Raw genomic sequence first — 57671 nt, 5'->3', positions numbered from 1 at the left:
TCTCCGGTGATATTTTGGTGGTGGATCGCTCATTACAGCCGGCACACGGGGATATCGTTGTCGCAGCAGTCAACGGTGAATTTACCGTAAAGCAATTACAGCTGCGCCCTGTGGTGCAATTGCTGCCACGTAATGCCTTATTCTCCCCGATTGCCATCAATGATGAGTCTGAGTTAAACATCTTTGGAGTGGTGACCAACGTGGTGAAAAAGCTCAAATGACGTCCTCACTATTCGCCCTCGTCGATTGCAATAATTTTTATGCCTCCTGTGAGCGGATGTTTAGGCCAGATTTGATTGGTAGGCCGATTGTGGTGTTATCCAACAACGATGGCTGCGTCGTCGCCCGCTCGGCAGAGGCAAAACACCTTGGCATCAAGATGGCGGTGCCTGTGTATCAAATCGCAAACCAACTCCGCCAGCATCAGGTTGCGGTATTCTCCTCTAACTATGCCCTCTACGCCGACATATCAAATAGAGTGATGACCACCTTAGAGCAAATGGTACCGAAAGTAGAAGTGTATAGTATTGATGAAGCGTTTTTAGACCTTTCTCGTCTCGATAAATGCATTGATATTCATCAGCTTGCACTTGATATTTATCACCGAATACCGCAGTGGATTGGGATCAGCGTTTGCGTCGGCATTGGACCAACAAAAACTCTCGCTAAACTGGCAAACCATGCCGCGAAACGTTATCCCGCGACGCGGGGCGTGGTTGACTTGCGCGACCGTGAACGCCAACGGCGACTGATGGCGCTTATCCCTGTCGACGAAGTCTGGGGAATAGGCCGTAGGCTTACAAAACGCTTGAACATCATGGGTATAAATACCGCGTTGCAATTGGCGGATGCGCATCCCAAGCTTATCCGCGACACCTTTTCGGTCACCGTTGAGCGCACGGTACGCGAACTTAACGGCATTGCCTGTGATGACATACAAGAGGTCGCCGCCACTAAGCAACAAATTATCAGCTCCCGGTCCTTTGGCAGTCGTATTGATAATTTAGAAGCGATGCAACAGGCGATCAATGAGTACACTTTTAGGGCCTGTGAAAAACTGCGTTCCGAGCGCCAATACGCTAAAGCGATGTCAGTATTTGTGCGTACTAGCCCTTTTAGCGATGCAACTCCCCAATACAGCAAATCGCTGTCGGGCAGTTTAGTTCGCCCCAGCAATGATACTCGGGATTTTGTCACCCTTGGCCAAAGCCTACTGCAACGCATTTGGCGTGAAGGTCATGCCTATGCAAAAGCAGGGGTTATGTTAGGGGATTTTTTTGGCGCAGGCGTGTTTCAGCTCGGATTATTCGATGACGTCACACCTAGGCCTAAAAGCAAGGAACTCATGCAATTACTCGATAAAGTGAACCACAGCGGTCATGGAAAAATTTGGTTTGCAGGACAAGGTATTGACCCAACTTGGGGAATGAAGCGTGAGCAGCTTTCCCCTCGTTACACCACCCAATGGGCACAATTGCCCATAGTGAAATAATCAACAGAGCCAGTGGCTAATGATCGTCTGCGAATCACAGACCTCATCTAACTCTACACTAACTCTAAACTAACTCTAAACTCCATATAGCACTAAAACCCATCTAGATCTAAAAAACATATAGCGCTAAGCCCGTAGGGCGTTAACGCTAAAACGGTATTAACATATACCAAGCTTTGTCTCATTCCGCCTTAACACTCTTCATCGCTGAGATCTTCAAAGTACCAGTAGCCTAGATTCACCCACTCGGTAAGCTGCGTGAGTAAGTCAGCATGGGCTAACCAAGGCGCTAAGGAGGATTTATCTAACTGATTGCTATCACATAGTAGTGGGATCACTGCAGCCAATTCGGCTGAAAGCTGATACTTATCACCATTAATATAGACAACGCCCTGTGCCACATTGATATCAAAATACAAACAGCGCAGTCCGCCGAGGCGAATAAGCGGCTGCTCATCAAGCCAAGCCAGTACTTCGTCTTGTGTGATATCCAATGGCTCATCGGGTAAATCTAAGGCGCATTTTGACTGAGTTAAATAGCGGCCCGAAAACTCGCTCACCAGTTCCTCGGTCAACATATTGGTCAGTTGGGTACGTAACCGCCCTAAATCGCTATTATCGACACAACCACTGCGGGTGGTCAGCTCGCGGTCTGGATCTTTAATCTGCTGTGCGCCTAAATCCTGTTCAGACAAATGATCGGCCAAAGCACTTATCATATCTTTGGCGGAAGCTGTGCGATAACCGACTGAAAAACTTAACGACTGCTCTAAGGTTATGCCGTCATGGGGAAATCCGGGGGGAATATAAAGGATGTCGCCGGGCAACAACTCAGTATCGATAATCGGCTCAAAGGCTTCGGTGTGCAGCAAAGCGGGATGGGCGGCAAACTCTTTGTGCGGCCCCAGATCGCCCACGCGCCAACGGCGACGTCCCGAACCTTGGCAAATAAACACATCATACAGATCGATATGCGGCCCCACGCCACCACCTGGCGTCGCAAAACTCACCATCACATCATCTAAACGCCAGCGCGGAATAAAATCAAAACATTGGATCAAGGCTTCCGCATCGGGCACCCAGTTATTCAAGGCTTGCACGATCAGAGTCCAATCCCGTTCACCGAGATGATCGTAGGAATCAAAAGGGCCAAATTCTGCCTGCCATTGCCCTGCCTGTTGGTACACTCGCCGAGATTCCACCTGCTCATCCATGACTAACCCAGCTAACTCTTCGGGCGAGATTAAATCTTGAAAGTGTTTGAATCCTTGGCGGATAACCAAAGGTTTTTTCTGCCAATATTCTGCTAAAAATTGCGCGGGCGTTAAGCCGTTTATATCGAGTTGCATGGGTTACTCACAAAGCAAACTGTTATTCATAGCAGCAAATGCTAACAGGAAGCGAAACCAAGAAAGCTCGACCGGATCAACAAAGCATTAAGTCTTTCGTCAGCGCCAATGGGATAGTGAATTTACTAACGTATTGAATTACAATCGGCTTATCTAAAAGCGTTGCGCTGTCAAAGAAGGCAATGCTGACACATCATTTATAGAGTCCATGTAAGATCTATGCCTACATCAGCTGCTAACACTTTAGTCGTGCTCGACTTTGAAACCACGGGGCTATCGCCCAATCAAGGGGACCGCGCGATTGAAATCGGGGCTGTGCTGATTGAAGACGGCGTGATCACTCAAAGATTTTCTGAGTTAATGAACCCTGGATTTAGAATAAGTCGCTTTATTGAGGACTACACAGGGATCAGCAATCAAATGCTCAGGGACGCGGCGCCCTGCAATGAAGTGATGGCACGTTTTGCCGACTTTATTACCGATCACAACTTAGTCGCCCACAATGCGGCATTTGATCAGCGCTTTTTAGACGCGGAGTTTGCCCAAATTCGCCATCGTTATCTTGGGCAATTTGGCTGTTCCTTGCTGGTGGCGAGACGTTTGTATCAAGCGGCACCCAACCATCAGTTAGGGACTTTAGTGCGCTATAAACAGTTGCCAACCGATGGCACTTTTCACCGCGCCTTAGCCGATGCCGAAATGACTGGCCATTTGTGGCTGGCAATGCTGGCAGACCTTCAGCAAGAGTTCGGCGTCAATGCCCCCACCTTCGAGTTACTGCAAAAAATCGCTAAGAAAACCAAAGCAGACGTACCAAAATTTTTGCGTCAATACGCAGGCAAGTGATCTATAAACAACGCCGCTAAATGACAGTAAAAAGCCGATATATCCTAGGATTATCGGCTTTGTTCCATCAGCTTAGTTTCAACAGGTAAAATTAACGATTCAATCGGTTGCCGACAAAAACATTATGCTAGCGATAACGGCTTAAGCGGCGCGCTATCAATGCCACAGGAGCTGCGAACCACTAAGGTTGTCGGAATAAGCTGCGCACTCACCTCTTGTCCGCGGATAAGTTTGAGTACACTGTCGACTAAGATTTCTCCGGCTAATTGGGTATTCTGTTTAATGGTCGTTAATGGCGGATTGGCAAAACTCGCCACCGGAATATCGTCATATCCCACAACGGCCACTTGCTCTGGAACTGAAATACCCTTTTCCTTCAGCGCCCGAATCGCGCCAATGGCGATCAAATCGCTGGCGGCAAATATCGCATCAAACTTAGCACCTTGTGAAATCAACACCATAGCGGCATCATAGCCAGAACTTTCTGTGCTGATGGCCGACACTTGCTTAGTGCGATCAACGGGAATATTCGCCGTTTGCAGCGCCTTCACATGCCCTAAATATCTGTCCCTAAACTCAGGACTGTGGCTCGAAGCATCACCTAAAAAGGCAAAAGCGTTGCGGCCCAGAGAAATTAAATGCTCTGTTGCAATCAAGCCGCCTTGATGATTATCACAGCCAATCGATAGCACAGACTTATTGTTATGCTCGGCGCCCCAAATCACAAAATGGGTATTCTGCGCTAATAGTCGTTCTAGCTTTTGCTCGTAATCCATATAGTCGCCGTAACCGAGCAGAATAATGCCATCGGCTTTATTACTGTCTTCATAATCGGCGTGCCAATCGTTGGATAATTGCTGAAAAGAAACGAGTAAATCATAACCCTGCTGCGCTGTTGCTCGAGTGATGGAGCCCAGCATAGACAGGAAAAAAGGATTGATTAACGAGTCATCATTAGTAGGGTCTTCACACAATAGCAGCGCTAAGGTATGGCTATTTTGGGTGCGAAGATTACTGGCGTTTTTATCGACCTTGTAATTCAGCTCTTTAGCAATAGCTTGAATGCGTTGTCGGGTCTCTAAATTGACTAACGGACTGTTTCTAAGGGCACGGGAAACCGTAGACTGGGATACACCAGCACGATAAGCAATATCAATCGAGGTCGCTTTCGATGCCATAGAGAGGAGGTAACCTTAGTGATTATTTTGCGTCGATACTAAAACAGTTACACTAACTTGTATAGACGAATGCGTTAACATCCGTCTTACACTGGGGTTTCTGCTTAAATGCCAAGCTGATCGAGCAAATCATCGGCTTCATTATCAATGGCGCGAGTCGCAATAGCCGGTTTATCGGCCATCTTCACCCAAGGCGAAACATTCGAATTTGAGTCGTTGTTTCCCCCAATCGTACTGTGCTGCTCTAACAGGCTATCGGGGTCGAACTCTTCATCGTAGACAAATTCATCTAAACGGATAAATTCGGTTTTATCCATGGCAAATTCGAGGTAAAAAATATGATTGTTTTCAGTTCTAAACGACACTCTACGGGCCACAGCATCATCTAAGTTAGCATCGATTGAAATAGTTAACTCTTTATTAATCGTCAACATTTTTGGTTGGCTTTGGCTGATTGACGTTTGTAATTCTTTTGAAATTTTATTAATAAAATCCCCTAAGATTTGGTTCATCAACTCACCCATAACGTTACCCACTTCATCTGACGTGTGCGAAAACGCTAATTCAGATTCAGGCATCCCCATGTTCAGCATGTAGCGACGGTAGATTTCAATCGCCGCTGATGCGGAAAAGTTGATCACCACTAGGCCTGAAAAACCGCCATCAAAAATCGAGAAACAACCAAGATCGGGTTTTAGACGCGTGCGCGCGATACTTTGAACCATACCCGCGTGGGTAACATTACTGGCACTGGTGCTAGAGAGCACGTGGGCGACTGAGTGACATAACTTCAGTAAAATATCATCCGACGTTACGATAGTATTTGTGGTCATAATCGATTCTCAAACTGAATAATGCATTAATCTTGCGCGTAAAAGCGTAAAAAATCAAAATTAAAACAATTGATTAGCCTAATATAGCAAGATGACAAAATTAACATAATGCTAACTTATTGATATTTAATAGATCAGATAAAACCTTCAACATGAAACGACTTATAAAACGGTCTAACTTAATAAGAACATGCCCCATAATGCAACAGATTAAAATTCCCTATCATGATTCCCTGCTTTAGATCAAAGAAACTCATATTTTATAACGGCTTTTGCTGAATTTATGTCACAGACGATTCAATTGAGATTGATTCGCAGGTATATTAAGCAACAATTATTAGCCTTTGAGAAACCTAAATGATCACGTTTTTGCGCCGATTTACCATATTGCAACGCTTAATGATGATGCTTCTTATGGCCGCGATAGGGACTGTGTGTTTTGCCAGTTTTTCGATTAAAGAACAGTACAGCAATTTAATTGAGCAGAAATGGCTACAAATAGACGGTCAACTCGCCAGCATGTTAAGCGTGATAGATGTACATCGTCAGGATGCGCTCAAAGGTAAATACAGCGAAGAAGACGCCAAGAAAGCTGCTGCGGAGTTAATCAATCAGACTCGCTATTCTGGCTCAGGCTATTTCATTGTTATTGATGATAATAATCAAATCCTCGCCCACGGTGACAATGCAAGTCTTGTTGGCACCTCAGCATTAACGTTTAAATTACCTAATGGCACAAATCCCTTAGCCACTATGCTGCCTTTAGCGCGGGCTAAATCGAAAACCACCCTCGAATACCCCATAGCCGATCCTATGACTCGCGCTATCGAAGATAAGCTCGCCGAAGCCCGTTACTACCCACAATGGGGCTGGACAGTGATGACAGGTGCTTATCTCAGTGATGTTAAAGCGAGTTTAAAATCAGTTATTATCGATTACCTGATTATCATGTTTTTGATTTCAGTGCCGATTTTTGCCTTCTTCCTTGTGCTTAATCATTCCATCACCTCGCCATTGAATGATGCTATTGATGCCCTTGAAGATATTGCCCAAGGAGAAGGCGACTTAAGTCAGCGGATTAATGCCCAAGGTAAAGATGAAATTGCCCATCTTGCCCGCGCCTTTAATATGTTTGCACAAAAAATTGGCGACATGGTCGGCCATTTACAGCCCTTAGGCCAAGCGTTAGACACAGACGCAAAACAGCTCATGATTGCGGTTGAAGAGTCCAATCAAAGTGCTGAGCATATCCACAGAGAAACGGGCAGCGTTGCCACCGCCGTCAATCAAATGCTGTCGACCACCCATGAAATGGCGAGCAACACCCAGCAAGCGGCCGATGCGGCAAATAGCGTAAAAGAACAAGCGCAGCAAAGCCAAGTGGTGATTGATAACACGGTCAGCAATACTGAAAAGCTGGTAGCTGAATTAAAAGCCTCTGAAGTGATTACCCAAAAACTAGGCGTCGCCTCACAGCAGATCGGTAGCATTCTCGATGTGATCCGCAGCATTGCCGAGCAGACCAACTTGCTCGCCCTTAATGCCGCCATTGAAGCTGCGCGAGCTGGGACCCACGGCCGCGGTTTTGCCGTGGTTGCCGATGAAGTTCGCGCCCTTGCTACTCGCACCCAAGACTCGACCAATGAGATCCAAAAAATCATTAGCGAGATCCAATCCGGCGTTGGCTCAGTAATGAAGAGCAACAATCAAACTCAACTGCAATCCGATGAGTTGCAAGCACAAGCCCACGAAGCGGGTAAAGCCATGGCGGCGATTCTGCAATTGATTGCCCATATCAGTGATATGAATACCCAACTAGCGAGCGCCACCGAAGAGCAATCACTGGTGACCGAAGAAATTAATCGAAATATTTGTAATATTTCAGAATTAACCGAAGTCTCAGTCAAAGCTAACGAAAGTAATAGCCATGCAGCTCAGTCACTGCAAGACATTAGCCAAGACATGTCCCGCACCTTAGGCCAGTTTAAAATCTAACTAGAGTCTGGCTGTATAACTTACCAACAGGGGGCGCAAAGGGCGCCCTTTTCTTTGCTCACATTTCCAGTAACCCAAGTTACAACTTATCTCAGCAACGATGAATACTAATGAAAAAATCCCATTAACCACAAATTCTCTGTCACGCTAACGTTTGATATGCGGTATGCTTTAGCCTTAAAAATCCAACCGAGACACTGCCATGCGAATGACCTTAGCCGTTCACCCTGAACAGTACACAATTCATAGCTTTAGCCCGAATGCCGTATTGCCCAGTGAGATTTTTGCACAGGACATGTATTTCATTGGTAAGACCCAAGAAGGTTTATCTTTAGTCGTTTCCAGTGAAATGGAACTCGACAGCCTAGAGCAAGAACCGGGCTGGTGTTGCTTTGAAGTACTCGGGCCACTGGGATTTTCGATGACAGGCATTTTATCTAAAGTGTCTGGCACCTTAGCGGACGAACAAATCAGTATTTTTGCGATTTCGACCTTTGATACCGATTACATTTTAGTAAAAAATAATCGCCTCAAAAGTGCCGTCGCCGCCTTGAAAAAACAGGGCTACCACATCATAGAATCGAAAGACGAAGTGTAATACCCCTTTAAATATGAGCTCATCTACTATGTACGAAAAAACAGTCACCATTACCGCCAAACATGGCATTCACACCCGTCCAGCAGCCTTACTGGTTAAAGAAGCCAAAACCTTTGACTGTGATGTCATGGTCGAATGTAATGGTAAGCAAGCCAGTGCTAAGAGTCTGTTTAAACTACAAACCTTAGGGCTATATTCTGGCGTTACGGTAAGAGTGTTTGCCGAAGGTGAACAGGAACAAGACGCAGTTGAGAAAGTCTCCGAACTGCTGATCACGCTAAGCTAGCTAGGCCTTTGTCCTATTTACGAGTGTATTGATTAGCGCACCAATATCTAAGACTTAACAGGTTCTGTACGTGCCAATAGTTTACATGCCAACGCTTTACAAACTCAACGCCACTCAACTAGACTCGCTAGCGCTAACAAGCATTCAGTTCAGTGGTTAATTTAGGAAGGGATATGTCAATAACGGGGATTATAGTGTCATCGGGAATTGCCTTTGGTCAGGCTCTTCACCTTATTCACACCGAACACCACCTCGATTATCGCCCTATTCCCCTGTCGAAAATTCCCCAACAACAGGGCAAGTTTGCCAAAGCCTTACAAGAGCTGCAGGCACAACTGACCCACAGCCAAGCTGCGCTCGATAGCGACTCCGAAAATTATCAGCTGATCGAAGCCGATTTATTATTATTGGAAGACGATGAGTTAATCGAGCAAGTAAATGATGCGATTCGTACCTTACAACTGTCGGCAAGTGTGGCGGTTGAACGCATATTTGCCCATCAAGCCAACGAGTTGCAATCCCTAGATGATCCCTATTTAGCCAATCGAGCCCAAGATGTTCGCTGTTTAGGCCAAAGAGTCGTCGCGGCGATCAACGGCCATTTAGGCCAAGGACTCGACAAACTCGACAAACCCACTATCTTGTTGGCGCAGGATTTAACCCCCGCTGAATTTGCCTTGCTGCCAAGGGAAAACCTCTGCGGTATTGTGCTCAAAACTGGCGGTTTAACCAGTCATACGGCGATTTTAGCCCGAGCAGCCGGTATTCCTGCCATCCTAAGTTGCCAGTTTGATGCCGATTCTATCCCCAATGGCACGCCCTTAGTACTCGATGCGCTCAATGGTGAGCTTTGCGTTAATCCCAATCCTGATCAACAGGCAAGACTCACTGTCACTTTCCACCACGAACAGGCAAGACGGGCGGCACTGCAAACATACAAAGATGGCCCTGCGCAAACCCAAGATGGCCATATCGTGGGGCTGATGGCCAACGTGGGTAATCTCAACGACATCACCCATGTCAGTGATGTTGGCGCCGATGGTATAGGTTTGTTTCGCACCGAATTTATGTTGATGGACGTCAGCACCCTACCCGATGAAAAAGCCCAATACAGCTTATATTGCGATGCCTTACATGCACTAGGCGGTAAAACCTTTACCATCCGCACCTTAGATATCGGTGCCGACAAAGAACTGCCCTGCCTGTGCCAAGAAATAGAAGACAATCCCGCCTTAGGGCTGCGCGGCATTCGCTATACCTTGGCACACCCAGACTTATTTAAAACCCAATTGAGGGCTATTTTGCGCGCTGCAAACCATGGTCCAATCCGCTTGATGTTCCCTATGGTCAATCAAGTCGAAGAATTGGATGAAGTGTTTGCACTGATTGCCCAGTGCCAAGATGCCCTGGAAGAAGAAGAGAAAGGCTACGGTGAACTCAGCTACGGTATCGTTGTCGAAACCCCTGCTGCGGTATTCAACCTCAATGCTATGCTGCCACGACTCGACTTTGTTAGCATTGGCACCAATGATTTAACCCAATATGCAATGGCAGCCGATAGGACAAACCCACAGCTTACCCGCGACTATCCGTCCCTTTCGCCGGCCATTTTAGCGTTAATTAACATGACAATAGTCCAAGCAAAAGCGGCCAATGTAAAAGTGTCGCTGTGCGGCGAATTGGCCAGTTCACCACAAATTGCACCGCTGTTAATCGGCATGGGGCTGGACGAACTCAGTGTTAACCTAAGTTCACTGTTAGAAGTCAAGGCCGCGATTTGCCAAGGTAACATCCAACAATTTTCGGCGCTGGCGCACACTGCATTACAACAAGATAGAATTGCAGGTCTACAGCAGTGTATAACAAGCTATAAATAGAGACATTTATTCGTTATGCTGCATTACAGAACAAAAACAATGACAAAAACAAGCAAAAGAGGCTCTAGATTATGGGATTTTTAAGCCGAATTAGGCGCTTGGTATCGGGTCAGACTCAGTTAGCTGGCGGTATCATGGTATATGCCCCCGTTTCCGGCGATATTGTCGCCATTGAAAAAGTCCCCGATGTGGTTTTTGCTGAAAAGATTGTCGGTGATGGCATCGCTATCGCCCCCAAAGGCGAATTAATTCTGGCGCCTATCGACGGCACCATAGGTAAAATTTTTGAGACAAATCATGCGTTCAGCATTGAGTCTCCCCAAGGATTAGAATTATTTGTTCACTTTGGTGTCGGCACAGTCGAACTGAGAGGCAAAGGTTTTAAACGTTTAGCCCAAGAAGGCCAAGAAGTGAAAGTCGGCGATCCAATTTTGTCCTTCGACATTGATTATCTTAAAGATCAAGTCGACAGCCTACTCACCCCTGTCGTTTTGGCAAACATGGAAGACGTCAAATACCTAGACAAGGCCCAAGGCAGTGTTACCGCAGGTAAAGATGTGATTTTTACAGTGCAGATCTAATTTAAAATATTGCATCGTCTATCGGTTGTTTGTTGAATAATAAAAGGCTGACTCACCATCATGAGCCAGCCTTTTATGCTTTTGAAAACCGAGCCTAAAACGGTATTTGCATTCGCCAAGCTGTAGCAGTCTCGATACACAGACTTAGGAGAATCTATTTCGGCCGTTCTCACGCTAAGCATCACGTTAGCTGCAACGAGCTGAGATAGAGTTCTCGTACATTAATCCGCTTTAAACATGGCAAAATCAGGTCGCGGCAATTTATCTAAAATACTGTACAGATAAATCACTAATGCCGAGAGTGCCGCGCCCGTCAAAAACAGCCACTGACCGCCAAAATGATCCAATATTATGCCGCCACCAAGGGGCGCGAGCGCAAAGCCTAAATCATAGAATGAGGCAGCCCCAAAGTAGGCGCCGCGAAGATGATCAGGGGCTAAGCGGTCAATATGCACATTCATAGTAGGAAACAAAATCGTCTCGGCGACACTCATCACCACAATTGCGCCTATCCAGCCCCAAAAAAGATCCAGTGGATTAAATGCCAGCCAGACTTGTGAGCAGATCAATAACAGCAATCCGATTTGAATCCGTTTGACGAGCGAAAAACGGGCCATGAGTTTCAATAGCAAAAATTGAGTGGAGATAATCACCATAGCATTAGTGAAAATCATGCCAGAAATTAACGTCAGTAAATCAGGTGCCCCAGCGCGAGTGAGATATTGGATCAACGAGCTGTCCATTTGGGCATAAATGAACATACACAGAATATTGGCGAAAATTAAACATTGCAGCAGTTTATCTTGCAATAGAATGGCGACAATTTGCTTACGGCTCACGGCAGCCGTTTTTTTCGTGCTCGTCTCAGTATCACTCAATAAGCCATTCACGCCACGATTAACACCATCACTTGTTATGCCATTTACACAGCCATTTACACAGTCACATGCACACTCACTTGCACCATCACTTTCAGTGCCACTCGTACCGCCACTTAAATTGTCATTCGATGAGGCGCCAGCCGCCAAAGCCGCATCCTGACGGGTTTGATGGTTAAATCCCCAGTACAACATAATTAACAGCACGGCAAAGGCCACTGCGGTAAGGTAAAAACTGGACTGCTTGCCCGTAAGACCAAGCCATACCCCCAGCATAGGGCCAACGGCGCAGCCAACGTTGACGATAAAATACAGCGACTGCATCGCCAATTCACGTGTTTTAGGATCGGCAATAATGTCGCCAATAGCCGCCGATGTCAGCGGTCGCCATAATGAAGTGGCCATAGAGCACAATGTCATCACAACCACATACCCTTCGACAGAATTGGCTTCAGCCAATAACGAAAACGAGATGATATAGAGAGTGCCCGTCACGTACATCAGCTTATGACGACCTATTCTGTCGGATAATGAGCTACCAACAAAGCTGGTAAATACCGAAATAATCGCGGCGCTGGACAAGACCATGCCGACCTCTGTGGCACTTAGCGCAAATTTCTCATATAAAATAACAGCTAAAAATGGCCATACCATGTAATAACTGCCACGGGTGATAAACGACCCAAACAAAAATATCCACATCAAGCGCGGAAATTGCTTAAATCGCTGCAAAGAAACATCGCTGTGCATTTTAATCCTTTAAAAGTCGCGCTAGAGTCAACGCCAGATATCAAACTGATTTTAATGAAAAAACAATATATACAAGGCACTTAAGTTAAACAAGTGTTAAAAAGTCAAGACAAAGCAAGGCAATAGCGATTATTATCCCTAGAAAATTAGCGTTTTGTTACTCACCAGATATCGGCAACACATCCCACTTGTGACATGCGGCGCACAATGCCACAATGCCAGCAAAATCAATGCTTGCCAGCCAAGCGTCCATCCACACTGGAGCATCATTTTGACCCTCTACGGTATTAAGAATTGCGATACAGTGCGTAAAGCACGTAAATGGATTGAAAATCATCAACTTCCAGTTCATTTCCATGATTTTAGAGATGACGGCCTACGTCAAGAAGACCTCGAATTCTGGTGTAAAACCTCAGGCTGGGAAACCGTATTCAATAAGCGCAGCACAAGTTTTCGTGCCCTCAGTGACGCAGATAAAACCGATATCGATCAAGCCAAAGCCATTCAACTTATGCTGGCGCAACCGACACTGATCAAACGCCCCGTCTTGGTCGTCGGTGAACACGTGCTGATTGGCTTTGATGAAGTCGCCTATAAAAGAGTATTTTCACTATGATGCCAGCCGACGATTATCCTGTAACTGAACTGACAAAAGCGCTGATCGCGCGCCCGTCGGTGACGCCGCTTGATGAAGGCTGCCAAACCTTAATGGCTGAAAGACTCAGCGCCATCGGCTTTAATATCGAACCTATGGTATTTGAAGACACCACCAATATGTGGGCTCGCCGTGGCAATGAAGGTCCGGTCTTTTGTTTTGCCGGCCACACAGATGTTGTGCCAACGGGCGATGTAAGCCGCTGGCACACGCCGCCTTTTGTGCCCACCATCATTGATGGCTACTTATATGGCCGCGGCGCTGCGGACATGAAAGGTTCATTGGCGGCTATGGTCATTGCCACCGAACGCTTTGTCGCTAAACATCCAGATCATCATGGTTCAATCGCCTTTTTGATCACCAGCGATGAAGAAGGCCCATTTATTAACGGTACGACGCGAGTCATTGATACCTTAGAAGCGCGCAATGAGAAGATCACCTGGGCGTTAGTCGGCGAACCTTCATCGACCCTAAAGCTGGGCGATGTGGTAAAAAATGGTCGCCGCGGCAGCTTAACCGGCAACTTAACCGTGAAAGGCATTCAAGGCCACGTGGCCTATCCACACCTTGCCGATAACCCAATCCACAAAGCCGCGCCTTTCTTAGCCGAGCTGAGTCAGATGCACTGGGATAATGGCAATGAGTTCTTTCCCCCCACCAGCTTCCAAATCGCCAATATTAATGGCGGTACCGGCGCATCGAATGTGATCCCCGGCGCACTGGACGTGATGTTTAACTTCCGTTACTCCACCGAGGTGACCGCCGAAATCTTGATTGAGCGGGTTGAAGCCTTATTGAAAGCCCATGACCTAGATTACGATATCAGCTGGATTTTCAATGGTCTGCCATTTTTAACTGGCGATGGCCCACTGCTTGACGCGACCCGTATTGCAATTCGCCAAGTCACAGGTTATGAAACCGATCCACAAACCACGGGCGGCACATCGGACGGACGCTTTATCGCGCCAACGGGTGCTAAAGTGTTAGAGCTTGGCCCAGTGAACGCCACCATTCATAAAGTGAATGAATGCGTTAAAGTGGACGACCTTGAGCAGCTAGCCCTGTGTTATGAAGTGATTTTGGAACAACTATTGTGCTAACACACCTCGAGATCCGTCCCGAAACCGCTAGGCTTTACGGCTTAAACGCCACTGAATTGGTGGAATATTTAAGTCCGTATCACCATGGGTATCATAGCTTTTGGCTCGAAGCGAACACCGCCATCGCCTTTAATGCGATGGCTCAAAAAGCCAAAGATGCGGGCATAGCACTCGCCATCTGCTCTGCCCATCGCCCTTTTGAGCGACAACTGGCAATTTGGAATGCCAAGGCCAGCGGTAAACGCGCGGTATTGGATGCCAATGAGCAGGCGGTGAGCATTAAGGGACTGAGTGACGATGCCATCGTCGACTTGATTTTGCTCTGGTCGGCGCTACCCGGTGCTTCACGTCACCACTGGGGTACCGATCTCGATGTGTTCGATGCGGATCAAATTGATGTCAAAGCCCTTCGCCTTATCGAAGCTGAATATGGCCAAACTGGCCCCTGCGCAAAATTGCATGCTTGGCTGGTGGAAAATGCCCATGATTTTGGCTTTTATTTCCCGTTTCAACAGGGGCAAAGCGCGGTCAGTCCTGAGCCTTGGCACATCAGCTTTTTCCCCGTTGCGCAATTACTGTTGCCACAGTTCGATCGTGCCGAACTTGCAATCCTTTTAGAAAACAGTGATATGTTGCTCAAAGATGCGGTACTCGCCCGATTAGACTATCTAGTGGATGAATACGTGCTGCGTATCGCTCAGCCTTAGCTGTGGGATATTCGCCGCAGATTTTGTAAAGGTTAAGCCCAGCGATCTATCGCCCAAATTGGCGCCAGAATACGGCTTAACATAACGATATATTTGATTAAGTAGGCTTTATGGATTTTTCTTCACACCGTCAGCAGCTCATGATTGCCGATCGTAAATTAAGTTACCTTGATGTCGGTACAGGCCCTGTACTCTTGTTTGGTCACAGTTATTTGTGGGATAGCGCCATGTGGGCGCCTCAAATTGCCGCGCTAAGTGCCCATTACCGCTGTATCGTGCCAGAACTGTGGGGTCATGGTCAGTCAGATTTACTGCCCGATAATGGTAAAACGCTACTCGATATTGCCGATCACATGTTGGCCTTAATGGATGCCCTCAATATCACTGACTTTAGTGTTATCGGACAATCTGTTGGTGCTATGTGGGGCGCAGAATTGGTACTGAAAGCACCAACAAGAGTTAAAACCCTCGTGATGCTCAACAGTTTTATCGGTTTCGAACCCGAAGTGACCCGCGCGAAATATGATGGCATGCTGGATATGATTACCGCCGCTAAGGCGATTCCTGCGGCGCTTATCAGTGCGATTTCACCTTTGTTCTTCGCAAACAATGCCGCGCATAACACACCTGAACTGGTCGCTGGCTTTGAACACTCACTTGCCACAATCTCAGCGGAAAAAATCCCCACGATAGTGAAACTTGGACGAATGATTTTTGGTCGTCGCGATACTATGGAAGATGCCGAGCAGCTAACGCTACCTTGCCTTATCATGGCGGGTGTTGAGGATAAAGCACGCAGTGTGCTAGAAAGCTACCTGATGAGCGATGCCATCGATGGCAGTCAGTTGGTGCATATTCCTGCGGCGGGACATATCTCAACCCTTGAACAAGCCGAATTTATCAATCAACACTTAGCCGATTTTCTCGCACAACATCACTGATCCGTTGCGAAATACCGTCACTCAATAAAATCTTCAAGATGTGGACATTCGCATCTTGAAGACAGCTATTTCAGCTTAATCCACATCATCAATACCGAACCCAGGTTCAATCCCTATTTATCCCATGCATACATTGGGCTTTAGCTGATTTTGCTTCGCAGATTAGCCCACTGAACTTTCAAAGACTTCCCCATAAAATCTGCATTAACAAATAGAAATCACCATTTTGTCGTCAGCGCCTCAAAAAATGTTGCATAAAGGTGAAATCTACCATTTATCAACTACCTTTATTACTGTATTCCCTCAACAAGGTATTCTGCCATGAGAAAAAGTACAGTTGCCCTCTGCGTGCTCAGCACACTTTATATGCCGTCTCTTTATGCCGATGTTCAAATCAATGGATTTGCCTCTATTGTCGCGGGCTCGAGTCTCAGTGACGATAAAAGCTATTATGGTTATGACAAAGAAATCAACTTTAATAACGATTCTAAAGTTGCCTTACAATTTACCGCCGATCTGGGTAGTGGCCTAAGAGCCACGGCGCAAGTGCTATCCAGAGGCAATAACGATTACAGTGCCGAATTCGAATGGGCTTATATCTCCTACGACATCAGCGACAAACTTATGCTGATGGCGGGCCGCCAACGCTTTAACCTCTATAAATACTCTGATTATATTGACGTAGGCTATGCCTATCACTGGATCACCCCGCCCCGCGGCGTTTATTCGTTGCCATTTAATTCAGGTGAAGGTGTCGGCTTAGTATATTCCGATTTATGGGGCGATACCGAAGTCGGTTTGACCTATAAGTATATTACGACTTCTGTTTCTGACTATGCGCCTATAGGTTCATCAACACCTCCCGCGCCCTTCTCCGCCGAGGGCCACATAATGAACTTTAACTTTGTAACCTCAGGGTTTGAGTACGGTTTAAATATTGGCATAGTGACTGATTTCTCCTACGAGTTACCTGCTCTGCTGGGCCTAGGCGATGCGATTGCCCAAACAGGGTTATTTAGTCAGCAAGTGGTAGATGATCTTTTACCCATTAACGACAGCGCGTTACTCATAGGCGCTAACGTTAAATATGATGCGGGTAAATGGTTTATCTTGGCTGAATACACCCGAATTGACGTCGATCCTAGCAGTTTTAACATCCAAGATTCAGCCTTTATTTCCGGCGGGATCCGCTATAAAGATTTCACTTTTCATTTAACCTACGGTATTGACAAAGGTGATCCACAATACGATGCCTATGACGGCATGTTGCCGCTATACAATAGTCTGCCACCAGCAAACCAAGCTGCGCTAGCGCCTCTGGTTTTCGGTACAAAAGCAGCGCTTGAAGCACAACAAGAAGACAGCTCTTACTACATCATAGGTACACGCTGGGATTTCCATCCCTCAGCCGCACTAAAACTGGAGTACACCAACTACAGCAATGACAAACCGTCCTCCGATGAACAGTTGTTGAGTATGGCAATAGACTTAGTTTTTTAAGGAGTTAAACATGAAACTATTAATAAGATCTCGGTTGATGATGAAAACCTTAGTTGCTAGTGCACTTTTACTTGGCAGTGCCTATGTGCAAGCCGAAATTGCCGTCGTGGTACATCCTTCAAATACATCCGAAATTAGTGCTGCGGATATTTCACGTATCTATTTAGGTAAACTCAAGTCTTTCCCGAGTGGAGGGACTGTGGTTGCGCTCGATCAGCCCGAAGGCTCACCCGCTCGTGATGCCTTCGTGAAGCAAATCCTCAATAAAACTGAGAGTCAGCTCAAAGCCTATTGGTCAAAACTGGTCTTTTCAGGCCAAGGTCAACCACCCAAAGTCGTCGACTCGAGCGCTGAAATGCTCTCATTGATTGCCGCCAATCCGAATATGATCGGGTTTGTTGACGTCAGCGAGGTGAACGATAGCGTAAAAGTGATCAGTAAGTTCTAACCCATAACACATCATCCTTGTCCGCCTTAATTTTTAGCGGACAAGGTGTTCACTCAGCTTTAGCGCAATATCACCCACAAACACGCGAACAAATGGCGCTTAGATCCCCAGAGGGAAGCTATCCATTTACAGAACTATTAATAAAAAATAATCTTGATTGCTCAATATCCCGATTCAAACCTTAATTGGATAGACCAGCAGAGCCAATTTTGCTGGTATACTCTTGCTAAAAATGTGCTGCTTGCATGAATTAGAGCATGAGAAGACATTTTATATGTCAATAAAACAATAGGTTAAAATGAAACTACTCAAACCTTTATTCGACAACAACCGCCGCTGGGCCGGACGTATACGCCAAGAAAATCCTGATTTTTTCGAGCAATTAGCGAAACAACAACATCCTGAATACCTGTGGATTGGCTGCTCGGATAGTCGCGTACCTTCTAACCAAATCATTGATCTTATGCCGGGTGAAGTCTTTGTTCACCGTAATATCGCCAACATGGTTATCCATACCGATCTTAACTGCTTATCTGTGTTGCAATACGCCGTTGATGTGCTCAAGGTGAAGCATATTATGGTAGTGGGTCACTACGGCTGTGGTGGTGTGCGCGCGGCAATGGGTCAGCAACGTTTGGGATTAATCGATAACTGGCTCGGGCATTTACGTGATATCTACCGTATTTATCAGGAAGAATTACAACAGATGGATGAAGCTAAACGTTTTGATCGCCTGTGCGAGCTCAACGTGATTGAACAGGTTGCTAATGTGACCAGTTCAACCATAGTGCAAGAAGCCTGGGATCGCGGCCAAGAAGTGGCAGTACACGGCTGGATTTACGGCATTGATAACGGTTTACTGACAGATTTAGATGTCACGGTCGACCGTGAACACGGCTTAGCTAATCCACGCTAACAGCCTGAATATGTGCTTTTAAGCTCCCGCTGAGTGCCATCTATGCTCAGATAAAACCTGCCCCTGTGCAGGTTTTTCTTTTTCCATGACAATTTTCAGCAATAAAACATCGCAAGGGTCTATTACCCCAGTTATAATCCGCCAGTTAATTGCAGCGCGACCTATGCGCCACATATTCTAAGGAGATACCTTCCATGCCCGGTTTTGAATTATTTGGTCCTGAAGAAAAGCAGGAAGTCGCTGACGTTATGGAAAACGGTTTTACCTTCCGTTACAACTTCGACCATATGCGTAATGATCGCTGGAAGACTCGCGATATGGAGCAACTGCTCTGCGAGAAAATGAACGTGAAGCATGCTCACCTGTTATCAAGCGGTACTGCTGCGCTGCAAACGGCCATGATGGCTGCAGGCATTGGTGCTGGCGACGAAGTTATCGTGCCACCTTTTACCTTTGTTGCTTCAGTTGAAGCGATTTTTATGGCAGGTGCGATTCCGATTTTTGCCGAAATCGACGAGACACTGTGTTTATCCCCAGAAGGTATCGAAGCCGCAATTACTCCACGCACTAAAGCGATCAACTTAGTGCATATGTGTGGTTCTATGGCGAAGATGGACGAAATTAAAGCCATCTGTGCAAAACATAACATCAAGATTTTAGAAGATGCTTGCCAAGCCATTGGTGGCAGCTACAAGGGCCAAGCCCTAGGTACTATCGGTGATGTGGGTTGTTACTCATTTGATTCAGTCAAAACCATCACCTGTGGTGAAGGTGGCGCTGTGATTACCAATAACACTGAAATCTACAACAACGCGCACATGTTCTCCGATCACGGCCATGACCACATTGGTAAAGACCGCGGCGCTGAGTCACACCCTATCATTGGCTTGAACTTCCGTATTTCGGAAATGAACGCCGCCTTAGGGTTAGCGCAATTACGTAAACTCGATACCATTATCGATATCCAACGTAAACACAAAAAAACCATTAAAGATGCAATGGCCGCAGCTATCCCTGAAGTAACTTTCCGCCTGATCCCCGATCCAGAAGGCGACTCTGCGGGCTTCTTAACCTTTATGTTGCCAACCGAAGCGCGCACGCAAGAAGTGAGCAAAAAACTGGCTGAAAACGGCGTCGATGGCTGCTTCTACTGGTATGTAAACAACTGGCATTATTTGAAAAACTGGAAACACATTCAGGAGCTTAAGGCATCTGCTGCGTTACCAATCACATTAATCGCCGATAGACCTGACTATACTCAAGTTTCTGTGCCTAAATCCGATGCCATTATGAGCCGCACCATTTCTATGCTCATCAAGTTGTCTTGGACCGATGCTCAGATCGTCGAGCGTATCGAGAACATCAAGAAAGCATTTGCCCAATAATTCTACGGGAGTTTGTTGCAATGAGTTTTAAGAATTTTAAAGTAGTTGAAAAAATGATCTTCGGCCGTGGCTCATTCGTCCAATTGGATGAAGTGTTAGCTGCTGAACGTAAAACCGCCGACGACTTTGTGGTGTTTTTAGTCGATGACGTGCATCAAGGCAAAGCCCTTGAGGGCCGCATTCCAGCTAAAGCACAAGATATGGTGATTTGGGTTAACGTTGATGAAGAGCCAAGCACAATTCAAATCGATGCCCTGACTGAACAAGTTCAAGCTTTCAATAGCAAACTGCCAGTGAGCGTCGTCGGTTTAGGTGGCGGTTCAACCATGGACGTGGCTAAAGCGGTATCGCTGATGCTGACAAACCCAGGTGGCTCTGCCATGTACCAAGGTTGGGACTTGATCAAGAACCCAGCGGTACACCACATTGGTATCCCAACGATTTCTGGTACCGGTGCAGAAGCGTCACGCACTGCCGTATTATGTGGTCCAGTGCGTAAGCTAGGCCTGAACTCAGATTACACAGTATTCGATCAAATCATCATGGATTCTGAGTTAATCGAAGGCGTGGAAACGGACCAATGGTTCTACACAGGTATGGATTGCTATATCCACTGTGTTGAATCGTTACAAGGTACCTTCTTAAACGAGTTCTCTAAATCCTACGCTGAAAAAGCCATGGATTTATGTCGCCAAGTGTACTTAGACGACCACGTAGAAAAAGACGACAAGCTGATGATGGCGTCTTTCATGGGCGGTATGAGTATCGCTTACAGCCAAGTGGGTGCCTGTCACGCGGTTTCTTACGGTCTGTCTTATATCTTGGGTTACCACCACGGTATCGGCAACTGTATCGCCTTTGACGTGTTAGAAGAATTCTATCCAGAAGGTGTTGAAGAGTTCCGTTTGATGATGAAGAAACACAACATCACACTGCCGAAGAACATCTGTAAAGATCTGCCAGACGAAACCATAGCAAAAATGGTTGCCGTGACTAAGAGTATGGGTCCACTATGGGCTAACGTTTACGGCGCGGGTTGGGAAGAGAAAGTCACAGATGAAATGTTGACTGCGCTGTTCCGTCGCATCTAAGCTCTAACACATGTTAAAAGGGCTCAATTGTGAGCCCTTTTGTCTATATGCATTGTATATCTACACTGTATATCTTTGATAAAAGTAGGATAATTTGATGAATGTGACTCTGTTAATCCCGGCTCGTTACGGTTCAAGCCGCTTCCCGGGCAAACCCTTAGCCCCGATTAACGGCAAGCCAATGATCCAACACGTGTATGAACGCGCGTCGTTAGCCAAAGGCCTCACCAATATTTATGTCGCTACCGATGATGAGCGCATTAAAGCGGCCGTTGAAGGTTTTGGCGGCAAAGTGGTCATGACCAGCCCAGAAGCGGCATCGGGTACAGATCGTATCAATGATGCGATAAACCAACTGGGACTGAAAGATGACGACTTAGTGATCAATCTACAGGGCGATCAACCCCTTATTGACCCAACATCCATCGAGCAAGTCATCAGCCTCTTCGAGCGTCACCCAGGTGAGTTTGAAATGGCCACCTTAGGCTTTCAAATCGTCAATAAAGCCGAGCTTGACGATCCTATGCATGTGAAGATGGTGTTCGATAACAACAACTATGCCTTGTATTTCTCTCGTTCGCGTATTCCTTTTGGCCGCGACACCCAAGATTACCCCGTTTACAAGCACTTAGGTGTGTATGCTTATACCCGCAAATTCGTTCAGGCCTTCGCCGCCCTGCCATTAGGTCGTCTAGAAGATCTGGAAAAACTCGAGCAATTGCGTGCATTAGAGTACGGCCATAAAATCAAAATCGCCATTAGCGCCTTTGATTCTATTGAAGTTGATACGCCAGAAGACATTCGTAAATGTGAGCAACGTTTAGCGGTTGATTAATCGCCCGTTAGGTGTGCGCGAGTCAATTCGAAACAGGAGCTGAGTATGTCGACCTTAGAAGTCTGGATCATTATTATTTTGATCGTCGGTGTTATCGCCAGCAATCTTGCTGCGCTGAAGTACAGTGCTAAGTTCAAACTGCCGCAGTTCGGCCAACATAGTAAAGATAAGCAGATAAAGCCTTCGACAGCTGAGAATGACGCAGAAACGGCTTCAAATAAGCCCTGTACTACGGACTCAGAAGCCAATAAAGCTGATGAGCCACCTAAGCGTTAAACTCAATAGCGGCCTTTAAAGAGTGTGTTGAAATATGACTCGTAAACACGCCCCTTAAAGACTGCGCTAAAAAGCTGAGCAATGCTCGCAAGCATAGAAAAGGCGCCACAGGCGCCTTTTTTGTCTCTCAAATAACAAGCTAGTCAATGCCATTAATCAACCTTAAGCTTTTTTCGCTGATGTGCGACTCAATGGCTGCTCCTCAAGGTGCGCCACTAAAAAGACTAAGAAACGAAACAGGGATTTAATCTTAAGATCATGATCTTTATTCGGCTCAGCCGCGACTAACTTCTGCAGTGATTTAATTCTAGCGTAAGCATTCTCGACTAAAGCGTCGTTCTCTTTACCGACATACTTAGCAAACTCGGCAAATTCGCCAATAAACTTCAGGGTCACTTTACGGCGATTTAACGCAGTAAGGGCAGCGCCCTCTTTCAGTTTTACCTCAAAAATACTGCATTCTAAACCGCTAGCGATCGTTCTTTGCGATAAACCGCTGCTTAAGGCATCGGCCAGAAAACCCAAGTTGGCTTTTAACTCAAAGGCAATCGCCTGCTTACTGGCGCTCGATTGCTGCCAGCGACTGCGTTCCTTATCGAAAATATCGTATAGCTCTTTCCAAATGCTCATGCGCTTTGCCTACCTTGCACTGAATTGCTTCCTTTCGTTTGATGGCACTCGACCTTATTTTTTAATACGAGTAATACTCGCATGTCTTAATACTAGCGACTGAAAGTTATCATAAATTTAAGATTTCCGGCATAAAAAAATGGCCCGAACGAGTCGGGCCATAGTGCAAACCATATTTACAGTGAAAGCAATGTAGGAGCTAGCTGAGTGACAAACAAGCTCAGTGCAAACTCATGACTAACTTGCTGCTAATCCAATAAAATATAAAGTTAAAGCACTTGCGATTTTTTCGCATTATTTTTCTCGGCGGCGAGTCGACGCTGCGCTTCTTTTTTCTCACGGCGCGCTTCAATCACTTGATTCACATCGCTACCGATATGCGCTTCGTTACGGGCTTTTGCCAGATTGACTTGACGCTCACGCTCAACAAAACGTTTACGCTGCTCGTCAGAAATTTTATCGATACAATGTGGGCAACTGACACCTTGCACATAGGCAGGGCTCTGTTTTTCAGCTTCAGTGATTGGCATACGGCAAGCATTACATTGATCGTATTGGCCTTTCTTCAAGTCATGATTTACCGCAACGCGGTTATCAAATACAAAGCACTCGCCTTCCCACAGGCTTTCTTCCGCTTTGACTTCTTCGAGATATTTAAGAATACCGCCTTCAAGATGATACACCTCGTCGAAGCCTTGCTCTTTTAAATACGCGGTTGATTTTTCACAGCGAATACCGCCAGTACAGAACATGGCGACCTTCTTATGTTTAGCAGGATCAAGATTTTGCTTCACATATTCCGGGAATTCTCTGAAGGTTTCAGTCACAGGATTAATGGCATTTTTGAAAGTGCCGATTTGCACTTCATAATCGTTACGGGTGTCGACTAAAATCACATCCGGATCAGAAATCAGCGCATTCCAATCTTGAGGCTTCACATAGGTGCCAACCACTTTAAGTGGATCAATACCTTCAACGCCCATAGTCACGATTTCGTTTTTCAGTTTGACTTTAGTGCGGTAGAACGGCATTTCATCGTCGAATGACAATTTGTGCACGATATTGTCTAGGCCATTTTGGCCGTTAAGCCAAACCAATAATGCTTCAATTGCTTCTTGGGTGCCGGCAACTGTGCCATTAATTCCTTCGCTTGCGAGGAGCAGAGTGCCTTTGATCTCGGCCTGTTCCATCATAGCGAGCAATGGCGCTCGGATAGATTCAAAATGCGGTAAAGACACAAATTTATATAACGCACACACGACAACTTTAGCCATAACACCCTCTTTGCTGGCTGGAACTTAATTTCCAGTGCATAAACACATTAATCATCTGTAGACTGGCTACAGATCCCAAAATAGCGCGGAATTCTACCTGAGTCACAGCAAGATAAACACAGATAAAATACAGGGTCTTTAATTTTTTACGCACAGAAGTCAGATAAATCTTTTTTAGCTGGCGAATTAAGCAGAAATATCAAGATGAAAGCGTTACCATCAGCGCCCTTTGTACGCATGTACGCTGCATTAGGTCTACGCAGTATTCTCCTATTGGTACATAACATTCATACTGGCATACTCGCGTCGTCAATAAGCATGCATAAACACGCTGACATCGGCTTGTCGCATCAACTTCCACGCATGGCGCCGCACAGTAGAGGAAATCCGAATGACTCTAGCCATCTTATACACTTTTCGTCGTTGCCCCTATGCCATGCGAGCGCGTTTGGGACTCTTACTCGCCCAATGCAATGTTGAAGTCCGCGAAATCATCCTTAAAGCTAAACCAGCGCAGATGCTTGCCGCTTCACCCAAAGGAACAGTGCCGGTATTAGTGCTAGCCAATGGCGAAGTGATTGCCGAAAGTCTTGAGATCATGCGTTGGGCACTCACGCGAACGGATCCCTTAGATCTGCTATGTCAGCAAAAGCCTGTAATTAAAGATAAAATGGCACAGCTTATCGCGCAAAATGATCAGCAATTTAAGCCATGGCTCGACCGCTATAAATATGCCGACCGCTACCCTGAGCAAACGCAAGCTTATTATTATCAGCAAGCGAGTCATTTCCTCCTGCAACTTGAAACATGCTTAGGACAACACAGCTTTTTAGTCGCCGATACACCTCGCCTTGCCGACTACGCCATCGTGCCTTTTATACGCCAATTTGCCGCAGTGGATCTTAAACATCCGCTGAGTGTTGATTTTCCGCGAGTCGCCGCTTGGCTAGAACAGCTCATTTCGAGTGAAATATTTATTCATGCGATGGAAAAATATGTGATCTGGGACGCTAGCCATTCCCCAACTTGCTTGTTAGGAGACAGGTAAGCCAATAAGATTTAAAGATTATTTTTATTTTATGTTATAGCCATCGGTAAAATATTCGAGTAAGGTATTTGCCAGTGAGTGAGGTCGCTAATTTAGCTACCGTCACAAGGCAAGCTTCTAAAGATAAATGTAACCGCGCTTAACGTCTTTCAAAGGCGTGAATGATAGAACACAAGGATAAGGCAGTTGGAACATATGGATATCAATATCATTTTTATGCTTGGGGGCCTGATGCTACTGCATTGTCTTTTCGCCCTTAGGGCCTTCAAGAGTAAAGTGGATCTCAGCACCAACAAAAAATGGGTATGGTGTCTACTTAGTCTGATCCTCGGCCCTATGGGATATTACGGTTATCACGGTTTTATTCCCCTCGATAGAATTCTCAAAGACTAAACCGTCAAACGCAATCAGATTGGGCGACAACACTTGCCACGACATCATTGACCTGCACAATTAAAGGCTTTTCCATACCAATAAAAGCACATAAATAAGCCTTTAAACATAGACTTACATGACTAAAATCCATAAAAAATAGCGCAACCTTAGGCTGCGCTATTTGAATGAATCCACTTTGACTTAATCTTTAAATTCAAACCATTCGCTATAAATGGCTATGCAACAATACCGAGTCATCAGGGACTTTTTGGATCACGGGCGCCTGCCCTTCAGCCAAGGCTTGTTTATAGCTTTGATTCATTTTAAGGGCGAGATACAAATCTGGCCGGATCAAAATCCCACCTTCCCCTGTCTGCATACCCGCTTGCTCGAACCAACTCAGCATCTGTCGTTTACGCCCCGCAAGCACTAAACGTACTCCACGCTTTTTAAGCAATTGATGTAAATCAGCCAACATAGCCATCACGCTTAAATCTAAATGGGTAAAACAAGGCACGGCATCAATAATGATGCAATCGACTGGCTCAGATTCCCGAATAAACTTTTCCAGTAAACGGCGTTTAAAATACGTCGCATTAAAGTAAGTTAACGGCGAATTAAAGCGATACATAAATACGCCAGGCACAGATTTAGCTTTACCCGAATCATCGACGCTACGGATAACACCCTTATGATCTAAGCCAAGCACTTGATCCGTTGGGCGCATTACCGTAGCGAGGAACTGGAATAATCCCAATAACACGGCCAAAGTGATCCCAGGAATCACCCCAATAAATAGCACGGAAAATAAAGTGATACACGCAAGCAAGAACGCTGACTTATCGAGCACACGCAGATTCCACAGCGACTTAAGGTCGATAAGCGAAATAGAGGCAATCACCAATACCACGCCTAAAGCTGCACTAGGGATGTACTTCAATGGTGCAGTAAAAAACAGCGCGACAACGCCAATCAACACTGCCGCTATGATGGACACTAACTGGCTCTTGCCGCCATTGGCATCGTTCACCGCAGTGCGGGAATCGGCGCCGCTCACCGCAAACCCTTGGGAGATGGCGGATGCAATATTGGCTAAACCTAATGCCCTGAATTCTTTATCTGCATCTATATCGTAACCATTTTTTGCCGCAAAACTTCGGGCCGTCAGCATCATGCTCACAAAGCTCACCATGGCTAAGTTGAGCGCGGGCACCACCAACTCACGGGCAATCCCCAAATCAAAAGCCGGTGCTTGAAATGAAGGTAAGCCTGAGGTCACTTCTCCGACAACACTAATGTCAAAGCTCGTCAGGTTAAATACCCAAACGAGGAACGCCGCCATTGCCATTGCGCACATAGATGCGGGCCATTGGGGACGAAACCGCTTCACTAAGGCATAGGTCGCGAGCGTCACAATCCCCATCGCCAAGGTCGGCCAATGGGTTCTTGATAAATAAGAAGGGGCGCCACTGAGACGTTCGATTAAATAGCGCTCGTCGAAGGTAAAACCAAAAATCTTCGAAAATTGTCCGACGATAATGGTGATCGCGACCCCGTTCAGCAATCCCATTAAAATCGGCTTTGACAGAAAGTCAGCGAGCACACCCAGCTTAAAGCGGCTCGCAATCAGGCACCAAAAGCCTGTCATGGCTGTCATCGTCATGACTAACTGCCAGTGCTTCATGCTATCACCCGCAGCGAGTGGCGTGACAACGGCGGCGATTACGGCGCAGGTCGCCGCATCAGGGCCAACAATTAATTGCTTTGAAGTACCAAATAGCGCGTATATCAGCATTGGCAATACGCAGGAGTACAAACCTACAGCAGCATTGACGCCTGTCAGCTGGGCATAGGCAATGGCGACGGGTAATGCCACGGCGGCAACGGACAAGCCAGCACGTACATCATCCCTAAGCCATTGCTTTTCATATTGTAATAATTGCGCCAATCCCGGCATAAACGAAATCAAACTAGGGAACTTCACTCGGCAACCTCCATATACACACTATCAAGATAAGCACTAACCAGTATAACCGAGACTGAAAATATTCAGCGAAAAGGTCATGACCTAACAGCCAGCAATAGTATGTTGGTTATGGCATAAAGCCAATCATTACGCGATTATTTTCCTCAGAATATTTATGGAGTTAGGCGCTGATTGCACACTAAGTTAGCGCAATATCATCGGCAGTGACACTAAAAGTAAACTGCCCATAAACCAATTAAAATGACGCTTACGTCTATCCGTATTGAGTTTCTTACTGATCGCCGCACCAACAAACACCCAAGTAAATGAAGCCGGAAATCCTACTAAGTTAAAGGTTAATACCCCAAGAAAGGCACTGAGCCAAAAGCCATCACCGCCGAGAGTGAAAGCGCTGCACAGAGTGATGGTCGACATCCACGACTTAGGATTAATCCATTGAAATAAGGCGGCCTCAATCAGGGTCATAGGTTTTCGGCCGTCATCTAAATGCGTGCTCTGTACTGGCGATGTCACTAATTTGTACGCCAGATACAGCAAATACGCTAAAGCGAAATATTTTAAGACTTGGTGCAATACTGGCAGTGCTTCGAACAAGGTGCCAAGCCCGAATAATACCGCAAGGTGTAAAGAGGTCGAACCCAAGCGGATCCCTGCAATATGCGGCACGGTACGCAGCACACCAAAATGTGCACCAGAGCTCGCTAAGAGGATATTGTTCGGTCCGGGCGTCATGGTCATGGTTGCACAAAACAACGCGGCAGAAGCCATCAAGGTCCATAATTGTGGATCATAGAGTAGTGCAGTATTCATATTCACCTTAAATTGTATGCATACATTTATTGACATAAATAGATGCGATAAATAATATACGGAGAATATTTGAGATCAATGGATTTATTGTCATGGGTACAATCTGGACGCCAGACCTAAACGCTTTTTCAGGCCCTAAATATCAGCGCTTAGTCAGTGCGATAGAACAAGGCATTTTGCAGAAGGTGTTGACCCAAGGCAGTAAACTGCCACCGCAGCGCCGCCTAGCCGATGCCTTAGGTATCACTATTGGCACAGTAACCCGTGCCTATGCATTGGCAGAGCAAAGGGGTTATGTTGAAGCACGCGTGGGTGATGGCACCTATGTCAACGCCTCACCAGTAGCTGATATAGCTAACGTACAATTGAATATGGCGACCTGCCAGCAGCCACTCACAGATCAAATCAGCACTCTCAGTGATTGCCTCAGCCAATTAGCAAAAGACCCGACAAAGCTCAGTCAGTTACTGGGTTATCGCGCCAGTCCATTAGATCAACACCAACAAGTGTTTCACCAATGGCTTAACCAACGCGGCATACAACAAACGCCTGAGCAACTGATCTTTACCCACGGCGGTCAGCAAGCGATTTTTGCCTGTTTGAGTACATTTTTATCGACAGGTGATGTGCTGCTGCACGAGCAATACAGTTATCCAGGCGTGAGAATTTGCGCTAAGCAGCTTGGCGTGACCAGCATTGGAGTCCCCCTCACCCATGATGGCGTGGATCTCGCCCGTTTTGAGGCGTTAGTGCAAATCCATCATCCCAAGTTAGTCTATCTAACCCTGAATAATCAAAACCCTACCTGTATTCAGTACAGTGAATCACAGCGGCAAAAACTTCTTGAATTGGCCGAGCAGTATCAGTTTTATCTTATTGAAGATGATGTGAATTATTGTTTACCTGAAGAGTGGCATTCGCCCCTGTGGCAACTAGCCAAGCAGCTGGCTATCCCACGGGTGATTTATATTTCCAGCCTGTCCAAATTGTTTTCTGGCGGCCTAAGGCAAGGTTTTATTCTGGTGCCTGAACCACTTATCGCCCAAGTACGACTCGCGATTCATAGCCAATGCTGGATGGTATCGCCGCTGAATATTGAAATCGCCTGTCAGTTGATTAAGAAAGGCCAAATCACTGCCGATCGCGACGCCATAGTGCGCCAACGCCAACGTCTCGGTATCGCTATGGGCGAACGATTGGGATTAAACCAAACTTGGCGAGGACTGAACGGTTGGCTGCAACTGCCAGAAGATATCAAGGCCCATCACCTTGTCACTGCACTGGCCGCTAAAGGCATTTTGATCCGTAACGGAGATGACTTTAATTGCCATGACAATTTTATTCGCTTAAGCCTTGGCGGCGCCGAAAACGACAGTCAATTTCAACATGCGATTGAGTGTATCGAGGCGACTATTCTCTTCCTCGTACAAAATGCTTATTCGGTAGTGTAATCACGCTTAAAATCCCTAAAATTTAGCGCTTTTTTACCTACTATTTAAGATGAAGTTAATTCACACTAAATGGCTAATTTATAAAATTAGATAGCATAAAAAAGCGCCAGTAGCCATATGCTACTGGCGATGAGGTAACTGACGAGCTTGATGAACACGTAATTAGTTATAAACTACTAGCGCACCATTATTTAATCTTTAGTTGGTAAACACTCGTCGTGCCGCTGACTTCATTGCCTATGATTAACAAAGGATTACCGTTAGGGCTTTTATCGGCACTGACAAACTTCATCCCTTCTGGCCCTAAATCACCCGCCAATGTTGCATCCCCTTTGACTTCACCCGTATCGGTATCGATAACAAAGTCGGCCTCAAAATCACGATTCACAACATAGTCGATAAAATGCACATCGAAAGGATTAGTCACGTCATAGATCATAAAGCCTGAAGTGCGTTCCAAACCAACAAAGGCATATAGTCGTTGCCCAATTTGCCCTAGGGCTAAGGCTTCTGGCTCTGGTCCTTTGTCATCGCTGCGGCTATCACCTTTATTTTCTTCATTATTATTGTTGAAGTTACTGCCTAAGAGTGCTGCGGTAATACGTTCGAAATCACTTCCACTGTCAAAGACTTGCTGACCGTCTGCGCTCCAAATCGAGAATGAGCGAGCACCGAAGCTGACTATCTTGTCGTAATCGCCGTCCTTATCGTCATCCCCCATGCTAGTAGTTACTTTAAGGCGTGCTAACTGCGTTTTATCTTTTGCGGCGGCAAATTGTGGGTGATTTGGGTCGAGCACTAAATCCCCTGCGCGGGCTTCTTCAGAAAAACCTGCATAATCACGGGAGTCACCTTCATTGGCCGTAACGATAAAGTCGGTATTGTTCCAACGGTAGGTCGCGACAGTATCGGGTTGATACATACCATAGACGCCTGTGTAGCTTTGCAGGTTGACAAGATTGTCTTTGTCACTGGCATCAATTTTATTCACTTCAAGTCCGTAATCCTTAAGGCCTAGTGGTAAAATCTTGGTAACTTTGGCATTGGCGATATCAATTACGGCAATGGCATTGTTCTCTTGCAAACTGACAAACGCACGGCTGTTATTTTGGCTAATGGCGATATATTCAGGTTCTAAATCCTGCGCCACACTCGCCATTGGGCCATTGATTTTAATGTCTGGCGTGATCTCACTGGCTCGTGCATCGCCCTGATTAAATTCACTAAAACCGATAATAGTCGCAGTGGCTGCAGGCTTACCGTCAGTAATTGCAATCAGCGCCACACTGCCTTCAGGATCTAAGGTATAGGCTGGATTTGGCTCGCCTTCATTGGCTACTAATAAGTTTTTACCATCGTGGGTAAATGCCAGGTTATCGGGTAAAGCGCCGACTTCTACCGCGCTGATAAACTGCGGTGCATCTGTGCCGTTAAGCTGATAAAAAGCGACAAAACCATTGGCTTGGGTTTTATTGCCGGCAACATCGCCACGTTCAATCGCAGCGGCTAACAAGTTACCTGAAATGCTCACACTGTTAACGCTACCCATAAAGGTTTGGCCAACATCTTTAGCCACATCAAGTTCGCCAAATTTTTCCAGATTATTCAATGCTAACGGATCAGCGGCATTGGATGCCGTTGCTAATAAACTGCCATCAATAATGTCCACTTTGCCACTAATGGCATTGACCACAAAAATACGGTTAGATGCACTGTGATATTCAACGATTTCAGCGGCACTTAAGCCATAAACGCCAGTCTGATGACGACCAATTAACTCAGCTTTTAAGCCTGCAGTTTGTGGCTGGCAAACATATTGGGTTTGCGCTGCGGCAATTTCGCTGTCATCTAATTGTCCATTATTGTTAGCATCTAATCCGGTATCGATTCGCTGACCACCGGCGGGACAATTGGCATCACCGATATTCAATGCCGTCACGTTAACCAGTGAATTTAAGCCCTTGTCGCCTTTATCACCTGCTGCGCCATCATCACCGCTGCAGGCTCCGAGTAATAAGCTCGCCATAATGGCAGCGGCTAGCGGGAGTCGTTGTGTTTTCATCGTGTCATTCCTGAATATTTTATTTTTAGTAGGGTGAAGCTAAAGCCCACTAAACTAGTCAGCATAAAAGACGCTGGGATGACAAAGCCGTGACACTCAGATGACAGCTCGCACTTTAGAATGAGTCAGTTTGAACCATAAGGATGTGAAGGACTAAGGTGTAAAGAACAGAGTTACAAAGGGCTACGATTTGATAAGAAAGATTTAAATGAAGAATCTTGTGAAGATAACGGCTCAATCCACTAAAGTGATGCCTCGATAATCAAACTTACCACTTAGTTACAATTTAATCGGTAAAATACAGTAAAGAAATCAGCGCAAAGATTGGTTTATTTGTCCTAGCACTTTACTATGCTATTGCTTGCTGTCTGAACTGTGCAAATAGACAATAACGCAATTCACTTTTGCCTAAACCCCGCCAATGATCTTGATCATATGCTCTCGCTCTTAGTGTAGAAACTGGTAGCGCAGGAACTGGCTTAAAAATGGCGGATTAATCGTGAATTGTCCTAGTACAATTTAAACCACACCGCATAAACCTGTGAAATACGCTTTCAATTCTTTCGCCACCCGAGGTAACAGTGGACCCACAATCACAACCTTCTGCCCATAACGGCAGACGTATACCCAATTTAGCGCTGCTTATTCCCATGCTTGCGGCGATTGTCGCGATCACGCCATTGGCCATCGACATGTACTTACCTGCGATGTCGACATTGGCCCTCAGTTTTCATACCGATGTAACGACAGTGCAACAGTCCCTGAGTATCTACTTAGCGGGTTACGCACTGGGCATGTTGTGCTTTGGCCCCCTAGCCGACCGGATTGGCCGTCGCCCTATGGTGGTAATGGGATTGAGTGGCTTCATGCTGACCAGCTTACTGATTGGGTTTGCCAGTCAAGTCGAAGTCTTTCTAGGACTACGTTTTTTGCAGGCCTTTATCGGCGCAGCAGCGACTGTGGTGGTGCCGGGATACATCAAAGAAGTCTATGGCGACAATACCGCTAAGGGTATGTCATACGTGAGTTTAATCATGATGTTAGCGCCATTACTGGCACCTAGCATTGGTAGCGTCATCCTCGAACTCGGCGATTGGCATTTGATCTTCTTCATTCAATCCGCCTATGCCGCGACCCTGTTATTACTGGTGCTGTTTGCGCTAAAAATGCCCAGTGATAAAGATATGGATACCCGCAGCCAAAAATCGTTTCTTGGTGCCTATGCGACTGTATTTTCTCGCCCTGGTGTTAAGTTAAATATTGCCAGTGGCGTGTTAACGTCTTTTTCATTTTTCTGTTATCTCACCGCATCGCCCTTCGTTTATATGGAAGTCTTTGCCTTAGATAAATCCTATTTTGCTATTTTGTTTAGCACGAACGTCGGCGCCTTGATGCTGGCCAATATCATTAATACGCGCATCGTGGGCCGTTATGGTTCGCTGCGTATGTTGCATGTGTCGACCTTTTTCGGGGCAATTGCTGGGGCCGGTTTATTAACCGTCAACCTGCTGGAGATGAGCTATCACTTTACCGTTCTTATGCTTATTCCTTTGATGGGCAGCCTAGGGGTGATGTCAGTCAATGCCGATGCGATAGTACTGATGAAGTTCAAGCAAGAAACAGGAACCGCGACTGCGGTTATTGGCACCTTAAGGTTTGGCTGCGGCGCATTGGCGGGGCCATTATTGGCGGTGTTTTACGATGGCACAGCCGTGCCCTTCTCTGCGCTCATGTTAGGCTCTGTTGTGTTAGTCGGTATTTGCCAATTCAACCGTCCTAAGCATCAAATCCAACCGACGGTTTAAGGCGCTCTTTTTAGAGATCTATTTTTAAGGGTCTATTTCTAAGAGCCATGGCTACCAATACCACATCGGCAACACATGTTTGATCGCGTGAAAACAGCGCATTGGCATACTCGAATGTAGCAAATAGGTAATATTTAATCGCAACAGTTAAGTCTCTGCTTATCTAACGTCCCACACCAAAACGGCACTCTTAGTTAGTGCCGTTTTTTGCTTATTAAGCATCTAACAATCTGAAAAATATAAGATAAGCCCATAAATCAGCCTAGATTACTTGGCAATTCCAGCAAGTTATCCAGCCATTCAAACGTGAAATTGTTTCAAGTTGGTTATTTTTTACATAAAAGGCTTGAAATGTTGTTTTTTTTGAATATGATGAAATTCTGTTCATTGCAACAGTTGCTGCATCCTAAGGGATGAGTCACTTGTCTTCGACGAAGTCAGTTCAGCATTTCGGAGTCTGAATTACCCTTCAGGCTTAATTTTTAGAGCGATTACCGTCGCTGTAACAAGATACTGTTTACCGTAACGGTACTATGCAATAGGAGTTTCACATGGAGATGTTATCCGGCGCCAGCATGATAGTGCGTTCTTTAATTGATGAAGGCGTAAATCACGTTTTTGGTTATCCTGGCGGTTCAGTTTTAGATATCTACGACGCACTGCACCTTATCCCTGGTATTGAACACATACTCGTTCGTCACGAACAAGCCGCCGTACACATGGCTGATGGCTATGCCCGTGCCACGGGTAAAGTGGGCGTGGTATTAGTCACCTCAGGGCCCGGTGCCACCAACGCCATTACCGGTATTGCCACCGCTTACATGGACTCTATTCCGCTAGTGGTGTTATCGGGCCAAGTGCCGAGTAATCTTATCGGTAACGATGCCTTCCAAGAATGCGACATGATCGGTATCTCACGCCCTGTGGTGAAGCACAGCTTTTTAGTCAAAGATCCGACTGAAATTCCTGAAATTATTAAAAAGGCTTTTTACATTGCCTCTACTGGCCGCCCTGGCCCTGTGGTTGTCGATCTACCCAAAGATTGTTTAAACCCCGCCTTGCTGCACGAATATTGTTACCCAGAAAGCGTCAAAATGCGCTCATACAATCCGACGACTTCAGGCCATAAGGGTCAGATCCGCCGTGGTATTCAAGCTCTGTTAGCCGCAAAAAAACCGGTACTTTATGTGGGTGGCGGCGCGATAATCTCAGGTTGTGATAAGCAAATTCTGCAATTGGCTGAAAGATTAAACATTCCCGTCGTCAGCACCTTGATGGGTCTTGGTGCCTTTCCAAGCACTCACAAAAACAGTTTAGGTATGCTAGGGATGCACGGTCGCTACGAAGCTAACATGACGATGCATAACTGCGATTTAATCTTCGGTATTGGTGTGCGCTTCGACGATAGAACCACCAATAATGTGGAAAAATACTGCCCGAACGCGACCATTTTGCACATAGATATCGACCCATCTTCCATCTCTAAAACCGTGCGAGTCGATATCCCTATCGTGGGTTCCGCCGACAGTATTTTAGACAGTATGTTGGCACTGTTGGATGAGTCTAACGAACACAACGACAGCGATGCCATCGCCACTTGGTGGAATGATATTGAACAATGGCGCAGCCGCGATTGTCTGGCCTATGACAAAAGCAGCGGCCGCATCAAGCCACAGCAAGTGATTGAAACCTTGTATAAACTGACTAATGGCGATGCATATGTTGCCTCTGATGTGGGCCAGCACCAAATGTTTGCCGCCTTGTACTATCCGTTCGATAAACCGCGCCGCTGGATCAACTCAGGTGGCTTAGGGACTATGGGGTTTGGCCTGCCCGCCGCAATGGGGGTTAAAATGGCGATGCCGGATGCCACCGTTGTGTGCGTCACGGGTGATGGTTCTATCCAGATGAACATTCAAGAGCTTTCGACCGCACTGCAATATGATACGCCAGTAAAAATCATCAACTTAAACAATCGTTTCCTTGGCATGGTAAAACAATGGCAGGACATGATTTACTCCGGCCGTCACTCACATTCCTATATGGATTCAGTGCCAAATTTTGCCAAAATTGCTGAGGCCTATGGCCATGTTGGCATGACGATAAGCGATCCTGCCGAGCTTGAGTCAAAAATGGCTGAAGCGCTGGCGATGAAAGATAGATTGGTCTTTATCGACATCATGGTGGACGAAACTGAGCACGTTTACCCCATGTTGATCCGCGGTGGTGCGATGAATGAAATGTGGCTGACTAAGACGGAGAAATGCTAATGCGTCGAATTATATCTGTATTATTAGAAAACCAATCCGGCGCCCTGTCTCGTGTGGTCGGTTTGTTTTCACAGCGCGGTTATAACATTGAAAGTTTAACGGTGGCGCCAACGGACGATATCACCCTGTCGCGACTTAACATCACTGTCGTTGCCGATGAAATGGTGTTGGAGCAGATAGAGAAGCAGCTGCATAAGTTAATCGATGTGTTAAAAGTATCGAATATTACTGAGTCTGCTTATATTGAACGCGAACTTGCCCTTGTTAAGGTCCGCGCCCAAGGCGAGTTTAGGGAAGAAGTGAAACGTATGGCGGATATTTTCCGCGGTCAGATTGTCGATGTCACCGCCAATTTATACACCATCCAAATGGTGGGAACATCAGAAAAACTCGATGCATTTATCCATGCGCTAGGTGAAGTGACCAAATTGGTCGAAGTCTCTCGCTCAGGCGTAGTCGGTTTGGCTCGCGGTGAAAAAGCCATGAAAGCCTAACGCTCACACATAAATCTCGCGGACATTTTCGCATAAGCACAAAAACATCAAGGGGAGCATTATGCTCCCCTTGTTTTTAGGCGATTATCACAGGGTCAATTATGACTGACTGTCTAATAAGCGCGATGAGGTGATCTCAATTTTGCGTGGTTTCAATGCTTCAGGAATTTCACGCACTAAATCAATATTGAGTAAACCATTTTCTAAACTTGCACCGAGCACAGTGACATAGTCTGCCAGCTGGAAAGTACGCTCAAAACCGCGTTCAGCTATGCCTTGATACAGGTATTTACGCTCGGTTTGGCTTTCGGCTTTATTGCCTTTCACCAGTAATTTTTCACCTTCACTGCTGATCTCAAGTTCGTCCATTGAGAATCCGGCTACGGCCATCGTTATGCGATAACGATTTTCGCCGAGTAATTCGATGTTGTATGGAGGATAACCTGAGTTGCCATTATTGGCGGCGGCATGTTCTGCCAATTGCGCTAAACGGTCAAAACCAATGGCACTGCGGTAAAGTGGTGTTAAATCATAAGTACGCATATTCATATCCTTGTCTTAAGCAATATGGAGAATTGGCGGACGGTTTTCACGATGAAAACGCTTGTAGAGTCTGCCAGATTAAATCTTCTGTCCTTACGGCACAGAATTCACACTAGGATCCTCATCGAGCGATCCTGAAATAGATATAAGGACGAGAGAGAAAATTTCAAGCAAGAAAATTAAAAAAATGTGCAGAACTTTAAAAGACCAATAAAAACAAACACTAAATCAGCTTAAAAAGGGTGAGTCGAGACGGGATTGAAATAGAGGCACTATCGTCATTAAGCAATGGCAATCTATATTCACTAAATTGCAGCCAATAAAAAAGGAGCCTAGGCTCCTTTTTCAGTCTTAGCATCGAATTAACGAGTGCGTGGACACAGTTCTTCAGCGCTGAAGAAGTAAGCAATTTCACGAGCTGCAGATTCAACAGCATCAGAGCCGTGAGCCGCGTTTTCGTCAATGCTTTCTGCGAAATCAGCACGGATAGTACCAGGAGCCGCTTGAGCTGGGTTAGTTGCACCTAAAATTTCACGGTGAGCTAAAACAGCGTTTTCGCCTTCTAATACTTGGACCATGATAGGACCAGAAGTCATGAATGCAACCAGAGCACCGAAGAAGCCGCGCTCGCTATGCTCAGCATAGAAACCTTCAGCTTGTTCTTTGGTCAGGTGTAACATTTTTGATGCAACGATCTTAAGACCAGCAGTTTCAAAACGATTGTAGATAGCACCGATGTGGTTTTTTGCAACAGCATCAGGCTTGATAATAGAAAATGTGCGTTCGATCGCCATAACTAGCTTCCTTTGTCAGCAAGTTTAAAAAATTCGCGCGGATTATACGAAATTTAAAAGCTAAATCCTATCTTTATAGCAAATAAGTCTGAGATATTGCGCACATTCGCTTTATTCGTAATCAGCTTGATCACGCAAAAGACCCCGCTAGGAAGATAAATCATCAGCAGGGTTCATTAACTCATTAAAAAATGGGATTATTTTCTATTTTTAGCCCAAATACCTGCCCAAGCAATCAAAGCGACTAAAATGATTGCGGGAGCAAGATCTAACAAGTGATGGAATAAACCGACACCGCCATGTCCTGGATGAGCCCAAGCCATTGAAGGGACAAGCATACATAACAATACAAGCAAAAGTTTCATGTGAACATCCTTGCAGTTGCGATAACAAAGTTAAGCCATTTAAATGCCTTAACCAATATACAGCAAGGTACGATATCCGCTTAAAATGAACTTGACTGTGATCAAACTCTCGCCAAATATTCTCTGCGCCACTGCAAATACGTGAGGTAAATCACCTTAGTTAAACGTCAAAAGGACAAGATGCCTCACATAAAAAACCGTATCGCCACTGTGCTCACTACTTTTCCTCAATCCAACACTGCTGGATCGCTTCCAGTATTTTTTCATTACAGTGCTTAGGATCATCGGCAAAATCATCCAAGGCTAACACCCACTCATACAATTGGGTGAAATGCAGCTGGGTGGGATTCACTTCTGGGTGTGCTTCGAGTAATTCCAACGCAATATCTAACGAATCTATCCAAGTTAATGTCATCGTTTGCCCCTATTCAGTTCGCTTTAATGGGTAAGTTCTTGCTAAACGGCGTTACCCATAAGGAGGTGAATCAAGTGTTGATATTCCGCAGTCAATACTCGACAGCAAGAGCATTAACCCTGTGCTTGCGTCACCTTTTTTACTTTTATCGCATTTTTTTCAACAAAATCAATAATAGCACCCGCCACATCTTTCGTGGTGGCGCCTTCAATTCCTTCAAGACCGGGTGAGGAGTTCACTTCCATGATCACAGGACCGTGGTTTGAGCGTAGCAAGTCAACACCAGCCACATTAAGCCCCATAGTCTTAGCCGCACGAATGGCGACTGAGCGTTCCTCTGGGGTTAATTTGACTAAACTTGCCGTGCCACCACGGTGCAAGTTAGAGCGGAACTCTCCGGGCATAGCTTGGCGCTTCATGGCAGCGATCACTTTATCGCCGAGCACAAAGCAGCGAATATCTGCGCCATTAGCCTCTTTGATATATTCCTGCACCATAATGTTGGCTTTAAGGCCCATAAAGGCTTCAATCACGCTCTCAGCCGCTTTACGGGTCTCGGCTAATACCACGCCAATACCTTGGGTGCCTTCGAGTAATTTAATCACCAGAGGCGCGCCACCCACCATATCAATTAAGTCGGGAATATCACTCGGTTTATTGGCAAAACCGGTAATAGGCAAACCAATACCGCGGCGTGACATCAGCTGCATAGAACGCAATTTGTCACGTGAGCGCGAGATCCCTACAGAATCATTTAAAGCATAGACGCCCATCATCTCAAATTGGCGCAACACTGCCGAGCCATAAAAGGTAATCGACGCCCCAATACGGGGGATCACGGCATCAAATGCGGGTAACTCTCGCCCACCAATGTGGATACTCGATTGCCGCATGTTGATATTCATATAACATTCAAGGGGATTAATTACGTGTACTTCATGACCACGTAATTGCGCCGCTTCAACGAGTCGCTTCGTTGAATATAGCTCAGGCCCTTGCGATAAGATCGCTATTCTCATTTGGTCTCCGGCAACCATTAATTTTGAGCGCATAATACGCCTGCGCAGGGATAAATCAAACAACTAGAGGCATAGACAAGATTAGTTGCACAAATGCTCAACGCCAAAAGCAAAAAACCAGTCACATGGACTGGTTTTAACAATTATCGCGGCAGCATTAATTGCCTTCGCTGACCATGTTAACCGTGTATTTAGGGATCTCAATCACCATGTCAGTGTCGACCACTTTCGCCTGACAAGATAGACGGCTTTCGGGCTCAAGTCCCCAAGCTTTGTCTAACATGTCATCTTCCAGCTCATCACTTGGCTCAAGATCATTAAAGCCTTCACGCACAATACAGTGACACGTGGTGCAAGCACAGGACTTTTCACAGGCATGCTCGATATTGATGCCATTACGCAGCGCAACATCAAGAATGGTCTCACCAACATTCGCCTCAAGCACTGCGCCATCTGGGCACAACTCGGCATGGGGAAGAAAGACTAATTGGGGCATTACATCACCTATATGTTGTCGATCGACTGGCCTTTAAATGCCACTCGAATAGAATTGTCCATACGTCTGGCAGCAAAATCTTGGGTTTGCTCATCCAGTTTTTCAATCGCGAGTTTAATTGCATCGGCATCATCACCCGCGGCCACTTGCGCCACATTGGCCATGATGGCGTCAATTTGCCCACGCTCATCGGCATTCAGCAAGTCGCGATCTTTCGCTAACGCGGCATGTAAAGACTCGAGTACCCTCGCCGCCTCCACTTGCTGTTCGGCCAGCATACGACGAGTGATATCGTCTTTGGCATACTTCATCGAATCTTTCAGCATAGTGGCAATTTCAGTATCCGATAAACCAAATGATGGCTTAACTTGAATACTTGACTGCACGCCGGTGGATTTCTCCATCGCGGTCACGCTAAGTAAACCATCGGCATCCACTTGGAATGTCACCCGAATGTGCGCAGCGCCAGCGGCTAACGGCGGAATACCTTTTAAAGTAAAACGCGCCAGTGAGCGACAATCGTCAACCAGCTCACGCTCGCCCTGCACCACATGGAATGCCATGGCCGTTTGACCGTCTTTAAAGGTGGTAAATTCCTGTGCTCGCGCGACCGGAATCGTGGTATTACGCGATACCACTTTTTCCACTAAGCCGCCCATGGTCTCTATGCCTAATGACAAAGGGATCACATCGAGCAATAACAAATCCGATTCAGGTTTGTTACCCACTAAAATGTCGGCTTGAATGGCCGCGCCAATGGCGACAACTCGATCGGGATCGATAGATGTCAGCGGTGGTTTGCCGAAGAAAGCTTCGACCTGTTCACGCACTAATGGCACGCGCGTTGAACCGCCAACCATCACAGTTTCAAGCACTTCATCCGTTGTCACGCCCGCATCACGCAGGGTACGGCGACAGCTGGCAATGGTCTTCTTAACCAACGCCGCAATCATGGCATCAAATTCAGCTTTAGTAACGATTTGCGTCAGTTCAGTCCCATCGGCAAGGATCACTTTCGCTTCAGTTTCTACAGCATCCGTTAAGGCTTCTTTGACTCGACGCGATTCAATCAGCAACTGACGGCTTAATTGTGAGTCGATGTCACTAAGCTGCCACACTTGTTGCATATGTGCTTGCAATAAATGGTCAAAATCATCACCGCCAAGCGCTGAATCACCACCCGTAGCAAGCACCTCGAATACACCGCGATTCAAGCGCAAAATAGAAATATCGAAGGTGCCGCCGCCTAAGTCATAGATGGCAATCACACCCTCTTGCTTAGAGTCTAAGCCATAGGCAATCGCAGCAGCCGTCGGTTCATTCAACAAACGTAGCACTTTAACACCCAGCAAAGCTGCGGCATCTTTCGTGCCTTGGCGCTGGGCATCGTCGAAATACGCAGGTACGGTTATCACCACACCTTGCAGTTCGCCGCCTAAGGTTTTTTCAGCACGGGCGATCAGCGGACGTAAAATCTCCGCAGACACTTGCACGGGATTCACTTCGCCTTGGGGCGTCACAAATAAAGGTAAACCGTTTTCGCTTTCAGCAAACTCGTAGGGGAATGATTGCTCACCGGCTTTGATATCAGCCAGACTGCGGCCCATAAAACGCTTAACCGAAACGATCGTGTTTTGCGGATCCTGCGCCGAACTCAACGCCGCAAGGGCGCCGACTTCGACTGAATCTTGGGTATAACGCACGATAGAAGGTAATGAATGCTGTCCAAGTTCGTCCGGCAGGGTTGCCGTCTCGCCACTTCGAACAGCCGCCACCAAAGAATTGGTCGTACCTAAATCTATGCCAACGGCAAGTCTATGTTGGTGCGGCGCGGCACTTTGACCGGGCTCAGCTATCTGCAAAAGGGCCATATATATCCAACTTAGTAATGCCAACCCAAGCGTGCTTGAGTCAGCAAAGTAACATAAACACGGAAAATCAATCTAACAGAGCGTCTTCGACTCTGGTCAACTCGTCGTGTAATTTTGCCATAAATTTGAGTTTGCGAACTTGATCCGCCGCTAACAATGCATCTTCAGCCTGCTCACTGGTTAACAGTTGAGTCAATTGCTGAGTGAGTTGCGCGCGGTACTGCGCAAAAGATTGATATAGCTCGTCAATACTCGCTTGAGGATCGGCACTATCGCGTATGTCTTCCAACGCCTCGCGCCATTCCATTTGCTGCATCAAGAAGCCAGTATCTTTCACTGTGGTGGTTTCATGGCTTAATTCAATGCCACGCAGCGACAACATATGCTCAGCGCGGCGAATGGGATCTTTTAAGGTTTGAAAACCATCATTGACTTGCGCCGTGCGCTGCACCGACAACAATTTCTGCTGCTCAGTATCATTGGCAAATTTATCGGGATGAACCGCCCGTTGCAGTTCGCGGTAGCGTTCTGCAAGTAAGGCGGTATCAATATCGAAGGCAGGGGAAAATTTAAACAGCTCGAAATAATTCATGCGTCAACTTTAGCGGTTAAACAGTGAAACTCTCACCGCAACCACACTCACCTTTTGCGTTAGGATTATTAAATTGGAAGCCTTCATTCAGCCCTTCTTTAACAAAATCCAGCTCGATCCCTTGAAGATAGATGAGGCTTTTAGCATCGATGATAATTTTCACATCATCGATATCAAACACTTCATCATCATCATTTAAAGAATCAACGAACTCAAGTACATAAGCCATACCAGAACAGCCTGATGTTCTTAAGCCGAGACGCAGGCCTACGCCTTTGCCTCGGTTGACTAAGAAAGATCTGACACGATCGGCTGCCGCTGGGGTCATTGTAATCGCCATCTTAACTCCAGATGTTACTTAGCTTGTTTCGATTTGTACTCGTCGATAGCAGCTTTAATGGCATCTTCAGCCAAAATTGAACAGTGGATTTTCACCGGTGGCAATGCCAATTCTTCAGCGATATCTGTGTTCTTAATCGCCGCAGCTTGTTCGATAGTTTTGCCTTTAACCCACTCAGTTACCAGTGAGCTAGATGCAATCGCGCTACCACAACCGTAGGTTTTAAACTTAGCGTCTTCAATGATGCCATCAGCACCAATTTTCAACTGAAGTTTCATTACGTCACCGCAAGCAGGCGCGCCTACCATACCGGTCACGACCGAAGGATCGTTTTTATCAAAAGAACCAACGTTACGTGGGTTCTCATAATGATCTATCACTTTTTCACTGTAAGCCATGGTACTGCTCCAAAATTATCTATTGTAAAGGTCAGAATTAATGATGTGCCCATTGAACTTGGTTCAGGTCGATCCCATCTTTAAACATTTCCCACAAAGGAGACATTTCTCTTAATTTATCAATAGATTGAGTAATTACTTCGATAGCGTGATCGATTTCTTCTTCGGTGGTGAAACGGCCGATAGAGAAACGAATCGAGCTATGTGCCATTTCATCATTTAAGCCAAGTGCACGTAATACGTAGCTAGGCTCTAGGCTGGCTGAAGTACAAGCCGAACCCGATGAAACCGCTAAATCTTTCAGTGCCATCATTAACGACTCGCCTTCAACATAGTTGAAGCTGACGTTGAGGCTACCACTAACACGGTCAATCGCATCACCATTGATATAGGTTTCTTCAATGTGCTTGATGCCATTCCATAATTTGTCACGTAATGCACCGATACGGGCGTCATCAGAGGCCATTTCCGCTTTTGCGATTGCAGCCGCTTCACCTAAACCTACGATTTGGTGCGTTGGTAACGTACCGCTACGCATACCGCGCTCATGACCACCACCGTGCATTTGCGCTTCTAAGCGAATGCGTGGCTTACGGCGAACATACAGGGCACCGATACCTTTAGGTCCATACATTTTATGGCCAGAAATCGAAACCAAATCCACTTTAGTGGCTTGCACATCGATAGGCACTTTGCCCGCACTTTGCGCTGCATCCATGTGGAAAATAATGCCTTTTGAACGACATAGCTCACCGATTGCATCGATATCATGGATCACACCGATTTCGTTGTTGACGTGCATGATGCTGACAAGGATAGTGTCGTCACGCATTGCCGCTTCTAAACGTTCCATCGGAATGATGCCGTTTGCCGCAGGCTCTAAATAAGTCACTTCGAAACCTTCGCGCTCTAATTGGCGACAAGTATCGAGAACCGCTTTATGTTCAGTCTTACTGGTGATGATGTGCTTGCCTTTCTTATGATAGAAATGAGCAACACCTTTGATCGCAAGATTGTTTGATTCAGTTGCACCAGAAGTAAACACAATTTCACGGTGATCGGCGTTAATTAACTCAGCAATTTGATTGCGAGCAATATCTACCGCTTCTTCAGCTTGCCAGCCGTAGCGGTGTGAACGTGATGCCGGATTACCAAAGATGCCGTCCATTGTCATACATTGGAACATCTTTTCCGCGACTCTTGGATCAACAGGCGTGGTGGCGGCGTAATCTAAATAGATAGGAAGCTTCATAACACACTCCGTACTGAGCAGTCTCTGGTAGAGGCTACATACAACGTACAAAAATTATTTTTATATATAACAAAGGCCGTTATAAACTGACTCTTTGTTCCTTTTGCATAGTGTCTTGCTTAAGCGAGATAAATTGCACATCTCGTTTCTGCATCAAGCCAGCAAGACTGATACCATCTAAAAAATCTGAAATTTGTTTGCTTAAATCGCCCCAAAGTGAATGGGTTAAGCAGCGAGTTCCACTCTGACAATTGCCAAGTCCTTGGCAACGAGTCGCATCGACAGACTCGTCTACAGCATGGACAACCATGCCGACTGAAATATCATTGGCTTCTAGGCCTAAGCGATAACCACCGCCCGGTCCACGTACACTGGCAACTAAGCCGTGTTTTCTTAGCTTAGCGAAGAGTTGTTCCAGATAGGAAAGCGAAATCCCTTGTCTTTCAGAGATGTCCGCTAAGGGAACTGGTCCCGATGCTGAGTGGATTGCCACATCTAGCATAGCGGTTACTGCATAACGACCTTTTGATGTAAGTTTCATAACTACCATAGCTCCCGAACAGGTATGCATTATTTCAACATACCCGAGTAATTCAGTCAAGTATTAAAACCTACTAAAACACTCAAGTATATGAGTGTGCAAATAACCAATACCCTTTCATCTTGGTGGGGTATTTAACCTTTTTCTAGCTTAAGATTCAATGCTAGAGCGCCAATTAATCGACTTCTAGCACGATATAAACCCACAATAAAAGTCATCGCTGCACTGTAACGCGATCAAACTCAGGTTTGGTCGCAATATGCGCCTTTACAACAGGATAAGCTAAAGTAAAATGCTAAAGTAGACCCTTGCGAGAGTCAGCCCTTAAGCAAGTAAGGCCACTAAGTTAAATCATTTCGTTGAACCATTTCTTGAAACTTAGATACTCGGATCAAACTCATCTAATGCACTATGGCGTTTTTCCGCTGCCGCTTTTTCTGCATCATTAAACTCGCCCATATCCAGCTCTGGCAGTTTTTCGGTGCAGACATTACCCCCCAACCCTTGAATGGCTTGACACAACTCTTGAACTTTCGAGTCCATCAGATGCATGTGATCGAGCATCTGCCCTATTGCATTGGCAACAGGATCGGGATTATCCGGTGATACCGCGTACGCATCGAAGCCATATTTTTTTGCCATCGCGCTGCGGCGTTCAGTTTTCTCTTTCGATTGCGGTGACGGCGTGGCTACTACACGCCCAGGAATACCCACGACTGTGGTATCTTTTGGCACATCTTTCACTACGACTGAGTTTGACCCCACACGCGCACCGTCGTGCATAGTAATTGGACCGAGGATTTTAGCTCCCGCGCCTACCACCACGTTATTGGCTAACGTCGGGTGACGTTTACCCGCTTGCCATGTGGTTCCGCCAAGCGTGACACCATGATAAAGCGTGCAATCATCACCGATCTCAGCCGTTTCACCAATCACCACCCCCATACCATGGTCGATAAAAAATCGATGACCTATGGTCGCACCAGGATGGATTTCAACGCCCGTCAGCCAACGGGAGAAAGTCGATAAACAACGAGCCGTTAAACGCCAATCACGCTTCCATAACTTATGGCTTATCCGATGCAACCAAATGGCATGCATGCCCGGATAGTTAACCAAGATCTCAAACGCGCTGCGCGCAGCAGGATCACGGTGATATATAGATTCAATATCTTCTTTTAGCCTAGCTATCACGCCCATTGTTTATCCCTTTGCAGTCATTCTATACGGTGATTATTGATGATGAGGATTTGGCTATTTATCTTTAGAACCAGTGACTTTATCAATAGAGGTCAAGATTCCCCTGAGGATATTCATCTCCTGACTCTCAATCCGCGCACGACTAAACAAGCGGCGCAGTTTCATCATCACTTGTCCGGGATGATTCTTAATGATAAATCCGGTTGATAACAGCGTCGTCTCAAGGTGTGCAAAGAAACGTTCCTGATCGGCGGCCAAGGGATACTCGGTTAGCGCTTCTTCGGCCACTTCTTTTTGTGCGAGGTGGGCAACACGGGTTTCATAACAAATGATTTGTACGGCTTGCGCAAGGTTGAGCGAGCTGTATTCAGGATTCGCAGGAATCGCCACATGATAAGTACACTGTTGCAACTCTTCATTACTTAAGCCGTGGTTCTCACGGCCAAATACTATGGCAACGGGGCCTTTAAGTGCCTCGGTCGCTAATTTAACCCCTGCTTCTCTTGGCTCTAACATTGGCCAGTCTAAGGTTCGGCTGCGCGCACTGGTTGCAATCACGAGACTGCAATCAGCAATCGCTTCAGCGAGTGAATCCACTTTCACAAGATGTTTCAGAATATCCGATGCACCCGCGGCTAATGCAATGGAATGCCCATCGGGTTCAACACGCGGTTCTGCAAGGTACAGATTTGACAGACCCATAGTCTTCATCGCTCTGGCAGTGGAACCAATATTGCCGGGGTGCGAAGTCCCCACTAAAACCACTCGAATATTACTTAGCATGAAACAACTTAATTTAATTCATAAAACGTTGGGGACGAATATTATCACAGCCATTGCCGAATGCTTATATGAAAATCGGTATTTGATATAACTATCAAATCGAGTATAATGCCGCCCGCTATTTTAACGTTCTTTAACATCCAGGGGATTGCAATGCATCCGATGCTGACGATTGCTGTACGCGCTGCCCGCGCGGCCGGCCAAAATATTATGCGCGCCTATACCGAACTTGACCGTATTGAAGTCAGTTCAAAAGGTATCAACGATTTTGTTACCAGTGTAGACAAGGAAGCAGAAGCGACTATTACTTACCAAATTCGTAAATCTTACCCTGATCACACTATCGTGGGTGAAGAGAAAGGCGAAAACCGCGGTGAGAATAGCGACTACGTTTGGATAGTTGACCCTCTGGATGGCACTAACAACTTTGTTAGAGGCATTCCCCACTTCGCGATTTCTATCGCTCTGCAACATAAAGGTAAAACTGAAGTTGCCGTTGTTTACGATCCTGTCCGTGAAGAACTCTTTACTGCCGTCCGCGGTAAAGGCGCAAAACTCAATGATTTCCGTCTGCGTGTGACTAACGTGAATGAATTAGCCCCAACAATGATTGGTACAGGCTTCCCATTCAAGGCCCGTCAACACACTGAAACTTATATGGCTATTTTCGGCGAAGTGTTCGGCCAATGTGCTGACCTACGTCGCGCAGGTTCTGCCGCATTAGATTTAGCCTATGTTGCTGCGGGTCGTTTAGACGGTTTCTTCGAAATCGGCTTAAAGCCATGGGATATCGCTGCTGGTGATCTTATCTGCCGCGAAGCGGGCGGTACAGTTACCGACTTCACTGGCAACCATAACTATTTGATTTCTGGTAACATAGTTGCAGGTTCACCTAAAGTGACCACAGAATTAGTTAAAATCATGCGTCCATTATTGAACGAAGGTTTAAAGCGTTAATATTAAGCGATTAGTTTCGAAGCGTTAGCCTCGAAGTTTAGTTCCGAAGCGTTAGTGTCAAGTGCTCGAAGTATTAAGCTCGACTACCGCTTCGCTTTCAAAACGCTAGATACAAAACGCATAGATACAAAACGTTAGACATAAAAAAGGCCAGTGGCAAACTCTTCTAAGAGCGCTCACTGGCCTTTTTGTTTATGGGGCTTTCATTCCTAAAACTTTAAGAAGATAGTCCTGCAAGCGTGCACTGATTTTCAACGATAACCAGCTCACAGGACGTACAACCACTCAATAGATTATCTACCTGCCAAAGCTTGTGCTGGCGCAATCTGGCTGGCCTTCCAAGCAGGATAAAGCGTGGCGATTAAGCTCATGAGAAATGCCATCACAATCACCAGCGCCGCATCTGAGCCATGTAACTCAGACGGTAAAAAGTCGACAAAGTACACATCGGCTGACAGCAGTTGAATACCGAGCAACTGCTCAACTGAGCTGGCAATCGCACTTAAATTCAGTGCCACGCTCACGCCGATAATGCCGCCAAGACCACAGCCAAGCAGACCATTCAAGGCGCCCTGCACCATGAAGATCCCCATTACAGCCAAACGACTCAAACCCATGGTCATCAAAATCGCAATTTCTGAGGCTTTATCCCGCACCGCCATCACTAAGGTGGAAACGATATTAAAGCAAGCGACACCAATCACCAGCACTAGCACTAAGTACATGACTGTGCGAACCAACTGAATATCTTGATATAAATGCCCTTGGGTACGGGTCCAGTCACTGATATACACCGACTGCTTTTGCGCATAACCAAGCTCGCGCACTTTGACGGGGGCATCAAACACTTTATCGACGCTAATACGCACGCCAGTCACGCCGCTCTTCATGTTCAAGATCTGCGCCGCGTACTGCATAGGAATATAAGCCGTGGTCAGCTCAAGCTCGCCACCAAGATTATAAGCGCCAGATACCACAAAACGATGGCTCTTCGCCGCACGTAAACTGCCCGCCGCTTCTGGATCCATATCCTGTACATACAAGGCCAGCGTATCTCCAATCTCAAGCCCTAACTTAGTGAGCAAGCTTTGCCCAAGGACGATGTGATTTTCATCTTGGCCGAGACTCTGCCAGCTGGCATCACTCATAAATTGCGCCAATGTCGAGACCTTGATTTCTTCTTTTGGATCAATCCCCACCACGGCTAATCCCTGAAAACCACCGGGCTTTTGCACTAAACCTTGCATACGGATAAAAGGCGCTGCGCCGCGAATGCCTTCAATTAACAGCGCCCCCTCGGCTACACTCTGCCAGTTCGCGATTGGCTCGCTCACACCGACTATGTCCGCCTGCGGCACGACACCAAGCAATCTATGTTCTAACTCGCGCTCAAATCCGTTCATTGCCGACAGGACTATGATCAATACCGCCACGCCTAAGGCAATACCGGCAGTCGATGCGAAGGAAATAAAGCTAATAAAGCTGTTCGATTGGCGGGCGCGATAAAAACGCCAACCAATGGATAAGGCTAACGGTCCTTTCATACTTGGGTTTCCGCCGCTAATTGCAGGAAGCCGTTCTTCATCATCAGCTGGCGGTCCATACGGGCGGCCAATTTATGATCATGGGTCACCACCACAAACGCCGTGCCTAACTGATCGGCCAACTCGCGGATCAACTCATAAACCGCATCGCCGCTATTGGCATCTAAGTTACCCGTAGGTTCATCGGCCAGCACTAATTTAGGTTTATTAATCAAGGCTCTTGCAATAGCAACACGTTGACGTTCACCGCCCGATAACTCGGCGGGAATGTGCGTCATGCGATGCCCTAAACCGACCCGCTCCAATAAGGCTTTAGCATCGGCGAGCGCCCGTTTACGATCTTTACCTTGAATAAACGCTGGCATAGCGACGTTTTCTAACGCGGTAAATTCTGGCAATAAATGATGGAATTGATAGATAAAACCTAAGTCTTGGTTACGGATCTGCGCTTGGCGTGCACTGGACACTTGATATAAATCTTCGCCTAACAGCAAGACTTTACCTGCGGTTGGTTCATCTAACGTGCCCATAATGTGCAGCAAGGTACTTTTGCCTGAGCCAGAGCTGCCGACAATCGCCAACTGCTCGCCCTTAAACACTTGCAGATCAACATTAGACAACACTTGCGTGGTCACGGCGCCATCATGATAACTCTTACTGACACTCTGCACTTGCAGTAACACGTCTTGCATTGAAGTTCTCTCTTAAACAGGCTTTGGCATCGATTTATGTCATCAAATCAATGCATTTAATTATTCGCATCTTGCTAAACCGTCACTCAATTCAACAGTGGCGACGGTGTGCAGCTATTGGCGTATTTACTCGTATCTGAGCGCAGTCGCGGGTTGCACATTAGCAGCGCGCAGTGCGGGATATAAGGTCGCCAACAGGGTTACCAGTAGCGTACCAATCACGATCACTGACAACTGCATCAATTCCAGTTTCACTGGCAGGCTCTGCCCCACACCTAAAATGGAAATCCCTAAGGTGGTCATAATGCCATTCAGATTCAAGGTAATGAGTATCCCGACCGCCAGCCCCAGTACTAAACCGAGCACCGCATTAAGCGACCCCTGCACCACAAAAATGCCCATCACGGCGGGCGTAGTTACCCCTTGGGTTTTGAGCACCGCCACATCAGTGGTTTTATCGACCACCATCATCACCAGCGCCGAGACAATATTAAAAGCGGCCACGGCTACAATCAGACTCAACATCAGCGACATCATGTTCTTTTCCATTTTGACCGCGCCGAACAAGTGGCCATAGGTATCACGCCAATCGCTGGTTGTCGCCTTAATGCCATGTTTAGCTAATATATCCTGCACTTTAGGCGCTAAAGCCGGTGCGCTAAAGGGATCGGCTAAATAGAGTCTGAGCTGATCAATAGCCTCACTGGGTTGACGCATCAGCCGTTTCGCATCTTGATAATGGATATACGCCACGCCCGCATCGACCTGAGAGCCCATTTCAAAAATGCCTGAGACCAAAAACTTACGTTGACTCGGCACAGGGCCTAAGGGCGAATACACTACGCCATCGCCACTTAATAACCGCACCGTATCACCGGGGGCGACTTTAAGTTGTCTTGCCAGTTCAGAGCCTAAAATCACCTTGTAGTCACCGCTCGTCAGTTGCTCAAATGCTCCTGAGTAAGTGTGCTGGGCAACCGAAGACAACTTTTCCGCTAACTCGGGAAACACGCCATAAACTTGCACAGCGCGAATGTTCGCCGCCGATTGCACCATGGCCTGCGTCGACACGCTCGGCGTTACGCCTAATACGCCCGGTAAGGCTTTAAGCGCACTCGCCTGCTCAGTCCAATCGACTAAAGGCGTTTCACTATAAAGGGTTAATTGCGGCACCGCGCCTAAGATACGTTGCTTGAGTTGGCCTTCGAGACCATTCATCACAGAACTCACAACAATAAGCGCGGCAACACCTAAAAAAATGCCCGATACGGCAAATAGAGTAATAAACGACGCGAACGCGTTCGCTTTTCTGGCCCGCCAATAACGGTAACCAATATAGAAAGGGAATCCTGGATTCATTGAAAGAGGGTTGCGTCCTGTGTGCTGAACTTGCTAAATCATGAAGATGGGCACGATAATAGGGGTATTGGTCCTATAAATAAAGAGGCAAGCCTTGTTCACTGACACCAATCCGTATTTTAGTGTGCCTCACCACTTCACCGCCTACTTAAGTCTGTGGCCGAGTTCCGAGCCATTACCCTCAGAAATGGCACTGAGATCAATGCAATCATTGGGTATTCAACTACTCAGCGAAGTGAAAACACTTGAAGCCAACTGCTTGCTACAACTGCGCCATTTAGATAACGAGGCAAAAGTTGTCGTGGACTTTTTAAAGCTGCAATCCCGCAAAGTGGATTTAGTGCTGCAGCATGTATTAGAGAAAGAAACCCAAGAGGGCGAAAAATGCATTGGCAATCAGTTTGGTGGCAGCGGCCTAAGACTGCTCACGCCCACAGCCTTAACCATAGGCTCACACTATAAAATCACCCTGTTTATTCATGACGAATTAGTCGCCATTTTGTGTTTTGGCAAAGTAACCGCCTCTACCGCGCTAAAAACGCTATCTACCGAGAGCGGCGCCAATAGCAATACTCATAATGGTGACACACAAAATGCCGAGCAACATACACAGGCGGCTCCTGCCCCGCAATGGCAAACCGACTTTGAATTCAGTCAAATTCTCGAGGCTGACGTGGAACAATTAGTCAAAGCCAGCCTTAATGTACAGCAGAAACAACTCAAGTTACGTAAACTCGCCAGAGACGAGCGTCAATAGCCGCTGACTTTTCGCTGGCACCTGCGCCATCAAGTCTCTACAATGTCTGCAACTCTTTGTGAATGAATCAGTTTATCGCACGCCAATGACTCACATATCAGCCCTAACGCCGCCAGCCGTCAAAAATGGCACTCAAATCCAGACTCTGTCCACCGTGGGCGGCGTTTGCCAAGCCGTTACACTCGCCAGTTTAGCGCGTCAACATAAAGGGACGACCTTAGTTGTTACCAGTGATACGCCAAGCGCCTTAAGCTTAGAGCTAGAACTGAGTTATTTGCTCGGTAAAACAGGCATTAAGGTCAGATTATTCCCTGACCGCGAAACCTTGCCCTACGACAGTTTTTCGCCCCATCAGGATTTGATCTCCCAGCGACTCGAAACCCTGTCGCAGTTATCGCAGATTGAGCAAAACATCGTTATCGTGCCCGTCACGACCTTGATGATGCGCCTGCCACCTAAGGCCTATTTGAGCGCCAACGTGTTTGTGCTGAAAAAAGGTGATAGCTACAAATTACATGATGTACGCCAGCATTTAACCGACACTGGCTACCATTCAGTTGAGCAAGTGTATGAACACGGCGAGTTTGCGATTCGCGGCTCGATTCTGGATATCTTCCCAACGGGGATGAATATGCCGCTGCGCATCGAGCTATTCGATGACGAAGTGGAGACCATCCGCCATTTTGATCCAGAAACCCAACGCTCATTGCAACCTGTCGATTCGATTCGCCTATTGCCCGCGAAGGAGTTTCCAACTGATAGCTCAGCCATCGAAGGGTTTAGGCAAAGATACCGCCGCCGTTTCGAGGTCATAGTCAAAGAGCCAGAATCGGTTTATCAGCTGGTGAGCCGCAACTTGATGCCGGCGGGGATTGAAAACTACCTGCCGCTGTTTTTTGATGACACAGCGACCCTATTCGATTACTTGCCCAAGGATACTCAACTCGTCACTTTAGGCGATATCGAAAAGTCGGCGCGCGCCCATCTGCAAGAAGTCGAGCATCGCTATCAAGACAGGCGCGTCGATCCACTGCGGCCATTACTGGCGCCTAAAGAACTGTATCTACTCATCGAAGAGTTATTTGCCGCCTTTAAACCGCTGCCACGTTATCAAATGCACGTGCCGACGGATGGCACTGAAACAACGAAAGCGGTGGTGATTGCCGCCAGCCCCCTGCCCGACATCAGCGCCAACCATAAATTAAAGCAACCGCTGCTAGCACTGCAAGATTATGCCAGCAGCGCCAAACGCATGTTGTTTAGCGCCGAGTCCGAGGGTCGCCGCGAAGCACTGCTTGAATTGCTCGCTAAAATTCAGCTTAAACCTGCGCTGTTTAACCATTTTGATGAATTTATTCAAAGTGATGCCAAGTTAGGCCTTATCGTGTCGCCGCTGTCACGGGGTTGTGTACTAGACATCAATGCCAAAAACAGTGTCAGCATTATTTGTGAAACTGAGCTCTTCGGCCATCGGATTTCCCAGCAACGCCGCCGTGAAAAACAGCGTCAGATCAGTAACGATGCCCTGATTAAAAACTTGGCCGAACTCAAAGTTGGCCAGCCCATAGTGCATTTAGAACACGGCGTTGCACTTTATAGGGGCTTAGTCACCCTAGATACGGGTGGACTGGTCGCCGAATACCTGCAATTGGAATACGCCGGCGGCGATAAACTGTATGTGCCAGTGTCTTCATTGCACCTTATCAGTCGCTATAGTGTTGGCGCCGATGAAGACGCCCACTTAAATAAACTCGGCAACGAGACTTGGGCTAAAGCCAAGAAAAAAGCCATTGAAAAAATCCGCGATGTTGCGGCCGAATTGCTCGATGTCTATGCCCGTCGCCAAGCGCGTCCCGGCGAAAGCTGCACCATTGACGAAGAAGAATACGCCCAATTCGCCCGCGGTTTCCCCTTTGAAGAAACCGTCGATCAAGAAAGCGCCATTATCGCCGTGTTAGCCGATATGCAATCGCCGACCGCAATGGACAGATTAGTCTGTGGCGATGTGGGCTTTGGTAAAACCGAAGTCGCTATGCGCGCCGCCTTTGTGGCCGTCAACGCCGGCAAACAAGTGGTCGTGCTGGTTCCGACCACATTGCTTGCCCAGCAACACTATGAAAACTTTAAAGACAGATTTGCCGACTGGCCCGTAGTCACCGAAGTGATGTCACGTTTTCGTACCGCCAAAGAACAGAATCAAGTGCTGCAGCAACTGGAAGAAGGCAAAGTCGATATTGTTATCGGGACTCACAAGTTACTGCAATCTGAGGCCAAGTTTGAAAATTTAGGCCTGCTGATCATCGACGAAGAACACAGATTCGGTGTGCGTCAGAAAGAGAAAATCAAGGCGCTGCGTGCCAACGTCGATATCTTAACCCTGACCGCGACGCCTATTCCACGGACCTTAAACATGGCCATGTCGGGCATGCGCGATTTATCGATTATCGCCACCCCGCCCGCCAAACGTTTAGCGGTAAAAACCTTTGTGCGGGAATCCGATCCTGCAACCGTGCGCGAGGCTATTTTGCGGGAAATTCTCCGTGGCGGCCAAGTGTATTATCTGCACAATAATGTTGAAACCATTGAGAAATGTGCCCAAGGCATTATCGATTTACTGCCTGAAGCGCGAGTCGTCGTCGCCCATGGGCAAATGCGTGAGCGTGACCTTGAGCGGGTGATGTCAGACTTTTATCACCAAAGATTCAACGTGTTAGTCTGTACCACTATTATCGAAACCGGTATCGACGTGCCCAGTGCCAACACCATTATTATTGAGCGCGCCGACACCTTTGGTCTGGCACAGTTACACCAATTGCGTGGCCGCGTCGGACGCTCGCACCATCAGGCCTATGCCTATTTGATGACGCCGCATCCTAAACGTATGACCCCAGATGCGCGTAAGCGTTTAGAAGCCATTGATGCTCTTGAAGATCTCGGTGCGGGATTTATGCTGGCGACGCAGGATTTAGAGATCCGCGGTGCAGGTGAACTCTTAGGCGATGAGCAGAGCGGCCATATTTCGAAAATTGGTTTTAGCTTATACATGGAAATGCTCGAAGCGGCAGTCAAGGCCTTAAAACAAGGTAAAGAGCCCTCGCTGGCGCAAATGCTCAATCAGCAATGCGAGATTGAACTGCGTATCCCCGCCCTGCTGCCAGAGGACTATGTGAGTGACGTCAATATTCGTCTATCCCTCTATAAACGCATTGCAGGTTGCGAAACACAAGCGGCGCTGGATGAACTAAAAGTCGAATTAATCGACCGTTTTGGCTTATTGCCCGAACCGACGCGCAACTTAATGGAAATGACCCTCTATAAACATGAGGCGACTCGCTTAGGGGCGACTAAAATAGAAGTGCACAGCAAAGGTGGTAGCATCGAATTTAGTGATGATCACGTTATAGACCCTATGTTTATTATTGGATTGCTCCAAAGCCAGCCACAAATCTATCGAATGGAAGGACCGAATAAGTTAAAGTTCAGCCTTGCGGCCGAAACCAGTAAAGACAGGCTCGCTTTGGTCAAACTCTTGCTCGAACAACTATCTCAACATCAATCGCAACATCGTCTTGGAGATAAATAGTGTTACGTAAACTCGCGGTCTCTATCGCTACCCTCATTGCACTATCGCACAGTCAGGTCGTCCAAGCGGAAGCTTGGTTCGAAGTTGAAGTCTATGTATTTGAACGCCAAAGTCAGTCGACTGAACAATGGCCAGAAGCACCGATCAAGACAAAAACCGATAACGCGATAGACTTGATCTCTCCAGCGGTTGCACAAGCAGTCACCCCAATGGCGAGTGAGTCGGCGCCTTGTACGCTAGTATTTGATGCCGATGCCAATAGCCATTGCGCCGAAACCTTAAACGGTGAGCCAACGTCTGAGCCTGTAGCTGCCGCACCGACCAGTGTTGAATATCGCTATCCGCCAGTGATCCCATCAGAAATCAGCAGCGCAACAAACAGTTATGCCAGCGCCAATGGCGGTCCAGTGTTATTAGCACGCAGCCAAAGCCAGTTTGCGAGTATTATCAATAGTATCTCCCGTGAACGCGGCACGCGCAGTTTACTGCACATGGCGTGGCAACAACCAATGCGTGGTAAAAGTGGTTCAGTGCCTATTCGTTTATTTGCGGGTAAAGATTTCTCAGGTACATATCACTTCGATGGCAGAAAAATCATTAAGCAAGCTCAAGCTGAGCCTATGACTCATGCCGATGGCACGCCTATGCTTGCGCCAGTGGTATCACCGGTGTGGGAATTAGATGGCACACTGAATATTTATTTAAGCCACTATTTGTATATTGAAACCGCACTGAATTTGCGTAAAGAAGGCCGGAAGTTATTACCAGTAATGCCAAGCGATGCATCAGACAGCAGCGCAACGCTCACGGCGCCCAAAGTCATGACACCGTTTTTAATGTCAGTGCCTTTGGAACAAAACCGTCGGGTGAAGAGTGAAGAAATCCATTATTTAGATCACCCCGAAATGGGCATGGTGATCCAAATTCGTAAGATGGCACAACCTAGTGCACAGCAAATAAGTTTGAATACTGAATCAATACAAACGGTTGGACAATACTGAACCTATACGTAAACCGCAAAAGACTTAAGACAGGACAGCTGTTTAAGACTGTACTTTTAACTTAAGACTGTACTATGGAGAAGTCGAGGTAGATATCATCGGCTTCGTCTTCTCCCACAGTGACCGTTAAGCCCTCGGTACAGGGCACGCCCACTTCGCACCAAGCAATTAAATTGTTCACCGCAATATCACTGCCTTGAGCTAAGATTTCGACACTGCCATCGCGGCAATTGGTGACATAGCCTGTCACCCCCAAGGCTCTGGCCTTTGTCAGGGTCGCATGCCGACAACCCACTCCTTGCACTTTTCCGGTCAAATTATACCATTCCGCATTAAAGTTCAGTCACCTTTGCCCATTCCCGAGAGCACATTTTTACCACGCGTTTTGTACAACTGATAAAGCTGTTCCATGCCTGGCTGCAGGCATCCACTATGTCCTCATATCC

Annotated in this window: 56 protein-coding genes (1 of these 56 running past the window's edge); 29 read left to right on the top strand and 27 right to left on the bottom strand. The window is 46.6% G+C overall.

The features are described from left to right. Both umuD and umuC read left to right on the top strand, forming a co-directional pair. Nucleotides 1–221 carry the 3' portion of a translesion error-prone DNA polymerase V autoproteolytic subunit gene (umuD, locus tag K5Q99_RS01785; protein WP_220590351.1) on the top strand. 199 nt of this gene lie to the left of the window's left edge, so 221 of the gene's 420 nt are visible here — the last part of the coding sequence; the start codon falls outside the window, past its left edge; it ends in the stop codon at nucleotides 219–221. Further along, a complete protein-coding gene (umuC, locus tag K5Q99_RS01780; RefSeq protein ID WP_220775847.1) occupies nucleotides 218–1492 on the top strand; it encodes a translesion error-prone DNA polymerase V subunit UmuC in 1275 nt (424 codons plus the stop codon). The genes umuD and umuC overlap by 4 nt, the downstream gene beginning before the upstream one ends. Nucleotides 1493–1683: 191 nt before the next feature. Here umuC and K5Q99_RS01775 read toward each other — a convergent pair whose 3' ends face one another. Next, nucleotides 1684–2841, bottom strand: a complete 1158-nt coding sequence (locus K5Q99_RS01775; RefSeq protein ID WP_220775846.1) for a ribosomal protein uL16 3-hydroxylase — start codon at nucleotides 2839–2841, stop codon at nucleotides 1684–1686. Nucleotides 2842–3060: 219 nt separating this feature from the next. Between K5Q99_RS01775 and K5Q99_RS01770 the strand changes: the two genes are divergently transcribed. Beyond that, entirely contained in the window at nucleotides 3061–3687 is a 627-nt protein-coding gene (locus K5Q99_RS01770; protein WP_220775845.1) for a 3'-5' exonuclease, read from the top strand. A gap of 122 nt (nucleotides 3688–3809) precedes the next feature. On the opposite strand, the gene K5Q99_RS01765 is transcribed toward K5Q99_RS01770, so the two are convergent. Both K5Q99_RS01765 and K5Q99_RS01760 read right to left on the bottom strand, forming a co-directional pair. Next, nucleotides 3810–4865, bottom strand: a complete 1056-nt coding sequence (locus K5Q99_RS01765; RefSeq protein WP_220775844.1) for a LacI family DNA-binding transcriptional regulator — start codon at nucleotides 4863–4865, stop codon at nucleotides 3810–3812. Nucleotides 4866–4969: 104 nt separating this feature from the next. Further along, the gene (locus K5Q99_RS01760) at nucleotides 4970–5698 is read right to left on the bottom strand and encodes a DUF3334 family protein (protein ID WP_106650630.1); all 729 of its coding nucleotides are present in this window, start codon (nucleotides 5696–5698) and stop codon (nucleotides 4970–4972) included. A gap of 357 nt (nucleotides 5699–6055) precedes the next feature. Here K5Q99_RS01760 and K5Q99_RS01755 point away from each other — a divergent pair, with 357 nt between their 5' ends. From K5Q99_RS01755 to crr, 5 genes are all read left to right on the top strand, one after another. Further along, nucleotides 6056–7693: a methyl-accepting chemotaxis protein gene (locus K5Q99_RS01755; protein ID WP_220775843.1), complete on the top strand. Its 1638-nt coding sequence runs from the start codon at nucleotides 6056–6058 to the stop codon at nucleotides 7691–7693. Nucleotides 7694–7895: 202 nt separating this feature from the next. After that, nucleotides 7896–8291 (top strand): ACT domain-containing protein, encoded by a 396-nt coding sequence (locus K5Q99_RS01750; RefSeq protein ID WP_220775842.1) that lies wholly within the window; start codon nucleotides 7896–7898, stop codon nucleotides 8289–8291. Between the two features lie 28 nt (nucleotides 8292–8319). After that, on the top strand, nucleotides 8320–8577 hold the full coding sequence (locus tag K5Q99_RS01745) for an HPr family phosphocarrier protein (RefSeq protein ID WP_106650633.1): 258 nt from the start codon (nucleotides 8320–8322) through the stop codon (nucleotides 8575–8577). 173 nt (nucleotides 8578–8750) lie between these two features. Further along, nucleotides 8751–10454 carry a phosphoenolpyruvate--protein phosphotransferase gene (gene ptsP, locus K5Q99_RS01740; protein WP_220775841.1) on the top strand — a complete coding sequence of 568 codons (1704 nt, stop codon included), beginning with the start codon at nucleotides 8751–8753 and terminating at the stop codon, nucleotides 10452–10454. 71 nt (nucleotides 10455–10525) lie between these two features. Further along, a complete protein-coding gene (gene crr, locus K5Q99_RS01735; protein ID WP_106650635.1) occupies nucleotides 10526–11035 on the top strand; it encodes a PTS glucose transporter subunit IIA in 510 nt (169 codons plus the stop codon). 221 nt (nucleotides 11036–11256) lie between these two features. Here crr and K5Q99_RS01730 read toward each other — a convergent pair whose 3' ends face one another. After that, complete coding sequence (locus tag K5Q99_RS01730; RefSeq protein WP_220775840.1) at nucleotides 11257–12663, bottom strand: MFS transporter; 1407 nt, start codon at nucleotides 12661–12663, stop codon at nucleotides 11257–11259. A 271-nt stretch (nucleotides 12664–12934) separates the two neighbouring features. Between K5Q99_RS01730 and K5Q99_RS01725 the strand changes: the two genes are divergently transcribed. The 11 genes from K5Q99_RS01725 (at nucleotide 12935) to K5Q99_RS01675 (ending at nucleotide 22517) form a co-directional block, all read left to right on the top strand. Then, a complete protein-coding gene (locus tag K5Q99_RS01725; RefSeq protein WP_220775899.1) occupies nucleotides 12935–13279 on the top strand; it encodes an ArsC family reductase in 345 nt (114 codons plus the stop codon). Further along, nucleotides 13279–14418, top strand: a complete 1140-nt coding sequence (gene dapE, locus K5Q99_RS01720; RefSeq protein WP_220775898.1) for a succinyl-diaminopimelate desuccinylase — start codon at nucleotides 13279–13281, stop codon at nucleotides 14416–14418. The genes K5Q99_RS01725 and dapE overlap by 1 nt, the downstream gene beginning before the upstream one ends. Next, entirely contained in the window at nucleotides 14412–15125 is a 714-nt protein-coding gene (locus K5Q99_RS01715; protein WP_220775839.1) for a M15 family metallopeptidase, read from the top strand. Before dapE ends, K5Q99_RS01715 begins: the two co-directional genes overlap by 7 nt. A gap of 110 nt (nucleotides 15126–15235) precedes the next feature. Further along, nucleotides 15236–16066 carry an alpha/beta fold hydrolase gene (locus K5Q99_RS01710; protein WP_220775838.1) on the top strand — a complete coding sequence of 277 codons (831 nt, stop codon included), beginning with the start codon at nucleotides 15236–15238 and terminating at the stop codon, nucleotides 16064–16066. Nucleotides 16067–16387: 321 nt separating this feature from the next. Continuing rightward, nucleotides 16388–17566, top strand: coding sequence for a porin (locus K5Q99_RS01705; RefSeq protein WP_220775837.1), 1179 nt, complete (start codon nucleotides 16388–16390; stop codon nucleotides 17564–17566). Between the two features lie 10 nt (nucleotides 17567–17576). Beyond that, a complete protein-coding gene (locus K5Q99_RS01700) occupies nucleotides 17577–18014 on the top strand; it encodes a type 2 periplasmic-binding domain-containing protein (RefSeq protein ID WP_106650643.1) in 438 nt (145 codons plus the stop codon). Between the two features lie 298 nt (nucleotides 18015–18312). Beyond that, nucleotides 18313–18930, top strand: a complete 618-nt coding sequence (can, locus tag K5Q99_RS01695) for a carbonate dehydratase (RefSeq protein ID WP_028760064.1) — start codon at nucleotides 18313–18315, stop codon at nucleotides 18928–18930. 194 nt (nucleotides 18931–19124) lie between these two features. Next, nucleotides 19125–20315 carry an 8-amino-3,8-dideoxy-alpha-D-manno-octulosonate transaminase KdnA gene (gene kdnA, locus K5Q99_RS01690; RefSeq protein ID WP_220775836.1) on the top strand — a complete coding sequence of 397 codons (1191 nt, stop codon included), beginning with the start codon at nucleotides 19125–19127 and terminating at the stop codon, nucleotides 20313–20315. Between the two features lie 20 nt (nucleotides 20316–20335). Next, entirely contained in the window at nucleotides 20336–21406 is a 1071-nt protein-coding gene (gene kdnB, locus K5Q99_RS01685) for a 3-deoxy-alpha-D-manno-octulosonate 8-oxidase KdnB (RefSeq protein ID WP_113939602.1), read from the top strand. A gap of 97 nt (nucleotides 21407–21503) precedes the next feature. After that, nucleotides 21504–22241 (top strand): 8-amino-3,8-dideoxy-manno-octulosonate cytidylyltransferase KdsB, encoded by a 738-nt coding sequence (gene kdsB, locus K5Q99_RS01680; protein ID WP_220775835.1) that lies wholly within the window; start codon nucleotides 21504–21506, stop codon nucleotides 22239–22241. Nucleotides 22242–22286: 45 nt separating this feature from the next. After that, nucleotides 22287–22517 carry a DUF2897 family protein gene (locus tag K5Q99_RS01675; RefSeq protein WP_106650647.1) on the top strand — a complete coding sequence of 77 codons (231 nt, stop codon included), beginning with the start codon at nucleotides 22287–22289 and terminating at the stop codon, nucleotides 22515–22517. Nucleotides 22518–22679: 162 nt separating this feature from the next. Here K5Q99_RS01675 and K5Q99_RS01670 read toward each other — a convergent pair whose 3' ends face one another. Together K5Q99_RS01670 and trhO are read right to left on the bottom strand one after the other, a co-directional pair. After that, entirely contained in the window at nucleotides 22680–23147 is a 468-nt protein-coding gene (locus tag K5Q99_RS01670; RefSeq protein ID WP_220775834.1) for a hypothetical protein, read from the bottom strand. A 269-nt stretch (nucleotides 23148–23416) separates the two neighbouring features. Next, a complete protein-coding gene (gene trhO / locus K5Q99_RS01665) occupies nucleotides 23417–24421 on the bottom strand; it encodes an oxygen-dependent tRNA uridine(34) hydroxylase TrhO (RefSeq protein WP_220590365.1) in 1005 nt (334 codons plus the stop codon). A 391-nt stretch (nucleotides 24422–24812) separates the two neighbouring features. Here trhO and K5Q99_RS01660 point away from each other — a divergent pair, with 391 nt between their 5' ends. Next, on the top strand, nucleotides 24813–25469 hold the full coding sequence (locus K5Q99_RS01660) for a glutathione S-transferase (protein WP_220775833.1): 657 nt from the start codon (nucleotides 24813–24815) through the stop codon (nucleotides 25467–25469). 195 nt (nucleotides 25470–25664) lie between these two features. Then, nucleotides 25665–25862, top strand: a complete 198-nt coding sequence (locus K5Q99_RS01655; protein ID WP_106650651.1) for a hypothetical protein — start codon at nucleotides 25665–25667, stop codon at nucleotides 25860–25862. A 208-nt stretch (nucleotides 25863–26070) separates the two neighbouring features. Here the strand turns inward: K5Q99_RS01655 and K5Q99_RS01650 are convergent, their stop codons facing one another. Together K5Q99_RS01650 and K5Q99_RS01645 are read right to left on the bottom strand one after the other, a co-directional pair. Then, nucleotides 26071–27828, bottom strand: a complete 1758-nt coding sequence (locus tag K5Q99_RS01650) for a SulP family inorganic anion transporter (protein WP_106650652.1) — start codon at nucleotides 27826–27828, stop codon at nucleotides 26071–26073. 186 nt (nucleotides 27829–28014) lie between these two features. Beyond that, the gene (locus K5Q99_RS01645) at nucleotides 28015–28641 is read right to left on the bottom strand and encodes a LysE family translocator (RefSeq protein WP_106650653.1); all 627 of its coding nucleotides are present in this window, start codon (nucleotides 28639–28641) and stop codon (nucleotides 28015–28017) included. Nucleotides 28642–28733: 92 nt separating this feature from the next. Here K5Q99_RS01645 and K5Q99_RS01640 point away from each other — a divergent pair, with 92 nt between their 5' ends. After that, nucleotides 28734–30092 (top strand): aminotransferase-like domain-containing protein, encoded by a 1359-nt coding sequence (locus K5Q99_RS01640; protein WP_220775832.1) that lies wholly within the window; start codon nucleotides 28734–28736, stop codon nucleotides 30090–30092. A gap of 187 nt (nucleotides 30093–30279) precedes the next feature. Here K5Q99_RS01640 and K5Q99_RS01635 read toward each other — a convergent pair whose 3' ends face one another. Next, nucleotides 30280–32154, bottom strand: coding sequence for a choice-of-anchor I family protein (locus K5Q99_RS01635; RefSeq protein ID WP_220775831.1), 1875 nt, complete (start codon nucleotides 32152–32154; stop codon nucleotides 30280–30282). 581 nt (nucleotides 32155–32735) lie between these two features. Between K5Q99_RS01635 and K5Q99_RS01630 the strand changes: the two genes are divergently transcribed. The 3 genes from K5Q99_RS01630 to ilvN all read left to right on the top strand — a co-directional run bounded on the left by K5Q99_RS01630 (nucleotide 32736) and on the right by ilvN (nucleotide 36723). Further along, complete coding sequence (locus tag K5Q99_RS01630) at nucleotides 32736–33959, top strand: multidrug effflux MFS transporter (protein WP_106650656.1); 1224 nt, start codon at nucleotides 32736–32738, stop codon at nucleotides 33957–33959. Between the two features lie 551 nt (nucleotides 33960–34510). Continuing rightward, nucleotides 34511–36229, top strand: coding sequence for an acetolactate synthase 3 large subunit (locus K5Q99_RS01625; RefSeq protein ID WP_106650657.1), 1719 nt, complete (start codon nucleotides 34511–34513; stop codon nucleotides 36227–36229). Beyond that, nucleotides 36229–36723 carry an acetolactate synthase small subunit gene (ilvN, locus tag K5Q99_RS01620; RefSeq protein ID WP_106650658.1) on the top strand — a complete coding sequence of 165 codons (495 nt, stop codon included), beginning with the start codon at nucleotides 36229–36231 and terminating at the stop codon, nucleotides 36721–36723. Before K5Q99_RS01625 ends, ilvN begins: the two co-directional genes overlap by 1 nt. Nucleotides 36724–36822: 99 nt before the next feature. Here the strand turns inward: ilvN and K5Q99_RS01615 are convergent, their stop codons facing one another. From K5Q99_RS01615 to trmJ, 14 genes are all read right to left on the bottom strand, one after another. Continuing rightward, a complete protein-coding gene (locus K5Q99_RS01615) occupies nucleotides 36823–37266 on the bottom strand; it encodes an Hsp20 family protein (RefSeq protein ID WP_106650659.1) in 444 nt (147 codons plus the stop codon). 362 nt (nucleotides 37267–37628) lie between these two features. After that, nucleotides 37629–38060, bottom strand: coding sequence for a nucleoside-diphosphate kinase (ndk, locus tag K5Q99_RS01610; protein WP_006081848.1), 432 nt, complete (start codon nucleotides 38058–38060; stop codon nucleotides 37629–37631). Nucleotides 38061–38257: 197 nt separating this feature from the next. After that, on the bottom strand, nucleotides 38258–38425 hold the full coding sequence (locus K5Q99_RS01605; protein ID WP_106650660.1) for a hypothetical protein: 168 nt from the start codon (nucleotides 38423–38425) through the stop codon (nucleotides 38258–38260). Nucleotides 38426–38642: 217 nt separating this feature from the next. Continuing rightward, a complete protein-coding gene (gene iscX / locus K5Q99_RS01600; RefSeq protein WP_063883516.1) occupies nucleotides 38643–38840 on the bottom strand; it encodes a Fe-S cluster assembly protein IscX in 198 nt (65 codons plus the stop codon). A 113-nt stretch (nucleotides 38841–38953) separates the two neighbouring features. Next, nucleotides 38954–39859, bottom strand: coding sequence for a 30S ribosomal protein S6--L-glutamate ligase (rimK, locus tag K5Q99_RS01595; RefSeq protein WP_006081851.1), 906 nt, complete (start codon nucleotides 39857–39859; stop codon nucleotides 38954–38956). A gap of 157 nt (nucleotides 39860–40016) precedes the next feature. Further along, entirely contained in the window at nucleotides 40017–40355 is a 339-nt protein-coding gene (gene fdx, locus K5Q99_RS01590) for an ISC system 2Fe-2S type ferredoxin (protein WP_006081852.1), read from the bottom strand. Between the two features lie 8 nt (nucleotides 40356–40363). Continuing rightward, entirely contained in the window at nucleotides 40364–42226 is a 1863-nt protein-coding gene (gene hscA / locus K5Q99_RS01585) for a Fe-S protein assembly chaperone HscA (RefSeq protein ID WP_220775830.1), read from the bottom strand. A gap of 67 nt (nucleotides 42227–42293) precedes the next feature. Next, on the bottom strand, nucleotides 42294–42818 hold the full coding sequence (gene hscB, locus K5Q99_RS01580; protein ID WP_012089341.1) for a co-chaperone HscB: 525 nt from the start codon (nucleotides 42816–42818) through the stop codon (nucleotides 42294–42296). A 16-nt stretch (nucleotides 42819–42834) separates the two neighbouring features. Further along, complete coding sequence (gene iscA / locus K5Q99_RS01575) at nucleotides 42835–43158, bottom strand: iron-sulfur cluster assembly protein IscA (protein ID WP_107947761.1); 324 nt, start codon at nucleotides 43156–43158, stop codon at nucleotides 42835–42837. 14 nt (nucleotides 43159–43172) lie between these two features. Then, nucleotides 43173–43556 carry a Fe-S cluster assembly scaffold IscU gene (gene iscU, locus K5Q99_RS01570; RefSeq protein WP_011072277.1) on the bottom strand — a complete coding sequence of 128 codons (384 nt, stop codon included), beginning with the start codon at nucleotides 43554–43556 and terminating at the stop codon, nucleotides 43173–43175. Nucleotides 43557–43593: 37 nt separating this feature from the next. Next, nucleotides 43594–44808 carry an IscS subfamily cysteine desulfurase gene (locus K5Q99_RS01565; protein WP_106650664.1) on the bottom strand — a complete coding sequence of 405 codons (1215 nt, stop codon included), beginning with the start codon at nucleotides 44806–44808 and terminating at the stop codon, nucleotides 43594–43596. A gap of 79 nt (nucleotides 44809–44887) precedes the next feature. Beyond that, a complete protein-coding gene (gene iscR / locus K5Q99_RS01560) occupies nucleotides 44888–45349 on the bottom strand; it encodes a Fe-S cluster assembly transcriptional regulator IscR (protein ID WP_006081858.1) in 462 nt (153 codons plus the stop codon). Between the two features lie 378 nt (nucleotides 45350–45727). Beyond that, on the bottom strand, nucleotides 45728–46549 hold the full coding sequence (gene cysE, locus K5Q99_RS01555; protein ID WP_028759817.1) for a serine O-acetyltransferase: 822 nt from the start codon (nucleotides 46547–46549) through the stop codon (nucleotides 45728–45730). A 54-nt stretch (nucleotides 46550–46603) separates the two neighbouring features. Beyond that, nucleotides 46604–47332: a tRNA (cytosine(32)/uridine(32)-2'-O)-methyltransferase TrmJ gene (trmJ, locus tag K5Q99_RS01550; protein ID WP_106650665.1), complete on the bottom strand. Its 729-nt coding sequence runs from the start codon at nucleotides 47330–47332 to the stop codon at nucleotides 46604–46606. Nucleotides 47333–47485: 153 nt separating this feature from the next. Here trmJ and suhB point away from each other — a divergent pair, with 153 nt between their 5' ends. Continuing rightward, nucleotides 47486–48289, top strand: a complete 804-nt coding sequence (gene suhB, locus K5Q99_RS01545) for an inositol-1-monophosphatase (protein ID WP_106650666.1) — start codon at nucleotides 47486–47488, stop codon at nucleotides 48287–48289. Nucleotides 48290–48582: 293 nt separating this feature from the next. Here the strand turns inward: suhB and lolE are convergent, their stop codons facing one another. From lolE to K5Q99_RS01530, 3 genes are all read right to left on the bottom strand, one after another. Further along, nucleotides 48583–49833, bottom strand: coding sequence for a lipoprotein-releasing ABC transporter permease subunit LolE (gene lolE, locus K5Q99_RS01540; protein ID WP_220775829.1), 1251 nt, complete (start codon nucleotides 49831–49833; stop codon nucleotides 48583–48585). Next, nucleotides 49830–50525 (bottom strand): lipoprotein-releasing ABC transporter ATP-binding protein LolD, encoded by a 696-nt coding sequence (gene lolD, locus K5Q99_RS01535; protein ID WP_106650668.1) that lies wholly within the window; start codon nucleotides 50523–50525, stop codon nucleotides 49830–49832. The genes lolE and lolD overlap by 4 nt, the downstream gene beginning before the upstream one ends. A gap of 126 nt (nucleotides 50526–50651) precedes the next feature. Next, a complete protein-coding gene (locus K5Q99_RS01530; RefSeq protein WP_220775828.1) occupies nucleotides 50652–51884 on the bottom strand; it encodes a lipoprotein-releasing ABC transporter permease subunit in 1233 nt (410 codons plus the stop codon). A 94-nt stretch (nucleotides 51885–51978) separates the two neighbouring features. Here K5Q99_RS01530 and K5Q99_RS01525 point away from each other — a divergent pair, with 94 nt between their 5' ends. The 3 genes from K5Q99_RS01525 to K5Q99_RS01515 all read left to right on the top strand — a co-directional run bounded on the left by K5Q99_RS01525 (nucleotide 51979) and on the right by K5Q99_RS01515 (nucleotide 57225). Further along, nucleotides 51979–52641 carry a hypothetical protein gene (locus K5Q99_RS01525; RefSeq protein WP_220775827.1) on the top strand — a complete coding sequence of 221 codons (663 nt, stop codon included), beginning with the start codon at nucleotides 51979–51981 and terminating at the stop codon, nucleotides 52639–52641. An 85-nt stretch (nucleotides 52642–52726) separates the two neighbouring features. After that, nucleotides 52727–56224 (top strand): transcription-repair coupling factor, encoded by a 3498-nt coding sequence (gene mfd / locus K5Q99_RS01520; RefSeq protein ID WP_220775897.1) that lies wholly within the window; start codon nucleotides 52727–52729, stop codon nucleotides 56222–56224. Next, nucleotides 56224–57225 (top strand): peptidoglycan binding protein CsiV, encoded by a 1002-nt coding sequence (locus K5Q99_RS01515; RefSeq protein WP_220775826.1) that lies wholly within the window; start codon nucleotides 56224–56226, stop codon nucleotides 57223–57225. Before mfd ends, K5Q99_RS01515 begins: the two co-directional genes overlap by 1 nt. Before the next feature lie 61 nt (nucleotides 57226–57286). Here K5Q99_RS01515 and K5Q99_RS01510 read toward each other — a convergent pair whose 3' ends face one another. Next, nucleotides 57287–57568: an acylphosphatase gene (locus K5Q99_RS01510; protein WP_220775896.1), complete on the bottom strand. Its 282-nt coding sequence runs from the start codon at nucleotides 57566–57568 to the stop codon at nucleotides 57287–57289. Nucleotides 57569–57671: the final 103 nt, after the last annotated feature.

It is taken from the genome of Shewanella hafniensis, assembly GCF_019655335.1.
In the GTDB taxonomy this organism is placed as follows: domain Bacteria; phylum Pseudomonadota; class Gammaproteobacteria; order Enterobacterales; family Shewanellaceae; genus Shewanella; species Shewanella hafniensis.
The sequence above is the reverse complement of the archived record's forward strand: the minus strand, read 5'-3'. Positions and strand labels throughout refer to the sequence as shown.

Coding starts and splice junctions, on each gene's coding strand:
- K5Q99_RS01745 (WP_106650633.1), top strand. CDS start 8,320: ATGTACGAAAAAACAGTCACCATTACCGCCAAACATGGCATTCACACC.
- K5Q99_RS01770 (WP_220775845.1), top strand. CDS start 3,061: ATGCCTACATCAGCTGCTAACACTTTAGTCGTGCTCGACTTTGAAACC.
- K5Q99_RS01565 (WP_106650664.1), bottom strand. CDS start 44,808: ATGAAGCTTCCTATCTATTTAGATTACGCCGCCACCACGCCTGTTGAT.
- umuC (WP_220775847.1), top strand. CDS start 218: ATGACGTCCTCACTATTCGCCCTCGTCGATTGCAATAATTTTTATGCC.
- K5Q99_RS01675 (WP_106650647.1), top strand. CDS start 22,287: ATGTCGACCTTAGAAGTCTGGATCATTATTATTTTGATCGTCGGTGTT.
- hscA (WP_220775830.1), bottom strand. CDS start 42,226: ATGGCCCTTTTGCAGATAGCTGAGCCCGGTCAAAGTGCCGCGCCGCAC.
- fdx (WP_006081852.1), bottom strand. CDS start 40,355: ATGCCCCAATTAGTCTTTCTTCCCCATGCCGAGTTGTGCCCAGATGGC.
- kdsB (WP_220775835.1), top strand. CDS start 21,504: ATGAATGTGACTCTGTTAATCCCGGCTCGTTACGGTTCAAGCCGCTTC.
- trhO (WP_220590365.1), bottom strand. CDS start 24,421: ATGGCTAAAGTTGTCGTGTGTGCGTTATATAAATTTGTGTCTTTACCG.
- iscX (WP_063883516.1), bottom strand. CDS start 38,840: ATGACATTAACTTGGATAGATTCGTTAGATATTGCGTTGGAATTACTC.
- K5Q99_RS01730 (WP_220775840.1), bottom strand. CDS start 12,663: ATGCACAGCGATGTTTCTTTGCAGCGATTTAAGCAATTTCCGCGCTTG.
- K5Q99_RS01655 (WP_106650651.1), top strand. CDS start 25,665: ATGGATATCAATATCATTTTTATGCTTGGGGGCCTGATGCTACTGCAT.
- iscU (WP_011072277.1), bottom strand. CDS start 43,556: ATGGCTTACAGTGAAAAAGTGATAGATCATTATGAGAACCCACGTAAC.
- K5Q99_RS01645 (WP_106650653.1), bottom strand. CDS start 28,641: ATGAATACTGCACTACTCTATGATCCACAATTATGGACCTTGATGGCT.
- K5Q99_RS01530 (WP_220775828.1), bottom strand. CDS start 51,884: ATGAATCCAGGATTCCCTTTCTATATTGGTTACCGTTATTGGCGGGCC.
- ndk (WP_006081848.1), bottom strand. CDS start 38,060: ATGGCGATCGAACGCACATTTTCTATTATCAAGCCTGATGCTGTTGCA.
- hscB (WP_012089341.1), bottom strand. CDS start 42,818: ATGAATTATTTCGAGCTGTTTAAATTTTCCCCTGCCTTCGATATTGAT.
- crr (WP_106650635.1), top strand. CDS start 10,526: ATGGGATTTTTAAGCCGAATTAGGCGCTTGGTATCGGGTCAGACTCAG.
- suhB (WP_106650666.1), top strand. CDS start 47,486: ATGCATCCGATGCTGACGATTGCTGTACGCGCTGCCCGCGCGGCCGGC.
- K5Q99_RS01760 (WP_106650630.1), bottom strand. CDS start 5,698: ATGACCACAAATACTATCGTAACGTCGGATGATATTTTACTGAAGTTA.
- K5Q99_RS01640 (WP_220775832.1), top strand. CDS start 28,734: ATGGGTACAATCTGGACGCCAGACCTAAACGCTTTTTCAGGCCCTAAA.
- K5Q99_RS01705 (WP_220775837.1), top strand. CDS start 16,388: ATGAGAAAAAGTACAGTTGCCCTCTGCGTGCTCAGCACACTTTATATG.
- kdnA (WP_220775836.1), top strand. CDS start 19,125: ATGCCCGGTTTTGAATTATTTGGTCCTGAAGAAAAGCAGGAAGTCGCT.
- rimK (WP_006081851.1), bottom strand. CDS start 39,859: ATGAGAATAGCGATCTTATCGCAAGGGCCTGAGCTATATTCAACGAAG.
- K5Q99_RS01615 (WP_106650659.1), bottom strand. CDS start 37,266: ATGCGTACTTATGATTTAACACCACTTTACCGCAGTGCCATTGGTTTT.
- mfd (WP_220775897.1), top strand. CDS start 52,727: ATGACTCACATATCAGCCCTAACGCCGCCAGCCGTCAAAAATGGCACT.
- can (WP_028760064.1), top strand. CDS start 18,313: ATGAAACTACTCAAACCTTTATTCGACAACAACCGCCGCTGGGCCGGA.
- iscA (WP_107947761.1), bottom strand. CDS start 43,158: ATGGCGATTACAATGACCCCAGCGGCAGCCGATCGTGTCAGATCTTTC.
- K5Q99_RS01750 (WP_220775842.1), top strand. CDS start 7,896: ATGCGAATGACCTTAGCCGTTCACCCTGAACAGTACACAATTCATAGC.
- K5Q99_RS01625 (WP_106650657.1), top strand. CDS start 34,511: ATGGAGATGTTATCCGGCGCCAGCATGATAGTGCGTTCTTTAATTGAT.
- K5Q99_RS01670 (WP_220775834.1), bottom strand. CDS start 23,147: ATGAGCATTTGGAAAGAGCTATACGATATTTTCGATAAGGAACGCAGT.
- trmJ (WP_106650665.1), bottom strand. CDS start 47,332: ATGCTAAGTAATATTCGAGTGGTTTTAGTGGGGACTTCGCACCCCGGC.
- K5Q99_RS01755 (WP_220775843.1), top strand. CDS start 6,056: ATGATCACGTTTTTGCGCCGATTTACCATATTGCAACGCTTAATGATG.
- K5Q99_RS01635 (WP_220775831.1), bottom strand. CDS start 32,154: ATGAAAACACAACGACTCCCGCTAGCCGCTGCCATTATGGCGAGCTTA.
- ilvN (WP_106650658.1), top strand. CDS start 36,229: ATGCGTCGAATTATATCTGTATTATTAGAAAACCAATCCGGCGCCCTG.
- K5Q99_RS01660 (WP_220775833.1), top strand. CDS start 24,813: ATGACTCTAGCCATCTTATACACTTTTCGTCGTTGCCCCTATGCCATG.
- ptsP (WP_220775841.1), top strand. CDS start 8,751: ATGTCAATAACGGGGATTATAGTGTCATCGGGAATTGCCTTTGGTCAG.
- K5Q99_RS01605 (WP_106650660.1), bottom strand. CDS start 38,425: ATGAAACTTTTGCTTGTATTGTTATGTATGCTTGTCCCTTCAATGGCT.
- lolD (WP_106650668.1), bottom strand. CDS start 50,525: ATGCAAGACGTGTTACTGCAAGTGCAGAGTGTCAGTAAGAGTTATCAT.
- K5Q99_RS01700 (WP_106650643.1), top strand. CDS start 17,577: ATGAAACTATTAATAAGATCTCGGTTGATGATGAAAACCTTAGTTGCT.
- dapE (WP_220775898.1), top strand. CDS start 13,279: ATGCCAGCCGACGATTATCCTGTAACTGAACTGACAAAAGCGCTGATC.
- K5Q99_RS01710 (WP_220775838.1), top strand. CDS start 15,236: ATGGATTTTTCTTCACACCGTCAGCAGCTCATGATTGCCGATCGTAAA.
- iscR (WP_006081858.1), bottom strand. CDS start 45,349: ATGAAACTTACATCAAAAGGTCGTTATGCAGTAACCGCTATGCTAGAT.
- K5Q99_RS01765 (WP_220775844.1), bottom strand. CDS start 4,865: ATGGCATCGAAAGCGACCTCGATTGATATTGCTTATCGTGCTGGTGTA.
- K5Q99_RS01775 (WP_220775846.1), bottom strand. CDS start 2,841: ATGCAACTCGATATAAACGGCTTAACGCCCGCGCAATTTTTAGCAGAA.
- cysE (WP_028759817.1), bottom strand. CDS start 46,549: ATGGGCGTGATAGCTAGGCTAAAAGAAGATATTGAATCTATATATCAC.
- kdnB (WP_113939602.1), top strand. CDS start 20,336: ATGAGTTTTAAGAATTTTAAAGTAGTTGAAAAAATGATCTTCGGCCGT.
- lolE (WP_220775829.1), bottom strand. CDS start 49,833: ATGAAAGGACCGTTAGCCTTATCCATTGGTTGGCGTTTTTATCGCGCC.